Origin of the sequence: Stenotrophomonas sp. S39, from assembly GCF_016624665.1 — a bacterium.
Classification (GTDB): domain Bacteria; phylum Pseudomonadota; class Gammaproteobacteria; order Xanthomonadales; family Xanthomonadaceae; genus Stenotrophomonas.
Genome location: NZ_JACVTT010000017.1, coordinates 1 through 57,016 on the forward strand (window position 1 = coordinate 1; position 57,016 = coordinate 57,016).

The window sequence follows — 57,016 nt, forward strand, 5'->3', positions numbered from 1 at the left end:
GGGGGGGCGCCCCCCCCCCCCCCCCCCCCCCCCCCCCCGGGGGGCGGCCCCCCCCCCCCCCCACCCCGCAGGGCGTTTCACCCGCCCTGCTTTGCGGCGTAGTCCTGCGCCTGCCGCATCACCCGCAGCAGGTTGCCGCCCCAGATGGCGGCGATCTGCTGCTCGGTGTAGCCCTTGCGCAGCAGCCACGCGGTGATCTTCGGCAACTGGCTGACGTCGGGCAGGTCGCTGAGGCCACCGCCACCATCCCAGTCCAGGCCGATGCCCACGTGTTCGGGGCCGACCACGTTGAGGATGTGTTCGAAGTGGGCGAAGAAGTCGTCCAGGCTGGCATGGCGCACCGGGTGTTCGTGATCCAGCGCCTGCTCGGCCTGCTGCAGGGCCACGCCCTGCTCGATGCCCATGCCTTCCCAGCCGCCCAGCTGCTTGCTCAGCGCTTCTTCGGCCTGCTTGCGTTCGGGCGTTTTGGCAGTGTCGATCAGGTAACCGCCATAGGCATTCACCTGGATCACACCGCCGGCCTTGGCCAGCTGACGCAGGCGTGCATCGTCGAGGTTGCGCGGGTGGTTGTAGACCGCCTTGGCCGAGCTGTGCGACAGCACGAACGGCACCGGCATCATCGCCAGCAGGTCATCGAACACCGCATCGGAGGCGTGCGACTGGTCGATGACGATGCCCAGTTTCACCGCCGCGCGCACCAGATCCTTGCCCGCCGGGCTCAGGCCCTTCCACTCCGCGCCCTTGGGGTCGGTGGCCGAATCGGCGAACTCGTTGTTGGCGAAGTGCACCGTGCTGAGCAGGCGCAGGCCGGCGCGGTGGTAGAACGAGAGCAGGCTGGGGTCTTCCACCAGCGGGCTGGCGTTTTCCATGCTGATGTAGACCACGCGCTTGCCAGCGGCCTTGATGCGCGCGGCATCATCGGCGGTCAGCGCCAACGCGAAGCGATCAGGATTGGCCGCCAGCATCTGCCGGATCTCCAGCAGGCGCTGCAGGCCGTGGTCGCGCTCGGCCAGGTGGGCGGCGGAAGTGCGATCCCCCTGGTCGGTGTAGATCGCCCAGAAGCCCCCATCCAGCGCGCCCTCGACCATGCGCGGGTAATCCACCTGCGAAAGCGCGTTGTGGTCGTGCCGCTGTTCGATGTCGAAGCCAGCGCGGCCGAAGTTGGCCGGCGTATCCAGATGGCTGTCCAGGGTCAGCAGGCGCTGCTGCAGGGCCTTGGCGCGGGCCAGCTCCTGCGCGCTGAACTCGATGGCATGGGCGGACAGCGGCGCGCACAGCGCCAGGGCAAGCAACAGGGACAGGCGACGCAGCGATGGCATGGGCTCTCACCGGCAAAGGGAAGAGCCCGACCATAGCGCTGCGGCCCGCCGTTTTGTAGAGCAGAGCCCATGCTCGGCTGCCAGGCAGATCAGCCGAGCGTGGGCTCGGCTCTACAGCAACAGACGGCTCAGTCCACCACGCGGCAGAACACGGCCTTCAGGTAACGCGATTCCTGCACGTGGGCCATGAACGGATGGTCCGGACCGGCGCCGGCCACCTTCAGGATCTGAATGGTGCGGCCGGAGAAATAGGCCGCGCGGCGCAGCATGTCCAGGAACTGGTCCTCGGCCACCAGGCCGGTGCAGGAGAACGTGGCGAACAGGCCGCCCGGCTTGACCACACCCAGCGCCAGCTTGTTCATGTCCAGATACTTCTTCAGCGCGGTGATGACCTGGTCGCGGTCGCGGGTCATCTTCGCCGGGTCCAGGATCACCACGTCGTACTGCTCGCCGCGGTTGGCGGCATCGCGCAGCCACGGGAAGATGTCGGACTGGATGAACTTCGGGCGCACGTTGTTCAGGCGCGAATTGCCCTTGGCGATCTGGATGACGTCTTCATCGATGTCGATGCCGACCACTTCCGACGCACCGCGTGCGGCCGCATACACGGCGAAACCGCCGGTGTTGCAGCACAGGTCGAGCACGCTCTTGCCTTCCACCTGCTGGCTCAGCCACTCACGGTTCTCGCGCTGGTCGGCGAAGAAGCCGGTCTTGTGCGCACCGGCCGGGTCGGCGCGGAACTTGATGCCATGCTCGGTGATCACCGACGCTTCGGTGGTGGTGTTGCCGTGGAAGTCGAAGCTTTCCTGCTTCTGCACGTGTTCGTCGGCGAAGCTGTGGAAGCGGCAGCCCGGGAACTGTTCGCGCAGGGCGTCGTAGATCCACTCGCGGTGGCGGAACATGCCGGCGGCGAAGAATTCGACCACCACCAGGTCGTTGTAACGGTCCACCACCAGGCCGGACAGGCCGTCGCCTTCGCTGTGCACCACGCGCCAGGCGTCGGACACCGCATCGAGCTTCAGGACGCCGCGGCGCAGTTCGACCGCCTGGGCGATCTTGCGCGAGAACCAGCCGGCATCGACCGGCACGTTCGGGTCGGTTTCAAGGATGCGCACGGCGATGCGCGAGTGCCCGTTGTAGAAGCCACGGCCGATGAACTCGCCATCGATGCCGACCACGTCGACGATGGAACCGGGCTTGGGCCGGACGGTCGGCTTCTCGACCAGTTTCTGGAAGATCCACGGGTGGCTGGAGCGCCACGCGTTCTTGAGGCGGACAACGGGAAGGGGGGTATTCATCGGCCTATTGTAAACCGGCCGCCGGGGTCAGATCCCCGCAGGGGCTCTGACCCCCGCCCGCCGCCCATTTGACGGCGGCCCGGCCAGGCCGCAGAATCGGCCCCAGAAGGGGAGTAGCTCCCAGACGTTGTCGCCGTCAATTCGAGCCCGCAGGCTCCGGTGCAACGGCAATCCCACCCGCGTGGGGTTGCGAGCGAGACCTTCGCCGTACTGGCGAAGCTCTGTCCCTGGATCCCCCTCCCGATCCTCCGTTGCAGATCCTCGCCGTCCGGCTTGGCATTCATCTTTCCAACGGATATTCCCAATGCAGACGATCGGTAATGTGTGGATGTGGGGCGGCTTCGTGGCGGTGGTCATCATCGCCCTGCTCGTCGACCTGGTGTTGATGCGCCACGGCGGACCGCACAAGGTCACCTTCAAGGAGGCCCTGTGGTGGTCCATCGGCTGGGTCGCGCTGGCCCTGCTGTTCAACGCAGGCCTCTGGTATTACCTCAGCGAGACCGCCGGCCAGGTGGTGGCCAACAAGGTCGGCCTGGAGTTCCTGACCGGCTACCTGGTCGAGAAGGCCCTGGCGGTGGACAACGTCTTTGTCTTCCTGATGATCATGAGCTACTTCGCGGTGCCGGAGGAGCAGCGCCAGAAGGTGCTGATCATCGGCATCCTGGGCGCGATCGTGCTGCGTACGATCATGATCTTCGCCGGCAGTGTGCTGATCAGCCAGTTCCATTGGCTGCTCTACGTGTTCGGTGCCTTCCTGCTCTTCACCGGCTGGAAGATGTGGTTCGCCGCCGGCCAGGAGCCGGACCTGGAGACCAACCCGGCCCTGCGCTGGATGCGCAGGCACCTGCGCCTGCTGCCGGACTACGCCGGCAACGCGATGAGCGTGATGCGCGACGGCAAGCGCTGGTTCACCCCGCTGTTCGCGGTGCTGATCCTGATCGCGGTGACCGACGTGATCTTCGCGGTGGACAGCATCCCGGCGATCTTCGCCATCACCACCGACCCGTTCATCGTGCTCACCTCCAACGTGTTCGCGGTGCTGGGCCTGCGTGCGATGTTCTTCCTGCTGGCCGGCATGGCCGACCGCTTCCACCTGCTGCCGTACGGCCTGGCGCTGGTGCTGGGCTTCATCGGCATCAAGATGATGATCATCGACCTGTTCAAGATCCCGACCCCGGTGTCGCTGGGCGTGGTCGCCGCGATCATCGCCGCCACCGTGGTGCTCAGCCTGAAGTACCCGCCGAAGGAAGACGCCGGCCAGGCCTGAGCCTGACCGGCCTGCGGCACGCGGCCGGCGGGATTGTCCCGTCGGCCGCTTCCACTCTCCCGTTGCGCTGGCCTTGGTTTCGCGCCGGCCACCGCCATTGCTGAGGTATGGACAACAACACGCCCCTGCCCGCCGGTGACGTGCCGGCCCCCCGCAACGACCGCATGCGCATCCTGCGGGCGTTCAATGTCAGCCTGGCCGCCGTGCTGGTGCTGGTGGCCGTCTTCGCCCTGCAGGGCAGCTTCGACTGGCGGCCGTGGGCGGTGGCACCGCTGGAGGCCAAGGGCCTGCTGGGGCTGATCGGCGGGCCGATGCTGCACGCCTCGGTCGAGCACATCGCCGCCAATGGCTTTGCGATCCTGATCCTCGGCACCCTGGCCGGCAGCGTGTACCCGAAAGCCACCGTGCGTGCCCTGCCCCTGCTGTGGCTGGGTTCGGGCATCGGCGCGTGGATGCTGGGCAACCCCGGCAGCGTGCACCTGGGCGCCAGCGGCGTGACCCACGGCCTGATGTTCCTGCTGGCCAGCCTGGGCCTGCTGCGCCGCGACCGCGCGGCAATCGCTACCGGCCTGATCGGCATGCTGTTCTACGGCGGCATGCTGATGACCATCCTGCCGCATGCCGATGGCGTGTCCTGGCAGTCGCACATGGGCGGCGCCTTCGCCGGCATCATCGCTGCGCTGCTGTTCCGCAATGCCGACCCGATGACGCCGCGCCAGCACTACAGCTGGGAGGACGAGGAAGACGAGGTCGAGGCGCTGGCCGACGACGAACTCGAGCCGCCCTCGCCGCGTCGCGTGCCGGTGCTGTGGCAGCCGCGCGAGGGGCACGATTACGTGGTGGTTCCCTTCCGCCGGCCGGACGAGCCGCGCGACCGCACCTCCTAGCGCGGCATCCTGCCCGTGAGCGACGAGCGCAGGAAATGCACGGCAAAGAACAGCATCACCGGCGCCGCGAACAGGATGAAGGTCACGATCAGGGCGAACATGAAGGGCTGTTCGGCCCAGGTGTAGACGACCCCGCCACTGCGCGGGGACCAGGAGACGTACCGCCCGCTTCCCAGGCTGCGCAGCACCGACAGCAGCGCTGAGCCACCGAACATCAGCAGGAAGGCACCCAGCGAGGCGAACGTCACGCGGATCATTACGGGCAATCGCTCCCCCTGCGGCCGGCGATCCGGCCGACGCCCGGCAGGCACGCCATGCAGGCGTGCCTCGCGTTCGGCACGCTTTCTCTGCTTTCGCGTCATCGGCCGCGGCCTCGCCGTCGGCGGTGGGGTCGCGGCCACCGTGTCCGGGGACGGCGCAATGTCGACCACCTGGTCAGGCACGGGAAGCTCCAGGTAGGACGCCAGCGTCTGCATCCACTGGGTGGTGCGCCGGCTGCCCAGCGCCATCGGCACCGTGACGGGGGTCAACGCGTGCGCACTGCCGTCTTCCAGGATCAGCCACAAGGTGGTGCTGGGGTAATACCGGTGCCGGATGCGGCGCAGTTCCATGCGCAGCGGCGCGGCCAGCGGGAAGGTCCGTGACCGCTCGCGCAGGCCAAGCAGGTAGGTGGTACTGGACCGGCCGATGCCTCGACCACGCGAGAGAAGCAGGGTCTCGCGCATCTCGCCGTACACCAGCAGGGTCACCGACAGCACGACGACCAGCAGCCCGACCACGGCCAACGGGAGCAGGTCCTGCCCGCCCAGCCGGGCCAGGCGAGGACCGGCCGCAACAAGCAGCAGCCCCACCAGTACCGGTCCCGCCGTGCCAACGAACAGGCAGAGGCCTGCCTGCAGCACATTGTAGGAACGTATCTGCAGGTCACCCTGCGGCGTTTGACGATAGCGATGCAACAGCAGCATCCGGCCTCCCTTCCCTGGTCGGCTCCCTCGCAGCCTGCGCCCAGTATGCCCGCGATCGGCGCTGCATCCACACAGGTAGCGGCCGGGCCGTGCCCGGCGGCGTTGACGGATCAGTTCGCGGCGTTGCCCGCCGCGCCCATGCCATCGACCGCCTGCCGGCCCAGCGCCGGGTCATCGGTGAAGAACGCATCGATGCCGGTGGCCAGGTAGGCACGCATCTCGGCGATCGAGCCTTCCGGGTTGCGCGCGCTGTCGGCACCCTTGCGCAGGTTGCTGGCCTGGAAATGGTTTTCCGGGCGGAAGGTGTACGGGATCACCATCAGGCCGGCCGCATGTGCATCACGCACCAGCGCCGTCGGCGTGCCCAGCGCACCGTTGGCCTCAAGCGGGATGATCGAACGCAGCTCCGGGCCGATGCCATCGGCGTAGCTGGCGATGTCCTTCAGCCCGGCCGGGGTCATCATCTGCGCATAGGTAAGCGTGCCACCGGCCTTGGCGACATCGGCCGGGCGGGCATCGCCCTTCCACAGCAGCTGCAGCAGGCGGATGTTGCTGCCACGGCCGATCTTGCCGCGCAGGTAGCGCAGGTTGGCGGTCTCGAACGACTGGATCGTCACTGGTGCGACGGCGGTATAGGCATTGCCGCGCAGCGCGGCCAGCACCTTGTCTTCCATCGGCAGGCCGATGGACTGGAAGTAGGTCGGGTGCTTGATTTCCGGCACCAGGCCGATGCCGCGGTTGGCACGACCGGCCTGCTGGACAAGGAACGCCAGGATTTCGTCCAGGGTGGCGATGCGGAACTGGCCGTCGAAGGCGGTGCTGCGCAGTTCCGGCAGGCGCTCGCGGGTGTAGAGGGTCTTCAGCTCGGCCAGGGTGAAGTCTTCGGTGAACCAGCCTTCGACCTTCTCGCCATCGATGACCTTGGTGGTCTTCCGCTTGGCGAATTCCTTGTGCTCGGCGACGTCGGTGGTACCACCGATCTCGTTCTCGTGGCGGGCCACCAGCACGCCGTCCTTGGTCATCACCAGGTCCGGCTCGATGTAGTCGGCGCCATCGGAGATGGCCTGCGCGTAGGCCGCCAGCGTGTGCTCAGGCAGCAGCGCGCTGGCGCCACGGTGGCCGTAGACCGAGGCCTTGGCAGTGGCCGGGGTGGAAGTTTCAGCACTCATGGCCACCGATGGTGCCACGGCCAGCGACAACAGCAACGCACAACCCCACGACTTCACTGCGACTTCCCCAAGCGGTATGTGATGGGGGTCAGTATGCGGCGGGAATGTTACAACCGGCGGTGTCGGGCACGGGGTCGGATTCCCGCAGGGGCTCCGACCCCGGCCCTTCGCAGCCGAGCGTGGGCTCGGCTCTACAGCTACTTGCCGATGCAGAAACTGGAGAAGATCCTGCCCAGCAGGTCATCGGCACTCATCTGCCCGGTGATCTCGCCCAGCGCATCATGCGCCAGCCGCAGTTCCTCGGCGGCCAGTTCCAGGTGCTCGTGCACCAGCTCGCCATCGGCGCGCTGCGCATGTTCCTGCGCGCGTTCGATCGCATCCACATGGCGGGTACGCGCGGAGAACTCGCCGTCCACCTGCTCGCCTGCTCCGGCCGAGGCAATCGAACGCAGGCGCGCGTGCAGGTCTTCCAGGCCGGCACCGGTGGCGGCCGAAACGAACACGCGGTCCGGGTCATCCAGCGCCGGCAATGCCGCCAGCAGGTCCGACTTGTTGTGGATGTAGACCTTGTGCGGCACGGCGGCCACGGCCTCGCCCAGCGCGGCTTCACCGGCGGCGGGGTCGCGTGCATCCAGCACGATCAATGCGAGGTCGGTGCGCTCGATCTCGACGTGGGCGCGGCGCATGCCTTCGCGTTCGATGGCGTCGCCACCGTCGCGCAGGCCGGCGGTGTCGACCAGGGTCAGCTCCAGGCCATCCAGGCGGATGGTCTCGCGCAGCGTATCGCGGGTGGTGCCGGCAATGTCGGTGACGATGGCGCGCTCGCTGCCGGCCAGGGCGTTCAGCAGCGAGCTCTTGCCGGCGTTCGGCGGGCCGATCAGCACCGCATGCAGGCCATCGCGCAGGCGACGGCCGCGTTCTGCATCCCGGCGCAGCAGGGCCAGATCAGCGCGCGCCTGTTCAAGCCCGCGCCGCACCTGCGCGCCGCCGAGGGTATCCAGCGGTTCGTCGGCGAAGTCGATGGCCGCTTCCACGTGGATGCGCAGCAGTACGAGCTGTTCAACCACCGCATCGATGCGGCGCGAGAACACGCCATCCAGCGAACGGCGTGCCGCGCGCGCGGCGCGGTTGTCGCCCGCGGCGATCAGGTCGGCGATGGCCTCGGCCTGGGCCAGGTCGAGCTTGCCGTTGAGGAACGCGCGTTCGCTGAACTCACCCGGGCGGGCCTGGCGTGCACCGAGCGCGATGCAGCGCGCGACCAGCTGCTGCAGCAGCACGGGGCTGCCGTGGCCCTGCAGTTCCACCACCTCTTCGCCGGTGAAGCTGTTCGGCGCGGGGAACCACAGCACGATGCCATCGTCGATCACCTCGCCGTCGGCGTCGCGCAGGCGTGCGTAGTGCGCGTGGCGCGGGCGCAGCGTGGGTGCGCCCAGCGCGCGGGCAATCACCGCAGCGCGCGGGCCGGACAGGCGCAGCAGGCCGACACCGCCGGCGCCGGGGGCACTGGCGATCGCCACGATGGTGTCGGTGCGGGTCACGTCATTCATGGCTCAGAGTTTCTCCAGCTGCGCGCGTGCCTGCGCGGCGCCGCTGCCCTGCGGTTGCAGGGCCAGGTAGGTGGTGTAGGCCTGCTTCGCCTTGGCCTTGTCGCCGGCGTTGAAGTAGGCATCGCCCAGGTTGAGGTGGGCCACCGCACGCGACGGGTCGATCTTCAGGGTGTTTTCCAGCCAGCGCGCGGCTTCGGCATAGCGCTGCTGGCGGTAGTAGACGAAGCCGAGGTTGTTGGCCGCCTGGGCAAAATCGGGACGCAGTTTCAGCGCTTCGGCAAACTGCGCGGCGGCCTCGTCGTACTGTTTCTCGCGGTACAGCTGCAGGCCGCGGTCGTTGGCCTGCTGCGCGCGCTGCCGGTCCGAGGCCGGGCCCGCGCTGGGCACCACCAGCCTGGCCTTGCCGCCCTGCAGGTCGGCCACGGTCACCGGTGCCTGGCTGCCCTTGGCATCCTGCGCGGCATCGACCTTGTTGTTCAGTGCGATGGCATCCGGCGTCAGCTGGCGCGTATCGGCGTTGAGGTATTCCTGGCTGTCCGGCACCTGGAACACGAACTCGCCGCCCTGCGAGCCGGGCAGGCTGCCGAAGGCCGGGGTCTGGTGCGAGACCGCCGAGACGGCCGGCGCCACGTAGGCGGCCAGCTCGGTACCGGTGATCAGGCCGTCGCCATTGAGGTCACCCTTGCCGGCCAGCGCCTGCAGCAGCACCCAGGTGAACACCGAATGGCCGTTCGGGCCGGCATCGGCGACCTGCTGGTCGGCACCGCCGGCGGTCAGCATCTGCCGCGCGCTGCGGCGGGCGTTCTCGCGCAGGAACGACGACGACGATGGGCCGCCACGGGTCAGGCCCAGGCCGCTGTAGCAGGCATCCATCACGAACATCACGTGCTTGGCCTGCATGCTCTCGGCGATGTTCTGGATGTCGGTCATCGCGATGGCATCGGTGGCGAATTCCTTCGGATCCGAATCGACCGGGATGATGTAGCCCAGGTCGCGGCCGGAGGCGAGCTGGCGGGTGGCACCATGGCCGGCGAAGAACACGAACACGCGGTCGTTCCTGCCGGTGCGGTCGTCGGCCAGGCGGTCGTGGAAGGCGGCCAGGATGTTGTTGCGGGTGGCCTGCTCGTTCTTCAGCACGATCACCTGCGAGGACGGGAAGCCGAACTGCCCGGTCAGGGTATCGGCCACCGCCTGCGCATCGTGGCTGGCGTATTCCAGCTTCGGCCACTTGGCGTAGCTGTCGATGCCGACCACGATCGCCCACGACTTCTCGTAGCCGGTAGTGACGGTGGCATCGCTGGCCGCGCCCTTGCGCGCGCGGGCAACGGTGAAGTCGCGGCCGTTCCAGCCGGCGAACTGGTAACCATCGGCAATCAGCCGATCCAGGATCTGCGGCAGCGCCTTCACCGCGCGGTCGTGGATGTCGTGGAACAGGATGATGCCGCGCTGCTCCTTGTTCACCTGGCCGAGCACGCGCTGCACGATGGATTCCGGCACCGGGTCGGCCCAGTCCATCGAATCGATGTTCCACATGATCGACTTCAGGCCGGCTTCGTTGAGCAGCTGCAGGCCTTCGGCGTTGCGCGCGCCATACGGGAAGCGGAACAGCGGCGCACGCTTGCTGTCGACATCCTTCAGCAGGGTGTCGGTATCGAGCACCTGCCGGCGCAGCGCATCGCCGGTGGTGCGCGAGAGCTGGGCGTGGGTCAGGCTGTGGTTGCCCACCGCGTAGCCCTCTTCCATCAGGTTGCGGCTGATCTTCGCCATCGGGCCCAGGCTGACCTTGCCGTCGGCCTCGACCTTGCCCAGGTTGCGGCCGACTTCGAAGAAGACGCCCGGCACGTCGTAGCGCTTGAGGATGGCGACCACTTCATCGGTGTAGGCCTTGTGCGGGCCATCATCGAAGGTCAGCACCACGGTCTTGGGCGGCAGGTCGCGGCCGAAGATCTCGCGGTCGCTGTCCTTCATCGACATCGGGTACGGCTCGATCACCCCGTAGTCGCGCAGGATCGCCTCGCGGCTGTAATCCTTGTGCAGGTGGGCGATGTAGTCCTCCCACTTCTCGCGCTTCAGCTCGATGGCGCGGGTGCGCTCGAAACGGCTGAAGATGCGGGTCAGTTCCTGGTTGTAGTTGCGCTCGATCTCGTCCAGCGCGTCCAGGTCCTCGCCGATGCGCTGGTGCAGCTTCACGGCCGGCAGCGAGGAGTCGGCGCCGACGCGTTCGTGCAGGTCGCGCAGCACTTCGCGGAAGGCCAGGCGATCGGCATCGAACAGTTCGGGGGCTGATTCGATGTAGTCCAGCACCGTACCGAGGGTGGCAAAGCGCTGCGGGCTGCCACTGCGCAGCAGGCCATCGAACTGCGCGGCGATGGCCGTGCGCTGTTCCAGGCCATCGTGGAACAGCTGCTGCCCGACGCGCGTGGACGTGCCGCGGTCGGTGGCCGACTGCTGTTCCTCGTCGGCCAGCAGCACGATGATGCGGCGGTAGCCGTCCAGCTGCTTCTGCAGCGCGGCCAGCAGCGGCGCGGCGGCCGGGTCGGCGGCGGCGGCGGCCTGCGCGCTGGGCTGGGTGACGGCGGCGGCGGGCGCCTTGCCCTCCTTGTCGCCACAGCCGGCAACGACCAGGGTCAACAGCAGCGAGGGCAGGAACAGGCGGAACGACGACGCACGCGGCATGGCGGACTCGGAGGATGGGGACACGGTGTGCGGGCGATTCTACCCCCGCATGCGAAAAGCCCGCCTTGCGGCGGGCTTTTGCTGGGTTAAGCGTCGGTAGAGTCGACCGTTGGTCGACTGTTCCAAAGCCAGTCGACCAACGGTCGACTCTACCCGGGTTATTTCTTTTTGACCGGGGCCGGTGCGGTGGTTGCCGGCAGCGGCTCGCCACCGTGGCGCTTGGTCATCCACCACTGCTGCAGCAGGCCCAGGCCGCCGTTGACCACCCAGTACAGGACCAGGCCGGACGGCATGAAGGCCATCATGAAGCCGAAGACGATCGGCATGAACTGCATCATCTTCTGCTGCATCGGGTCCATGCCCGGTGCCGGGGTCAGCTTCTGCGTGGCCCACATCACCGCCACGTTGATGACCGGCAGGATGAAGTACGGGTCGCGGGCGGTCAGGTCCTGGATCCAGCCCAGCCACGGCGCCTGGCGCAGTTCGACCGACTCGACCAGCACCCAGTACAGGGCGAAGAAGATCGGCATCTGGATGAGGATCGGCAGGCAGCCGCCCATCGGATTGATCTTTTCCTTCTTGTACAGCTCCATCATCGCGGTCTGGAACTTCTGGCGGTCATCGCCATAGCGTTCCTTCAGCTGCGCGATGCGCGGCTGGAAGCGACGCATCTTCGCACCGCTCTTGTACTGCACGGCCGACAGCGGGTAGAGCACCAGCTTCAGCAGCACCACCAGGCCGACGATCGCCCAGCCCCAGTTGCCGACCAGCTTGTGCACCTGGTTCAGCACCCAGAACAGGCCCTGGCCGATCACCGCCATCATCGAGAAGCGGCTGTAGTCGACCACGCGGTCCAGGCCCGGCACGTCTTCCTTGGCGATCTGGTTGACCAGCTTCGGGCCGACCCACAGGCGGGCTTCGGTGCTGGTGGACTGGCCCGGGGCCACGGTGAAGGCCGGGCCACGCGCTTCGATCAGGTCACGACCGGCCACCTGCGACAGCACGTAGTGCGCGGTCTGGTCCTTCTGCGGGATCCAGGCGGTGAAGAAGTGGTGCTGCAGCATCGCCAGCCAGCCGCCGGTGATGTTCTGGTTCAGCGCGCCATCGTCCAGGTAATCCTTGAACGCACGACGCTGGTACTTCTTGTCGTTGTCGTACCAGGTGGCACCGTTGAAGCTGAACGAGTCCGGGTTGGTCATGTTCCGCGACAGGATGGTCGGGGTACGGTCCAGGGTGCGGTAGACGTAGCCGTTCCACGGGGTGGTGCCGGTGTTGCTGACCTCGTCCTTGAAGCGCACGGCGTACTCGTTGCGCGACACGGTCAGGGTGCGCTTGATGGTCACGCCGTTGTCGGCGGTCCACACGAACGGGATCTGCAGTTCCTTCTGGCCATCGGCCAGGACGAAATCGCGGACGTCACCGACCAGCTTGAAGCCATCGGCGCCCGGCACCGGGGTGTTCTTGTCTTCGCTGGCCCAGCCGCTGATCGCGCTGTACGGATGCGCGGGGTCTTCGGTCAGCAGGCGGACCGGCGGGCTGCCTTCGTCCTTGGACTGCGGGAACTGCAGCAGCTCGGCGTCGAGCACGCGGCCGCCGTCCAGCACCAGGCGCAGCACGTCGGTGGTGACGGTCACGCGCTGGGCAGCCGGGGTGGCGCTGGCCTGGGCCTGCACCGCGGCCTGGCCGGGGGCACCGGGGACCTGCGCGCTGGGGATGCTGCCCGGGGCCGCCCCTGGAACGCTCTGTGCGGCGGCCTGGACCGACGTCGTGGTCGGTGCCGGGGTCGGTGCAGCCTTTTCACGGCTCCACTCCATCCACAGCAGCACGGCCACCATCAGCCAGGCAAAAATAAGGAATACGCGGGTCTGGTTCATCAGCGGGCAGGCTCGGCGGTGCCGGGACGCGATGCCGGCTCGGTCAAAGAGGGAGATGCAGTGCCATCTGGCGGCGGCATTGTGCCGTCCACGGCGGGCGCGGGCAATGCACGCAGGCGCCGCAGCAGGCGCAGGAACGCCTGACGGATATCGTCATTGCTGGCAGAACGCGCAGCACTGCGAGCCACGACGACGAAGTCGCCTGGCTGGATGTCGGTTCGTGTCTGACGCAGGATATCGCGCAGGACGCGCTTGATCCGGTTACGCCCGACGGCGTGCGGATCAACCTTGCGGGAAACCGCCAGACCCAGCCTGGCCGGCCGGTCAGCCGGCAGCCAGTGCAGGGTCATCAGCGGATCGGACACACGGCGGGCGCCGTTGAAGACCGTTGAATATTCGGCACGCGTGCGAACCCGCGCAGAGCGAGGGAATCGCTTGCGCGGGTCTGCAGTATTCACTGTCGAAGGGATTGCGTCTGCCGCGATGTGCGGCATGGCAATCAGGCGCTCAGGACTTTGCGGCCCTTGGCGCGGCGACGCGACAGGATCTTGCGGCCGTCAGCGGTCTTCATACGGGCACGGAAGCCGTGGTCGCGCTTACGCTTGAGGTTGCTGGGCTGGTAGGTGCGCTTGGTGGCCATGTGGGCCTCTCGTATGAATGGGACGGGAAAGAACCGGAAATTCTAGAGAGGTCTCCCCCCCCGCGTCAACCCCTTGTGACTACGCGAATTCATCGGCCTGTGCAATAGCTGTGGATGTTTTTGTGAATAAGTAGGGGACAAGCATTCCGAAGCCGGGCGCTCGGTGGTAGTCTGAGCCATCCATTTCCCCCTTTCAGGCCTGTGTTTGGGCGCGTTGTCGCGCCTGTCCACAGGCCACCGGACGATTATTGCCGATGGATGCCTGGTCCCGAAGTCTCGAACGCCTCGAAGCGGAGTTCCCGCCGGAAGATGTTCACACTTGGTTGAAGCCGCTGCAGGCCGATCTGCGCGCGGACAGCCTGGTGCTGTATGCCCCGAACGCCTTCATCGTCGACCAGGTGCGCGAGCTGTACCTGGCCCGGATCCGCGAACTGCTGACGCACTTCGCGGGTTTCAGCGACGTTTTCCTTGAAATCGGCTCGCGCCCGCGGCCCTCGGAGGCGCAGAACGCGCCGGTTTCGAGCGCGTCGACGGCGGTGGTGGCCGAACCGCAGGTGCCGTTCGCCGGCAACCTGGACAACCACTACACCTTCGCCAACTTCGTCGAAGGCCGCAGCAACCAGCTCGGCCTGGCCGCTGCCTTCCAGGCGGCGCAGAAGCCGGGCGACCGCGCGCACAACCCGCTGCTGCTGTACGGGGGCACCGGCCTGGGCAAGACCCACCTGATGTTCGCCGCCGGCAATGCCATGCGCCAGGCCAACCCCGGTGCGAAGGTGCTGTACCTGCGTTCGGAACAGTTCTTCAGCGCGATGATCCGGGCCCTGCAGGAAAAGACCATGGATCAGTTCAAGCGCCAGTTCCAGCAGGTGGACGCGCTGCTGATCGATGACATCCAGTTCTTCGCCGGCAAGGACCGCACCCAGGAAGAGTTCTTCCACACCTTCAACGCGCTGTTCGACGGCAAGCAGCAGATCATCCTGACCTGCGACCGGTACCCGCGCGAAGTCGAAGGCCTGGAAGCGCGCCTGAAGTCGCGGCTTGCCTGGGGCCTGTCGGTCGCGATCGAACCGCCGGACTTCGAGACCCGCGCCGCGATCGTGCTGGCCAAGGCCCGCGAACGCGGTGCCGAGATTCCCGATGATGTTGCGTTCCTGATCGCCAAGAAGATGCGCTCCAACGTGCGCGACCTCGAAGGCGCGCTCAATACCCTGACCGCCCGCGCCAATTTCACCGGCCGCGCGATCACCACCGAATTCGCCCAGGAAACCCTGCGCGACCTGCTGCGCGCCCAGCAGCAGGCGATCAGCATTCCCAACATCCAGAAAACCGTTGCCGACTACTACGGCCTGCAGATCAAGGATCTGCTGTCCAAGCGCCGGACCCGTTCGCTGGCCCGCCCGCGCCAGGTCGCGATGGCCCTGACCAAGGAACTGACCGAGCACAGCCTGCCCGAGATCGGCGACGCGTTTGCCGGTCGCGATCACACCACGGTGCTGCACGCCTGCCGCCAGATCCGCACCCTGATGGAGACCGACGGCAAGCTCCGCGAGGATTGGGACAAGCTGATCCGGAAGCTGAGCGAATGATGCACGGACGCTGATGAGGCGTCATCGCACAAAACGGTGCAGAATCCGGTAGCAAGCGCGGGATGAGTTGTGGATAAAAATGGCGTCTGAAATCGCGTCGAATTTATCCACAGCTTTCCCCACCCCCTGGGGGGCGGTAATGCAGAGGGTTTCGAGGCTAGAAACTCTTTTTATTACAAAGACTTAGCGTTGTTTTCCAGCGATTCTGTCTCTACCAGCACCACCAAGCTTTTGATTTATTCCACATTTTTTAAAGCATAGGGGCACGGAACCACATGCGTTTCACACTGCAGCGCGAAGCCTTTCTCAAGCCGTTGGCACAGGTCGTCAACGTGGTCGAACGCCGCCAGACCCTTCCGGTTCTGGCCAATTTCCTGGTCCAGGTGCAGAACGGCCAGCTGTCGCTGACCGGTACCGACCTGGAAGTGGAGATGGTGTCGCGGATCGCGGTTGAAGATGCCCAGGACGGCGAAACCACCATTCCCGCCCGCAAGCTGTTCGAGATCATCCGCGCCCTGCCCGACGGCAGCCGGATCACCGTCTCGCAGACCGGTGACAAGATCACCGTGCAGGCCGGGCGCAGCCGTTTCACCCTGGCAACCCTGCCGTCCAACGACTTCCCGTCGGTTGACGAAGTGGAAGCCACCGAGCGCGTGGCGATCGGCGAAGCGACCCTGAAGGAACTGATCGAACGCACCGCGTTCGCGATGGCCCAGCAGGACGTGCGCTACTACCTCAACGGTCTGCTGTTCGACCTGCGCGGTGATGCCCTGCGTACCGTCGCCACCGACGGCCACCGCCTGGCCCTGTGTGAAACCGACCTGGCCAAGCCCAGCGGTTCCAAGCGCCAGATCATCGTGCCGCGCAAGGGCGTGACCGAACTGCAGCGCCTGCTGGAAAGCGGCGATCGCGAGATCGAGCTGGAAGTCGGCCGCAGCCATGTCCGCGTCAAGCGCGACGATGTCACCTTCACCTCGAAGCTGATCGATGGCCGCTTCCCGGATTACGAAGCCGTGATCCCGATCGGTGCCGATCGCGAAGTGAAGGTTGACCGTGAAGCCCTGCGCGCTTCGCTGCAGCGTGCCGCGATCCTGTCGAACGAGAAGTACCGCGGTATCCGCGTGGAAGTCTCGCCGGGCAACCTGAAGATCAGCGCGCACAACCCGGAGCAGGAAGAGGCCCAGGAAGAGATCGAAGCCGACACCACCGTCAGCGATCTGGCCATTGGCTTCAACGTGAACTACCTGCTGGACGCCCTGTCCGCCCTGCGCGACGAGGAAGTCATCATCCAGCTGCGTGATTCCAACTCGTCGGCGCTGGTGCGTGAATCCAGCAGCGAGAAGTCGCGCCACGTGGTGATGCCGCTGCGTCTCTGACAATGCGCTGTTCCACGTGAAACAGGAAAACGCCCGGTCGCTCCGGGCGTTTTTTTTGTTCCACGTGGAGCATTGATGCGTATCCGGTCTTTCGCGGCGCTTTGCACTTCGATCCAGCGGTTCTCTTTGGTGCGAGGTCGATCAGTGCGAGTTGCGATATCTGCCCTCGCCCAGGTTCAACGGATACCAGGGATGGTTTCAGCAAGCCGATCCGCTTTCTGCTGACGCTACTGTCCACAGCCCGGATTTCTGCCCGCTGCGTGCTGCCCTAGCTTTTAAATCTGGGTATAAATCTAAAGCATGGTGGTGATGGTAGGGCCAGATTTCGTGGAAAACAGGGCTATCTGTTTGATTTCAATGAAGTTTATGCACCTGAAACCCCCTGTATATGGGCCCTTGGGGCTGGGGGGGAAGCTGTGGATAGTTTTCCCAGCGGTTGAAAGTGGCTTTTTTATCCACAGATTGCCCATACCTTGTGTATAAGTCATACAAACCCGCTGTGGATAGCGTGGAACGCGAGGTCTGAATTCTTTGAAATCTGTGGAACTCTGCAGTGCCCTGCCCTGTAGATTTCAAGCAATTCATGGCGGCCGTCATCGATGCGCAGGCAGGACTGGGTAGCACCACGGTGCGAACCGCTGAAAATTCGCTGATTTCTGGGGGCCAGGACCGTGCCCGGTGCTGCAGATTTCAAGAAATTTACGGTCTCTGGCGCCGCCCTCGGACGGACCTGCGCCGGGATTCTCCACGTGGAACGGCCCGGTGATGTCGGCCGCGGCCCGCCCCGTCGGCCCCGCCTTGCCCGCAGCGGCGGTCTTGACCGATGCAGTAAGCTGATGGATTCCCTGCCCTGCTACCGCCCCGTGCGGATGGTCCCCCGCGTCCCATGCTGATCCGCCGCCTCGCCTTGAACCAACTGCGCCGCTTCAGTGCCGTGGAACTGTCACCCCAGCCGGGCTTGAACCTGCTGACGGGCGATAACGGTGCGGGGAAGACCAGCGTGCTCGAGGCCCTGCACCTGATGGCGTATGGGCGCAGCTTCCGCGGGCGCGTTCGCGATGGCCTGGTCCGCCAGGGCCAGGACGCGTTGGAAATCTTCGTGGAATGGGACGAACAGCGCGCCGATCACCCGCCGCACCGCCGAAAGGCAGGTCTTCGCCATAGTGGGCAGGACTGGAAGGGGCGGTTGGATGGTGAGGACGTTGCCCAGCTTGGCAACCTCTGCGCGGCCCTGGCGGTGGTGACCTTCGAGCCTGGCAGCCATGCGCTGGTCAGCGGTGGTGGCGAACCGCGCCGTCGCTTCCTCGATTGGGGCCTGTTCCACGTGGAACCAGACTTCCTTTCGCTGTGGCGCCGGTACTCCCGCGCACTCAAGCAGCGCAATGCCCTCCTGAAACAGGGCGGACCGTCGCGCATGCTGGATACGTGGGACCACGAGCTGGCGGAGGCGGGTGAACCGCTGACCAGCCGACGCCAGCATTACCTGGAGCGCCTGCAGGAGCGGGCGATCGCCCTGGCGTCCGCGCTGGCACCGCAACTGGGCATCCAGGGCCTGGATCTCAGTCCGGGCTGGCGCCGGCACGAACTTCCGCTGGCCGATGCCCTGCTGCTGGCCCGTGAGCGCGACCGCCAGGCGGGCTACACCTCGGTGGGCCCGCATCGGGCGGACTGGAGCGTGGATTTCCACAGCATTCCCGGCCGGGATGCGCTTTCGCGCGGCCAGGCCAAGCTCACCGCCCTCGCCTGCCTTCTGGCCCAGGCCGAGGACTACGCCGAGCAGCGGGGGCAATGGCCGGTCATCGCGCTGGACGATCTGGCATCGGAACTGGACCGCACCCACCAGGCCCGTGTGCTGGAGCGGTTGCTGGCCGGTCCGGCGCAGATCTTCGTTACCGCCACCGAGACCCCGGCGGCGCTGGTGGATATCGCAGACATCACCCGGTTCCACGTGGAACATGCACGGATCGTGGCTGTGCCATAGTGGCTACATCAGGGCTGGCAAGGCCCGGCTGGTATAATTCAGGTTGCACCCCTTCTTACCCGGCGCATCGCTTCGTGCGGTGACCGATCTGCGGAGCCTACGGCAAGCGCAATGACCGACGAACAGAACACCCCGGCAAACAACGGCAACTACGACGCCAACAGCATCACCGCCCTGGAAGGGCTCGAGGCTGTCCGCAAGCGTCCTGGCATGTACATCGGTGACGTCCATGACGGCACCGGTCTGCACCACATGGTGTTCGAGGTCGTCGACAACTCGATCGACGAAGCCCTCGCCGGCCACGCCGACCATGTCGCGGTGACGATCCACGCTGACGGTTCGGTCTCGGTGTCCGACAACGGCCGCGGTATCCCGACCGGCAAGCACGAACAGATGAGCGCCAAGCTGGGCCGCGAGGTTTCGGCGGCCGAAGTCGTGATGACCGTGCTGCACGCAGGCGGCAAGTTCGACGACAACAGCTACAAGGTGTCCGGCGGCCTGCATGGCGTGGGCGTCAGCGTGGTCAACGCGCTGTCGCAGAAGCTGCTGGTGGATGTGTTCCAGAACGGCTCCCACTACCAGCAGGAATTCAGCAACGGCGCCGCCGTGACGGCGCTGGCCAAGCTGGAAGACACCACCAAGCGCGGCACCACCGTGCGCTTCTGGCCCTCGACCGTGGCCTTCCATGACAACGTGGAATTCCACTACGACATCCTGGCCCGTCGCCTGCGCGAACTGTCGTTCCTCAACTCCGGCGTCAAGATCGTGCTGGCCGATGAGCGTGGCGACGGCCGTCGCGACGACTTCCACTACGAAGGCGGCATCCGCAGCTTCGTGGAGCACCTGGCACAGCTGAAGACCCCGCTGCACCCGAACGTCATCTCGGTCACCGGCGAACACAACAACATCGTGGTGGACGTGGCGCTGCAGTGGACCGACTCCTACCAGGAGACGATGTACTGCTTCACCAACAACATCCCGCAGAAGGATGGCGGTACCCACCTGGCCGGTTTCCGCGGCGCCCTGACCCGCGTGCTCAACAACTACATCGAGCAGAACGGCATCGCCAAGCAGGCCAAGATCAACCTGACCGGCGATGACATGCGCGAAGGCATGATCGCGGTGCTGTCGGTGAAGGTGCCGGACCCGAGCTTCTCCAGCCAGACCAAGGAAAAGCTGGTCAGCTCCGACGTGCGCCCGGCGGTGGAAAACGCCTTCGGTGCGCGCCTGGAAGAGTTCCTGCAGGAAAACCCGAACGAAGCCAAGGCCATCGCCGGCAAAATCGTCGACGCGGCGCGTGCACGTGAAGCGGCGCGCAAGGCCCGCGACCTGACCCGCCGCAAGGGCGCGCTGGATATCGCCGGCCTGCCGGGCAAGCTGGCCGACTGCCAGGAAAAGGATCCGGCGCTGTCCGAACTGTTCATCGTCGAGGGTGACTCGGCAGGTGGTTCGGCCAAGCAGGGCCGCAACCGCAAGAACCAGGCGGTGCTGCCGCTGCGCGGCAAGATCCTCAACGTGGAACGTGCCCGCTTCGACCGCATGCTGGCCTCGGACCAGGTCGGTACGCTGATCACTGCGCTGGGTACCGGCATCGGCCGCGACGAGTACAACCCGGACAAGCTGCGTTACCACAAGATCATCATCATGACCGACGCCGACGTCGACGGCGCCCACATCCGCACCCTGCTGCTGACGTTCTTCTACCGTCAGATGCCGGAGCTGATCGAGCGCGGCTACGTCTACATCGGCCTGCCGCCGCTGTACAAGATCAAGCAGGGCAAGCAGGAGCTGTACCTGAAGGACGACCCGGCGCTGGATAGTTACCTGGCCAGCAACGCCGTCGAGAACGCGGTGCTGGTGCCGGCCGCAGGCGAACCCGGCATCGAAGGTGCCGCACTGGAAAAGCTGCTGCTGACCTTTGCCGGCGCACGTGATGCGATCGAACGCAACGCGCACCGCTACGACCGCAACCTGCTCGAAGCGCTGGTCGATTTCGTGCCGATGGACCTGGCCAGCCTGCACAATGCCGGCGAAGGCCAGGGCCTGGATGCACTGGCCAAGCGCCTCAACCAGGGCAGCCTGGGCAGTGCGCGCTTCAGCCTGGAACTGCAGGAACCGAACGACGAGCGTCCGGCCGCCGTGCTGGTGACCCGCCGCCACATGGGCGAGGAGCACGTGCAGGTGCTGCCGCTGGCGGCCTTTGAAGGCGGCGAACTGCGCGCCATCTACCAGGCCGCCAGCCTGCTGCACGGCCTGGTGCGCGAAGGCGCCACCATCGGCCGCGGTGCCAAGTCGGTCGAAGTGGACAGCTTCGCCAAGGCGCAGAGCTGGCTGCTGGAAGAAGCAAAGCGCGGCCGCCAGATCCAGCGCTTCAAGGGCCTGGGTGAAATGAACCCGGAACAGCTGTGGGATACCACGGTCAATCCCGATACCCGTCGCCTGCTGCAGGTGCGGATCGAGGACGCTGTCGCAGCCGACCAGATCTTCAGCACCCTGATGGGCGATGTCGTCGAACCGCGTCGTGACTTCATCGAAGACAACGCGCTGAAGGTCGCCAACCTGGATATCTGACACGCTTCGACCGTGGCCGGCGCGCGGGGATGCGCGCCGGCTTTCGCCCCCTGACTGCAGGTAATCGATGTCCGCTTCCGTCCCGGTTTCCGCTCCGCCGCCTGTTCCGCCAGCGACCGCTGCGCCGCGTCGCGGTTCGCCCGTGGCAGGGTTCTTCATCGACCTGGGCATCGGCGCCGCCACGCTGTTCATCCTCAGCCTGGTCAGCGGCCTGGCGTGGGGCCTGTATCGCGGCATCCAGGTCGGCTACGCCAGCGCGAAGAACAATGGCGCTGCAATCGATCCGGCCAGCGTGACCGAAGCCCTGGGCACGCCCGGCGCGCTCGCACAGGTGCTGATGGCCCTGGTCTCCACTGGCGGTGCCGCGCTGCTGCTGTACTTCTGGCGCCGGCCGGCCAACGCGGCCGAACGGCAGGCGTCGGCGCAGGCGCTGCGGCGCCCTTCCACCTGGGGCTGGACCCTGCTGGTGGCCACGCTGATCGTGATCGGCAGCAACGGCATCGCCTTCCTGGCCAAGCAGCTCGGCGTGGAACCGGTGCCGACCAACCTGGCGCTGATGCAGCACGCCATCGAGCGTTTCCCGTTGTTCCTGGTGCTGTTCGCGGTGGTGCTTGCACCCGCCTACGAGGAACTGCTGTTCCGCCGCGTGCTGTTCGGACGCCTGTGGCAGGCCGGCCGGCCCTGGCTGGGCATGCTGCTGAGCAGCCTGGCCTTCGCCCTCATCCACGAGATTCCCGGCACCAGCGCCAACGGCCCGGCCGAGATCGCCCAGCTGTGGCTGGTCTACGGTGGCATGGGCGCCGCATTCTGCTGGTTGTACCGGCGCACTGGCACGCTGTGGGCGGCGATCATCGCGCACGGGCTGAACAACGCCGTGGCGCTGGCCGCGCTGGTGTTCTTCGGGTCAATGTAAGGCCGTGGCCGCTTGACGAAAAATTAAGCGGGCCCAGTTCACACTGCCTGCATGAACACGGGGGATTCCATGAAATCACTGCTGCTCGCCCTGCTCATTACCACTCTGGTGAGTGCGTGCGCGACCACCACCTCACCGACCGGCCGACGGCAGATGGTCGGCGGCGTGTCGCAGGCCCAGCTCGACCAGCTGGGCGCCCAGGCGTTCGCCGAAACCAAGCAGAAGGAAAAGATCAGCACCGACGGCCGCCAGAACGGTTACGTGCAGTGCGTGGTCAATGCGCTGGTTGCGCAGCTGCCCCCACAGTACCGTGGCGTACGGTGGGAGACGGCGGTGTTCGTCGACAAGGAACCCAACGCCTTCGCCCTGCCCGGCGGCAAGGTCGGGGTGAACACCGGCATCTTCACCGTGGCCAAGAACCAGGACCAGCTGGCTGCCGTGATCGGCCATGAAATCGGCCATGTCATCGCCCGCCACCACGAAGAGCGCATCACCCGGCAGATGGGCGCGCAGACCGGTTTGTCCGTGCTGGGCGCGCTGGCTGGCGCGGCCTACGGCGAAGGCGCGGCCAGCACCGTGAACCAGCTGGGGGGCATGGGCGCGCAGACCGCCTTCCTGCTGCCGGGCTCGCGCACCCAGGAATCCGAGGCCGATGTGATCGGTCAGCGGCTCATGGCCGACGCCGGGTTCAACCCCGAGCAGGCGGTCGATCTGTGGCAGAACATGATGGCGGCCAGTGGCGGACGCAGCCCGCAATGGCTGTCCACGCACCCCGACCCGGCCAACCGGATCCGCGAACTGCAACGTGACGCCCCCTCCCTTCTGCCCGCCTACCAGCAGGCCCAAGCCGCCGGACGCCGGCCAAAGTGTGGGTAAGTGCGCAGATCAATGCTGTACTGCAGCACATAAAACGATTTCTCACGCCATCTGTTTCTGATACGTTTGGCGGCTCAGATTTTTCTGACAGTCCGACTTTGCCGCTGACGGCGGTTCGATCGAGGTGAACGATGATTTTCCGCAACCATAAAGCTGTGCTTTCCGTCCTCATCGCGACCGCCCTGACCGGCGCCGTGGTCACCGATGCCTTCGCGCAGTCCTCGCGGTCGTCCGAGCGTGGCAACCGCGGTGGCAAGCAGGCCAAGGCCGAAGTCCTGTTCCCGAACGCCACCCGTGAGGAGCCGAAGGAAAAGGCGTCCTCGAAGATGAGCAGCAAGCTGCAGAAGCTCATTGACAACTACAACGACCAGAAGTTCCCGGAGACCCTGCAGGTTGCAGGCGAGATCCTGGGCAACAGCGCGTCGAACAACTACGACAAGTCGCTGGCTGCGCAGCTGGCTTCGCAGGCTGCCTACCAGACCGACGACACCGCCGGCGCCATCCGCTACCTGAAGCAGGCGCTGGAGCTCAACGGCCTGGACAACAACGGCCACTTCCAGGCGATGCTGATGCTGGGCCAGCTGCAGCTGCAGGAAGACCAGACCGCCGAAGGCCTGGTCACGCTGGACAAGTACTTCGCCGAGAGCAAGTCGACCAAGCCGGAAGAACTGATCGCCAAGGGCCAGGCCCTGTACCAGCTGGAGCGCTACCAGGAAGCCATCCCGGTGATCCAGCAGGCCATCGCCGGCTCTACCGAGCCGAAGGACAACTGGAACCAGCTGCTGATGGCCGCGCTGTCCGAAGCGGGCCAGACCGGCGAGGCGCTGAAGACCGCTGAAGCACTGGCGGCCAAGAACCCGAACGACAAGAAGGCGCAGCTGAACCTGGCCAACATGTACATGCAGGCCGACCAGATGCCCAAGGCAGCCGCGGTGATGGACAAGCTGCGCAGCAGCGGCCAGCTCACCGAAGAGCGCGAGTACAAGCAGCTGTACTCGATCTATGCCAACACCGAGAACAAGGAAAAGGACGTCATCGCGGTCATCAACGAAGGAATGCAGAAGGGCATCCTGAAGCCGGACTACCAGGTTTACCTGGCGCTGGCCCAGTCCTACTACTATTCCGACCAGGTGCCGCAGGCGATCGATGCGTGGCAGAAGGCTGCCCCGCTGTCCAAGGACGGTGAGACCTACCTGAACCTGGCACGCGTCCTGCATGCCGAAGGTCGCGTCCCGGAGGCCAAGCAGGCCGCCCAGCAAGCGCTGGCGAAGGGCGTGAAGAACCAGGCTGATGCCAAAAAAATCATCAACCTGAAGTAAGTAGGAATAACGCCTGAACGCCTGCACAGTTGATGCGCAGGCGCTCAGGATTGGTATAAGCTTGGAGGTTCCTGCGGTGTCATGCACCGCTGATCAGGGATCCCGCCCCCGGGATTCCGGCCCCACTATTGAGCTCTTGGCGCATGACGGAACAACTAGTCGTTCACCGGTACGAACAACCCGATGACAAGGGGCTGAGCTGGCCTCGCATCGTCGGCATCGCGTTTGTAATCGCCCTGCATCTGGCCGCCTTCATGATGCTCCTGATCCCCGCTGTGGCCCCCAAGGCCGTGGCTGAGAAGGAGCGCAACGTCATGGTGACCATCGTCGACGCGCCGCCGCCGCCGCCGCCGCCGCCGCCGCCGCCGCCGCCGACTGAAACGCCGCCGCCGCCGGTGAAGAACCTGTCGCCGCCGAAGCCGTCGCCCGTCCCGCCGCCGCCGCAGGCGCCGGTCGTCGACGTGCCGGAGCCGCGCCCGAACGACATCGTCACCCCGCCGTCGCCGCCTGCGCCGCCTGCCCCCGCCACCTCGATCGAGGCCAGCGTGGACATCTCGTCGAAGGCCATGAATCCGCCGCGCTACCCGCCGGCCGCTTTCCGCGCTGGTATCCAGGGTGAAGTGATCCTGATCATTGATGTCGATGCCCAGGGCAACGTCACCAATGTCACGGTGGAAAAGTCCAGCCGTAACCGCGACCTGGACCGTGCTGCGATGGAAGCTGCCCGCAAGTGGCGTTTCAACGCCGCTGAATCTGGCGGTAAGAAGGCTGCTGGCCGCGTCCGCGTCCCGGTCAACTTTGCACTGAACTGATGCGAGCGGGTGGCCGCCGGCCACCCCTCCTCCGGTTCGATTGTTTAGCTTAGCTACACCCTTTATCACCACACACAACAAAGGTAAGCGTCATGCTGCAGGAACTTTTCATCGCCGCTGCTGCCGGGGGCAATCCGTCCAACGCCCTGTCGCAGATGGGCTTCGAGCACCTGATCCACGAGATGACCACCCAGCCGGGTGACTTCGCTGTCTCCTGGGTGGTGCTGCTGACCCTGATCGTCATGTCGGCCATGTCCTGGTACTGGACCGTCATCAACATCTTCCGTTCGGTCCGCCTGAAGAGCGCTGCCGATCGCGTCGTCAGCCTGTTCTGGGACACCCCGAACGCGCAGGACGCCATCCGTGCAATGGAAGAACAGCCGGCTTCCGAGCCGTTCTCCAAGATCGCCCTGGACGCTGCCCAGGCTGCTGCCCACCACCAGCGCGCTGAAGGCGGCGCCACCGGCGGTCTGGGTGAGAACCTGAGCCGTTCGGAGTTCGTCGACCGCGCCCTGCGTCAGGCCGTGACCCGCGAAAGCAACAAGCTGCAGTCGGGCATGACCCTGCTGGCCACCGTCGGTGCAACCGCTCCGTTCGTCGGTCTGCTGGGTACCGTGTGGGGCATCTACGGCGCGCTGATCAAGATCGGTGCCACCGGCTCCGCTTCGATCGACGCCGTTGCAGGCCCGGTGGGTGAAGCGCTGATCATGACCGCCATCGGTCTGTTCGTCGCAATCCCGGCCGTGTTCGCCTTCAACTTCTTCAGCAAGGTCAACAGCGCGACCATCAGCAAGTTCGATACCTTCGCGCACGACCTGCACGACTTCTTCGCCACCGGTTCGCGCGTCCGCTGATTGCGGCGCGCCACCCTGCGACGAACGACGTAGTCACCAAGATCTAGACGGAGCCCGTTATGGCTTTCAGTAGTGGTAACAGCGGCGGCCCCATGGCCGACATCAACGTGACGCCCCTCGTGGACGTGATGCTGGTGCTGCTGATCATCTTCATCATCACGGCGCCCCTGATGTCCCACAAGGTCAAGGTGGATCTGCCGGAGGCCAACCTGGTCCAGAAGCCGGACGACACCAACGATCGCAAGGGTCCCATCACCCTGGCAGTCAAGGAAGATGGCTCGATCTACTGGAACGACGAAGAAATCAACAAGCAGACTCTCGAGTCGCGCTTGGCGACCGCCGCCCAGCAGACCCCGCAGCCGCCGCTGAACCTGCGTGGTGACCGCACCACCAAGATGCGCGTCATCAACGACCTGACCAAGGTCGCGCAGGAGCAGGGCATGCTGGACGTCGGCTTCGTCGCGACCAAAGAGAAGGGGCAATAAGCCATGGCATTCAGTAGTGGTGGTGGCAAGGGCCCCATGGCCGACATCAACGTCACGCCCCTCGTGGACGTGATGCTGGTTCTGCTGATCATCTTCATCGTGACCGCGCCGATCATGACGTACCCGATCGCCGTGGACCTGCCGCAGCGTGTGCTCAACCCACCGCCGCAGCTGGTCGAACCGCCGCCGCCGATCGAACTCAAGATCGACGCCAGCAACCAGGTCTCGTGGAACAACAGCCCGATCGGTACGCACGATCTGCAGCAGCGGATGGAACAGGAGGTCCAGCGTGACCCGACCAACCAGCCCGAACTGCGCATCGACGCGAGCCCGGATTCCGAGTACGACGTGATGGCCAAGGTTCTGGCCGCCGCGAAGAATGCTCAGATGAAGAAGATCGGCTTCGTGCAGCAGTAATACGCAATACCGCAGCACAACAGTCATGACGCGACTGCAGACGCCCCTGGAAACAGGGGCGTCTTTTTTGTGCCCGGCGACGTGACCCCATCAGCACGCCCGCGCCCGCTATGATCGGCGCATGCTCGCCCTCTTCGATTCGCTGCGCCTCTGGCTCGATGGCATTGCCCACCTGGGAACGATCCTGGCGGTGGCCTATCTGCTTTACCTGCTCGCGCTGACCGGCTGGATCATGCTGCAGAAGCGCGAGCCGGTGGCCACGCTCAGCTGGATCCTGTCGCTGGCGCTGCTGCCCTACCTCGGCCTTTTCATCTACTACCTGCTGGGCCCGCAGAAAGTGAAGCGGCAGCGCCTGCGCCGTGGCCGCGCTCGCTCGGGCATGGAGCACTACAGCGATGTCTGCCCGCCCGATGCCGGCTGCACCGAGCTGGCCAAGGTCGCCCAGGCAACCACCGGCCTGGCGCCGAGCAGTGCCACCGAAGTGACCTGGCTGGTGGATGGCGCGGCGACCTATGCCGCCCTCATCGAGGCCATCGCCGGGGCACGCGACCACGTGCACCTGGAGTACTACATCTTCAACCCGGACCACGCCGGCACCGCCCTGCGCGATGCCCTGGTCGAGCGCGCCCGCGCCGGCGTGCAGGTGCGCCTGTTGCTTGATGCGGTGGGTTCCTCGGCGCTGCCGGCGCGCTTCCTGCAGCCGCTGCTGGAGGCCGGTGGCGAAGCCGTCTGGTTCCACCCGCGGCAGCTGCTGAAACCCTTCAAGCGCCCATGGTTGAACCTGCGCACGCACCGCAAACTGGTGATCATCGATGGCCAGCTTGCCTTCACCGGCGGCATCAACATCACCGACGAGGAAGACGAGAGCCGCAACCCCAACGCCTACCGCGACCTGCACATGCGCATCCGTGGCCACGTGGTGCGCAGCCTGCAGCTGGTGTTCGCCGAAGACTGGCTCTACGCCAGCGGCCAGGAGCCTTCGCGCTTCGACATCGCACGCCTGTGGCCGGCCGACATGCCGCTGCGCGGCGACGGCAACATTGATGCGCAGGTGCTGGTGTCCGGCCCGGATTCGGGCTGGGAAACCATCCACCGCCTGCACGTGGCGGCCATCCAGGAAGCCAACGAACGGGTCTGGCTGGTGACGCCCTACTTCGTGCCTGGCGAGGCGGCGCGCATGGCGTTGACCTCGGCGGCGCTGGGCGGCCTGGACGTGCGCCTGCTGGTGCCGAAGATGAGCGATTCCTGGTTCGTCACCCAGGCCGCGCGTTCCTACTTCGACGAACTGCTGCACGCCGGGGTGAAGATCTACGAGTACGGCCCGCGCATGTTGCACACCAAGGCGTTCATCGCCGACGACGATGTCTGCATTGTCGGCAGCGCCAACTTCGACCACCGCAGCTTCCGGCTGAACTTCGAGCTGTCGATGATGATCAGCGACCAGGACCGCGTGGCGGAGCTGGCCACCCTGCTGCAGGCCGAGTTCGACAGCGCCGCGCGGGTGCATGATGAGGCCGGGCGCTCGCTGTGGCTGCACTGCCTGCCGGAGGCCTTCGCCCGTCTGGCCTCGCCGCTGCTGTAAGGCAGCGTTACACTGCGGCCGATGCCTGGGGAGGATGGAACATGTACTGGTTGTACCTGCTGCTGGCGCTGGGCTGCTTCGCCTTCGCGCTCAAAACCCCGAACATGGGCCTGATGTCGCTGGCCCTGCTGGCCGCCCTCGGCCTTCTGCTGGCGTGGGTGCGCGGCCGCTACGTGGCCCGCTTCGGCGACCTGCAGCGCGACCCGTCCACCCTGATCGATGCCGAGGAACTGCGGCGCCTGCGCGAGCAGGCCCGGGCGCAGGCCCATGACGGCACTCCCCCACCCCCTTCTGCCCCGTAGTCCCGTTCCATGACCCAGCTCAGCGTCAACGTCAACAAGATCGCCGTCCTGCGCAACTCGCGTGGCGGTGCCGAACCCGATGTCGTGCGTGCCGCCCAGGCGTGCCTGGACGCGGGCGCCCACGGCATCACCGTGCACCCGCGGCCGGACCGTCGCCACATCACTGCGGAGGACGTGCTGTCGCTTTCGACGCTGACCCGCGCCCGCGGTGTCGAGTTCAACATCGAAGGCAATCCGTTCGCCCCGCCGCGCGAAGGCTATCCGGGCCTGCTGCCGCTGTGCGCGCAGACCCGCCCCGCACAGGCCACCCTGGTGCCCGATGGCGACGGACAGATCACCTCTGACCATGGCTTCGACTTCGAGCGCGATGGCGAGCGCCTGCGTCCGCTGGTGGCCGAGCTGAAGGCGATGGGCTGCCGCGTCAGCCTGTTCGTGGATGCCGGCAACCCGTTGCTGGAACAGGCCGCTGCCGTGGGTGCCGACCGCATCGAGCTGTACACCGGCCCCTATGCCGAAGCGCATGCGGCCGGCGATGCCACTGCGATGCTGGAGCTGTTCGCCACCGCCGCACGGCGTGCACAGGCGGTCGGGCTGGGCGTGAATGCCGGCCACGATCTTTCGCAGGACAACCTGCGCGACTTCCTGGCCGCGGTGCCGGAGGTGCTGGAGGTGTCGATCGGCCACGCGCTGATCGGCGAGGCCCTGTACGACGGGCTCGATACCACCGTGCGCGGCTACCTCGCCCTGCTGTAGTCGCCGGCGCCGGGCATGCCCCGGCGCTACCGGCCGTTCCCCATCGCAGCTGCTGAGACCCCCGTGGCCCATCCTGCCGGCCTGCTGCGGCGATGGCGCCTGCGTGATCCCGTGGAACCTGTGGATAAGCCTGGGGTCAACGAGCGCTCACATCCACCGCCACGCCTACAGCTACGTGAATCCTGGCCGCTTGCGCCGCCTGTGGTTAGCAATAATACTAACGTCTCTGCAACGGCCGGAGGGCGCCATGCAACCCCACCCTCGCAACGCCCAGGCCGCCATCAAGGGCCGGGGTTCCACCTCCCACCTCGCGGGGCGCTTCGAAAGCACGGTGAGTGAAGCCGTCGACGATGGCTGGGCCATCGACGAAAGCGACGAATTCCTCGCCCCGCGCCTGCGCACCGAAGTGCGCGCCGAGACCGCGCGCAGCATCATCAGCCGCAACACCTCCCCGGACGTGGGTTTCAGCCAGTCGGTGAATCCCTACCGCGGCTGCGAGCATGGCTGCTCATACTGCTTCGCCCGGCCTTCGCACGCCTATCTGAACCTGTCGCCGGGCCTGGACTTCGAGACCAAGCTGTTCGCCAAGACCAACGCACCGCAACTGCTGCGCAAGGAACTGTCGAAGCCCGGCTATGTGCCACAGCCGATTGCACTGGGCATAAACACCGATGCCTACCAGCCGATCGAGCGAAAGCTCAAGCTGACCCGCCAGCTGATCGAAGTGATGCTGGAGACCAGGCATCCGTTCTCGCTCATCACCAAGAATGCGCTGGTGGAGCGCGATATCGATCTGCTGGCACCGCTGGCCGCAGAGAACCTGGTCAGCGTGCACTTCTCGGTGACCTCGCTGGACCCGCACCTGTCGGCGAAGCTGGAACCGCGCGCGTCGGCACCTCACGCCCGGCTGCGCGCGATGAAGCGCCTGCACGAGGCAGGCATTCCGGTGGGCGTGATGGTGGCGCCGGTCATTCCGTGGATCAACGACAGCGAGCTGGAGGCCGTGCTGGAAGCCGCGCATGATGCCGGCGCCAGCACCGCCGGTTACGTGCTGCTGCGCCTGCCGCTGGAAGTGGCCCCGCTGTTCCGCGACTGGCTGGACACGCATCATCCCGATCGCGCCGCGCACGTGATGAGCACCATCCAGCAGCTGCGTGGCGGCAAGGACTACGACAGCCAGTTCGGCACGCGCATGCGCGGCCAGGGCGTGTATGCGGATCTGTTGAACAACCGCTTCAAGCTGGCGCGAAAGCGTCTTGGGTTCAACGCGCAGAACAGCCATTGGCCGAAGCTCGATTGCAGCCGCTTTCAGAAGCCGTTGCCGCCGCGGAAGGAATCGCCACAGGGGTCGTTGTTCTAGAAGAGTCGAGCTTGCTCGACGGATGTTGAAGGCAGTCGAGCAAGCTCGACTCTACGGGGCGGAGGCAGTCGAGCGCGCTCGCCGCGACTGGGTGGACGTGGCGCCCCGCTTCGGCCAAGAATCGGGGCGAGGCCCATGAAGGGCCGGACAGGAGATGTCCGTGAACGATGGTGTACTTGCCGCGGCGATCGCCGCCTCCGCTGCCAACACCCATCCTTGGATGCAGGCGCAGCATCGCCAGGTGCTGGAGTACTTCGAGCAGCGGCAGGCGTTTTCGCAGGCGACCTCGATTCCGTTGGCCGCATTCGATGTGGAGCTGGAAGAGGTGCTGTACGACATGATCGACGACGGCCTGGTCGAGGTCGTGGCGACCGACCGCTGCTACCTGGACCGGCAGACGCTGCTGCAGCGCGTGCAGGACGACGATCGATCGGCCGAGCGCCTCAACCGCGTGCTGCTGCGCTACGTAGTACCCGTTCTGGTGATCGTGCTGATCGCCGTGGGCGTAGCGCTGGCCCTGTAGAGTCGAGCTTGCTCGACTGAGCGCGCGACAAAGAGCCGTCGAGCAAGCTCGACACTACGAACACGTCACCCCCCGAACAACTCACGCGGAGGGCGATGAAATGAGGGCCCCATGCGCAGATCTACGAGGAGGCGGGTGTGATCGTACTCAGTAGATTGCACGCACGATCCATTACGTTGGCGATGCTGGCCTGTCTTCCGACGGCAGCCGCCGCAGCGGATCGATCTGCGTTCTTCGTCAGCCATGCGTCATCGATCGAAGACACGTGCCTTGACGTTGATACGAGAAGCTTGCCCTTCTCGTGCCACAGAATCTCCGATGGTGAACAAACCGTCGTCGCTGTGAGGGACTTCAAGCGTACCTGGAATGCCGACCGTTCGAGCTTCTCAAAGCTGACGGTAGTACTTCCCGAATCCCCGCGTGCTGGGCAGGTCTTCACTATCGGAGAGCAGGGAGTACGCGCGTTCTTCAGCAACGGAGCAAGCGCTTTTGCAGGCAAGAGTGGCTGCTACAGCACGGCCGCCACGGGTGAGATCACCGTTGACGAAGTCGAGCGTCACCGTGTTGAGGTTTCATTGCGGGCGACGTTCACGCTCGCAAGCCCTTTGGACTGGCCCGGAGACTGCAACGTTCCTGTCAGTATCCATCGTGCAATCAAGGCCAGAAGCGCGAACATCGCCGAACTCGATGCGTGGGAGGGGAGGCCGCATGCCGATGACTCTCCCTTTGTAGAGGCGCATCCCTCAAAAAGGTAGTTGGAGCCAGGCTGATACCTTCCGCTGTATTCGCTGCTTCGACCTTGCATCAAGGACATCTGGACATCCGCTTGACTGGACCACTGGAATCGCGCTCAAGGGAAGCATATGGGCCACGTGATACCCACGGCTTTGATCCATCTTCTTGGACTCATCGGCGCAGGTGCCGTTGGTATCCATCCGGTACGCGTCATGAGAATCCTGCGCGATCTCCGCAGCGTTCGAGGGAGCACGAGACGTCTGCCGGCGCTGGTGTTCGTTGCCGCTGGTCTGATGCCGGCCGTTCACTGGTGTTTGGAACCGGGACGTAGAAATGAGATTGCCGTTCACCTTCTCCTGCCCGGCCTGCAGGGCAGCCGGGCAGAGGTTTCCGATCTACCAGGCAATCGAAAGGAAGACATGCACCCGCTGCAGCAGCTGTGGATCGGAAGTGGTGTCGGAGCTTGGCTACGTGGCGCCCGCCATCTGGCATGTACTGTCGCTGATGGCTTTAGCGCCTCTGGGACTGATCTTCGTTGCCAGCATCCTGACAGCGCAATGGTTCTGGGGCATTGCGGCGCTGATCGCGCAGGGCGTTCTGACCTGGATGCCGGTGATGTATCTCCACTCGCGAAACGCCACGCTTTGTGAGTGTGCACAATGAAGACATTTATCCATGTGGCCTGTTCCTGTTTCCTTCTCGCGCTCGGAGCGCAGCAGGTCCACGCACGTCAATTGTACGAATGCATCGTCGTTCCGCAGGCCACGGTCGTCACTGACATGCCGGCCGGCCTGGACGATTTCGAACAGCGTCTGTGGGTAGCAAATACAGGTCAGAGGGTGCGCAAGGGCACGGACACCCTCCTTTTACTGCGCCTCTTCTCGGAGTCGCCGGGCGTGATCGATTCCCAGCAATACACCAAGATCACCGGCAGCCTGAAGGGGTACAAGCCTTCGCCGGAAGGGACGCCAGAGGTAGTGGATGCACGTCTCACAAGTGGCAGCGCGGGCTTCGCGCACAAGGGAGACTACTGGCTGTCCGATTCAGCGGACGTCGAACTACATCAGCCGCACAAGGGCGATAGTCGGATTGAAGTCAAAGTGACGGCTGTTGGGTGGAACAGCTATCGAAAAGAAGACCGTTCCTTCCATCTCCAGTTCACCTGTCAACTCAAGGAAATCCCTGTCGAGAAGCTCAATGCTTGGCAAGGAGGCAACGACAGTCTCTGGGGGTCCTTTGGACCCGCCGGATAGCTGAGCGGTATCAATCTGTACCTATCATGGATGCGGAACAGATACGCCTACTGGTTCAAGTCGATGTATCCGAACCCATGCGCACATGACATGAAGAACATCTACTGGCTTGGCATCGCGTTGTTCGGTGCAGTGGCGGGCATGACTCTCTATCGCCGCCGCCCACGGTAGCGTCGAGCAGGTCCGGCCTCACCCGCCAAACAACTTCTGCGCGCTCTGGAACAGGATCCAGCTGGTGGCGATGAACTTGTCGCCGCCCTGCGGCCGGTTGCCGCGATGGGTGTGCGTGAACGCGGTCGGTGCGATCAGCAGGCTGCCCGTGCGCGGTGCGATCTTGCGGCCCTGGAACAGGAACTCGGTCTCGCCCTCTTCGAAGTCGTCGTTGAGGTACAGCGTCCACAACACGTGCCGGTGCAGTGTTTCCGCCTGCGCATCCTTCGGGTAGAGCTCGCAGTGCCAGTATGGGTAGCCGCCCTCGCCCGCCGCGTACCACTGCAGGTTGATGGCGCCGGGGCGCAGGCAGGTGCGGGCCAGCTCGGCCAGCTGCTCCGGTGCCATGTCGGGGAAATCCTCAGCTGACAGTCGGCGCGGCTGGCCGTTGCTGTCCTGGATCTGCAACATCAACGGTGCGATCAGTGCCTGTGGATAACGACGTAGATAAGTCTGCAGCCCGGCGAAAACCGCCTGTTGCAGCGCGTTGTCCACGTCGCGCCAGGCATCCAGCCCGCTGATGCGCAGATCCTTGCTGTGCTTGAGTTCGGGGAACACGCCACTGCCTACTGCACCGGGTTTCAGGCCCTGGCTGCCGCGCATGCGGGCGACGATGGCGGCGCAGACGTCACTGGGGACGGCGTTGTGGATGACTTCGATGAAATCGACCGGGCCCGGCTCGTGCATGCGTGCAATCCTTCGGCGGCAAGGGCTTGATGGTGCCGTTTGCCGCCGCTGCTGTCACCCCGCGGTCATGTCATCGTACTGCCATGACCGCTGTAGGGATGGCCGCCTTCAAACGGTCTTCGCGTCATGCTCCTGGTGATAACGCACCGCTTCGGCCACTTCCTCGCGCGAGCCGAGGAACACCGGCACGCGCTGGTGCAGGTGGTTGGGCTGCATGTCGAGGATGCGCTCGCGACCGGTCGAGGCGGCACCGCCGGCCTGCTCGACCAGCAGGCCCATCGGGTTGGCTTCGTACATCAGGCGCAGCTTGCCGGCCTTGTCCGGTTCCTTCTTGTCCCACGGGTAGATGAAGATGCCACCGCGGGTGAGGATGCGATGCACGTCGGCGACCATGCTGGCGATCCAGCGCATGTTGAAGTTCTTGCCGCGCGCGCCTTCCTTGCCGGCCAGCAGGTCCTGCACGTAGCCCTGCATCGGGGCTTCCCAGTGGCGCTGGTTGGACATGTTGATGGCGAACTCCTGGGTGGCCGCCGGAATCTGCATGTTCTCGGTGGTCAGCACGAACTCGCCGGTCTCGCGGTCCAGGGTGAAGGCGTGGGTGCCGTGGCCGACGCTGAGCACCAGCTGGGTGCTGGGTCCGTAGATGCAGTAACCGGCGGCAATCTGCCTGCTGCCCGGCTGCAGGAACGCTTCATCGCCCGGCAGTTCGACGTTGGTCGGGCAGCGCAGCACCGAGAAGATGGTGCCGACGGAGACGTTGACGTCGATGTTGGAGCTGCCATCGAGGGGATCGAACAGCAGCAGGAAATCACCGCGCGGGTAGATGTCCGGCACCGGCTGGCTGTGGTCCATCTCTTCCGATGCGCAGGCGGCGAGGTGGCCGCCCCAGGCGTTGGCTTCCAGCAGGATCTCGTTGCTGATGACGTCCAGCTTCTTCTGTGCTTCGCCCTGCACGTTGCCGGTGCCGGCTTCGCCGAGTACGCCGCCGAGGGCGCCCTTGCTGACGGCGATGGAGATGCTGGTGCAGGCGCGGGCGACCACGGCGATCAGCTGGCGCAGGTCGGCGTTGATGCGGCCGGCGTGCTGTTCCTGGATCAGGAAGCGGGTCAACGAAGTACGGGACATGAGCGGGCAGGTCTCGGCAGCGGGAAAACGCCTATTGTCGCTGCTGTGCGCGGCGCGTGCGTGATTGGTTTGAGGCGAAATCGTTTACAGGGGCGTTGCGCTGCGTGGCGCCTTCCTTCATGGAGGCGCAGGGCGAGGCACACCGTGGCCAGGACACGCCGTAAACCCATCCATGGGGGCTCGGTCGGCGCATCCATGCGCCTCACGGTCCTGGCCACGGTGTGCCTCGCCCTGCGCTTCAGGGTTCGCCGCGAGCGCGGAGGGTGTGGCAAAGGCAGGAGCAGGAGCAAAAACAAAGGCGCCTTTCGGCGCCTTTGTTTTCAAGCGTGTGCTGCGTTGCTTCAGCCCTTGGCGACGGTGGCCACGGCCTTGGCGACGTACTCCAGGTTGTTCTGGTTCAGCGCGGCCACGCAGATGCGGCCGGTGCCGACGGCGTAGATGCCGAACTCGTCGCGCAGGCGGTCGACCTGCTCACGGCTGAGGCCGGAGTAGGAGAACATGCCCGCCTGTTCGTTGATGAAGGCGAACTGCGGGGCACCGGCGGCGGCGAGCTTTTCGACCAGGCCCTGGCGCAGGGCGTGGATGCGCTCGCGCATCTCGGTCAGTTCCTGCTCCCACATCGCGCGCAGGTCCGGATTGGTCAGCACGCCGGCCACCAGCGCGGCACCGTGGGTGGACGGGCTGGAGTAGATCGTGCGGATCACGCGCTTGACCTGCGACTGCACGGCCTTCGCATCGGCGGCGGTCGGGGCGACCATCGACAGCGCACCCACGCGTTCGCCATACAGCGAGAACGACTTGGAGTACGAGTTGGCGACGATGAAGCTGTCGATACCGGCTTCGGCGATGATGCGCACGGCGGCGCCATCCTGCTCGATGCCCTTGTCGAAGCCCTGGTAGGCCATGTCGATGAAGGGGAACAGCTGCTTGTCCTTCAGGACTTCGGCCACCTGCTTCCACTGGCTGACGGTGAGGTCGGCGCCGGTGGGGTTGTGGCAGCAGGCGTGCAGCAGCACCACGGTGCCGGCCTGCAGTTTCTGCAGATCGGCCAGCATGCCGTCGAAATCCACGCCATGGGTGGCGGCGTCGAAGTAGGTGTACTCGACCACGTCGAAACCAGCGGCACCGAACACGGCGCGGTGGTTTTCCCAGCTCGGGTTGCTGATGGCGATGGTGGCGTGCGGCAGCAGCTTCTTCAGCACGTCGGCGCCGACGCGCAGTGCACCGCTGCCACCGACGGTCTGTGCGGTGGTGACGCGGCCGGCGGCCAGCAGCGGCGAGTCCTTGCCGAACACCAGCTCACGGGTCGCCTGCGTATAGGCAGGCAGGCCGTCGATCGGCAGGTAGCCACGCGGTTTGGCTTCGGTGGCGAGCTGCTGCTCGATCTGCTTGACGGCGCGAAGCAGCGGAATGCGGCCGCTCTCGTCGTAGTAGATGCCCACACCCAGGTTGACCTTGGTCGGGCGGCTGTCGGCGTTGTACGCCTCGGTCAGGCCCAGGATCGGGTCGCCCGGGACCAGTTCCACGTTTGCAAAGAAGGACACGGCGGTACTCGTTCTATTTGAGGGGGAGAAGAAGCGCGGGTCGTGAAGCGGCGGCCGTCGGCCGCAGCCCTGCCATCGTAACAAAGCGTGCCATCGGCGCGGCGGCCATCGTCACGCTGCAGCCCGTACCATGCCGTGTTGTTTCCCCGCCGTGCGTATAGCTGAACGATGAACGAGCCCCTGGCGCCCCACCGCCTGCCCCTGCTGATCGCCCTGCTGCCGCTGCCGGCGCTGGCGCAGACCGCCGCCCCCGCCCCGCAGCAGCTGCCGACCGTGGAAGTGCAGGCCGCGCGCGTGCAGGGCATCGATCCGTTCGCGCTGCCGGCCAGCCAGGACACGGTGTGGGTGGGCGACGACCGCAATGGACCCGGCGTGCAGGTATCCGAGGCGCTGGCCGGGGCACCCGGGGTGCTGGCCCGTGACCGGCAGAACTATGCGCAGGACACCCAGCTGTCGATCCGCGGCTTCGGCGCGCGCTCCACCTTCGGCGTGCGTGGCGTGCGGGTGCTGATCGATGGCGTGCCGGCCACCATGCCCGACGGCCAGGGCCAGCTTTCGCATGCGAGCCTGCTCGGCGCCGAGCGCATCGAGGTGCTGCGCGGGCCGTTCTCCGCCCTGTACGGCAACTCTTCCGGCGGCGTGCTGCAGGTATGGAGCGCGCAGGGCAAGGCCGGCGACCCGTGGCGGCTGCGGGTGAACGCCGGGGCCGACAACACCCTCAGCGTCGGGGCGCAGCTGCGCGGTGCCGGCCCGGTGGTGGACTACAACATCGCGGCCAACCACTTCCGCACCGACGGCTGGCGCGACCACAGCCGGGCGCGGCGCGAATCGCTCAACGCACGGCTCGGCGCTGAAGTGGGCGGCGGCCGCCTGGAGCTGCTGCTCAACGCACTTGATGCGCCCGACGCGCAGGACCCGCTGGGCCTGACCCGCGCGCAGGTGGCGGCCAACCCGCGCCAGGCCACGGCCGTGGCCGAGCAGTACAACACGCGCAAATCGGTGCGCCAGCAGCAGGCGGGGCTGCGCTGGACGCGCGAAAGCGGCGCCCAGCGCTGGCAGCTGATGGGCTACGCCGGGCAGCGCGCGGTGACCCAGTTCCTGCCGATCCCGCCCACCGCGCAGGCCAACCCGCTGCACGCCGGCGGGGTGATCGACCTGGATGGCGGCTATGGCGGCATGGACGCGCGCTGGGGCTGGAACGGCGACCTTGCCGGGCGCCCGCTGGACGTGGTGGCGGGCATCAGCGCCGACCGCCAGCGCCAGCACCGCACCGGCTACGAGAACTTCGTCGGCAGCACCCTGGGCGTGCGCGGACGGCAGCGCCGCGACCAGATCGACATCGTGCAGAACGTCGACCAGTTCGCCCAGGCGTGGTGGCAGTGGAGCCCGCGCTGGTCGCTGCTGGCCGGGGTGCGGCACAGCACCGTGCGCTTCGAATCGGACGACCGCTACATCACCGCCAGCAACCCGGACGACAGTGGCCGCCGGCGCTACCAGGCGACCACGCCGGTGGCCGGGGTCAGCTTCGAGGCCACCCCGCAGTGGCGCCTGCACGCGGCCGTCGGGCGTGGTTTCGAGACCCCCACCTTCAATGAACTGGGCTACCGCAGCGACGGCCAGGCCGGCCTGGCGCTGGACCTGTCGGCCGCGCGCAGCCGCAACATCGAGGTCGGCAGCAAGTGGCATGCGCAGAGCGGAACCCAGCTCGATGTCAGCGTGTTCCGCGCCATTACCGACGATGAGCTGGCCGTTGCCAGCAATACCAATGGCCGCAGCACCTACCGCAACATCGGCCGCACCCGCCGCCAGGGTGTGGAGCTGCAGTACCACCAGCCCCTGGCCGAGCAGTGGGAACTGCAGCTGGCCTGGACCTGGCTGCAGGCGCAGGTGCGCTCGCCGTACCTGACCTGCGGCGGCAGCGGCTGCCGCGTGCCCGACACGGTGGTGGCGGCCGGCAGCCGGCTGCCCGGTGTGCCGCGGCAGCAGGCCTTCGCCCGCGTGCAGTGGTCGCCCGGCGACTGGCAGTGGGCGCTGGAAGCCAATGCCAGCAGCGACACGGTGGTGAATGACCTGGCCACCGAGCGCGCGCCCGGCTACACGGTGCTGAACCTGGAAGCCGGCCGCCAGTGGACCCTGCCCGGTGGCGACCTGCGCGCGTTCGCGCGGCTGGACAACCTGCTGGACCAGGCCTACATCGGCTCGGTGATCGTCAACGATGGCAACGGCCGCTTCTACGAACCGGGCCCGGACCGCCGCGCCAGCGTCGGCCTGCAGTGGTCGTGGCGCTGACCCATTCGGACGCGCTGCGTTACATACGCTTACATCTTCACGAACCGGTAACGCAGGGCGCGTCGGTATCATGACGCAAATGGGAATCGATCCCATTTGTATCTCCGATAAGGACTCCCCCTGTGACTGCCGATGCCCTCACCCGCGCGGGCCTGCCGCGCGCTGCCCTGCCGTGCCCGCCTGCCTTCGGTCGACGCGCTCTTGCCCTGGCTGTCGTCCTGGCGCTGCCGCTGGCGGCCCACGCCGAAGCGCCTGCCGATGCCAATCCGACCACCCTGGATGGCCTGGAAGTGACCGCGCGCCGCCAGTCACAGGCTGACAGCTACACCCTGCCGATCAGCAAGGCCGCCATCGGCCTGGACCTGAGCCTGCGCCAGACCCCGCAGTCGGTGACCACGGTCACCCGGCAGCAGATGGATGACCTGCAGATCGAGTCCATCAACGACGTGCTGACCAGCACCACCGGCATCACCACCTATTCGCTGGACAACGCCGGCCGCACCACCTTCCGTGCGCGCGGCTTCGACATCGGCAACTTCAAGGTCGACGGCATGCTGATCAACGGCGCCAGCAGCTTCAGCGGCGGCGGCGCGGGCCTGAACATGGACCTGTATGACCACGTGCAGGTGGTGCGCGGCGCCAACGGCCTGCTCGGTGGTACCGGCGACCCGTCGGCCACCATCTACCTGGAGCGCAAGCGCCCGACCCGCGAGTTCGGCGGGGCCGCCTCGCTGACCCTGGGCAGCCATGACAAGCGCCGCCTGATGGGCGACGTCAACGTGCCGCTGACCGCCGATGGCCGCGTGCGCAGCCGCTTCGTGGTCAGTGCCGAGGATTCGGACAGCTTCCGCCAGCGCGAGGACCTGCAGCGCCTGGGTGGCCTGGCCAGCTTCGAGGCCGACCTGGGCGACGCCACCGTGGTGAACCTGGGCGTGCAGTACGAGCGCACCCGCAACGGCGGTGGCTCGTGGGGCAGCAACGTGCCGATCTGGTGGGCCGACGGCACCCGCACCCACCTGCCGCGCAGCACCAACCCGGCCGCCGACTGGAGCGTGGCCAAGCGTGACAACACCTCGGTGTTCGGCAGCGTGGAACAGGGCCTGGGCGCGGACTGGAAGCTGCGCGTGGCCTTCGCCCATGACAGCGGCGAGAGCTACACCAACTACGGCGTGGCCAAGGTCAACAACGCGGCGCCGGGCAAGGGCTTTGCCGGCTTCTGGAACCCCGATGGCAGCGGCGCGTTCCTCAACGCGATCCACAACGAATCGGAAACCCGTCGCGACAACCTGGACATCAGCGTGAGCGGCCCGCTGCAGCTGTTCGGCCGCGAGCACCAGCTGATGGCCGGCTTCAACGGCTACCGCAGCGAGATCACCGACTACGCCTTCAGCGCCGCACTGGGCAACTGCACCATCGGCGGCGTGGCCCCGTGGAGTGGCTGCCAGTACCGTGCGGTGGGCCTGCCGATCGATGACTGGCGCACCTGGGACGGCAGCTACGCGCCGTACGAAACCTTCCGCACCCCGGCCCGCACCAAGACCATCACCCAGAACGTGGGCGGCTACCTGGCCGGCCGCTTCAGCCTGGCCGAGCCGCTGTCGCTGGTGCTGGGCACCCGCGTGAGCAACTACAAGACCTACAACCAGGTCTACACCAAGGCCGACGTGCGCACCCGTGGTGCTGCCACGGGCGACCAGCAGGTGGTCACCCCGTACGCGGGCCTGGTGTGGGACTTCGCGGCGAACTACTCGGCCTACGTGAGCTACACCGATGTGTTCAGCCCGCAGGGCAACGTGCGCGATGCCAACGACACCCTGCTCGACCCGGTGACCGGCAAGAGCTACGAAGCCGGCATCAAGGGCGAATGGGCCGACGGTGCGTTGAATGCTGCCCTGGCCGTGTTCCGCAACGAGCAGAACAACGTGGCCGAGAGCACTGGCGAAGTGCATCCGGTGACTGGTTTCAACATCTACCGCGCGGTGGATGGCGTGGTGTCCAAGGGTGCCGACCTGGAAGTCTCCGGGCGCCTGGCGCAGGGCTGGAACGTGTATGCCGGCTACACCTGGCTGCAGGTCGATGGCCTGTCCTACCAGCAGGACCCGCGCCACCTGCTGCGCCTGAACACCTCCTGGACCCTGCCGGGCGCGCTGTCGAAGCTGACCGTGGGCGGTGGCCTGTCGATGCAGAGCGGCACGGTGATGTCGACCAACCCGGGGCGCCCGCTGGGCGGTGGCAAGTACGACGCCAGCAACCTGCCGATGGGCGGCTACACCCTGGTCAACCTGATGGCGCGCTACGCCCTGACCGACACCGTGCAGTTGGCGGTGAACGTGAACAACCTGACCGACAAGCTGTACTACACCCAGTACGGCTTCTACGACGGGCTGATCTTCGGCGAGCCGCGCACCACCACCTTCAGCATCCGCGCGCGCTTCTAAGCGCCGCCGCGGCACCGGCCTGCTGCCCTGCAGGCCGGTGCTGCATCTGGGAAGATGCGTCCATGCCCGAGTCCCCACCCCCGCCCGCCCGCATCCTGGTCGTCGATGATGATCCGGAGATCGGCGCCCTGCTCGCCCAGTACCTCGGCCAGCAGGGACTGCAGACCGTCGTCGCCGGCGATGGTGATGGCATGCGCGCGGCGTTGGCTGCCGGGACCTTCGACGCGGTGGTGCTGGACCTGATGCTGCCCGGCGAGGATGGGCTGGCCCTGTGCCAGCAGCTGCGCGAGCAGACCGCGCTGCCGGTGATCATGCTGACCGCGCGTGGCCGCCCGGCCGACCGCATCCTCGGCCTCGAACAAGGCGCCGATGACTACATGGCCAAGCCGTTCGACCCGCGCGAGCTGCTGCTGCGGCTGCGCGCGGTACTGCGGCGGCAGGCGCCCGTGCAGGCCGCCCCGGCCCCCACGGCGGACGTGGCGCGCCTGCGCTTCTCCGGCTGGACCCTGGACCCGCGCACCCACCTGCTGCAGGCCGACGATGGCCGCCGCCACCTGCTGGGCGAGACCGATTTCAGCGCACTGCAGCTGTTCCTGCGGCATCCCGACGAAGTGCTCGAGCGCGATTTCCTGGTGGAGCAGGTGTACGGCCGCGACCGCATGCCCAGCGACCGCAGCATCGACATGTGCATCAGCCGGCTGCGGCAGATGCTGGAACATGACAGCCGCGCGCCGCTGCTGATCCGCACCGTGCGCAACCGGGGCTACTGCCTGGCCGGCCCGGTGCAGGCCGATGGCTGAGGCACGCCTGGGCTGGCCGCGCACGCTGTACGGGCGGCTGGTGCTGGTGCTGGTGGCCGGCATGCTGCTGGCGCAGCTGCTGACCGGCACCGTCTGGCATGACGCCCGCTACGAGCGGGTGGCCGAGATCCCCGCGCGACTGGCTGCCGCGCATGTCGCGCAGACGCTGCGCCTGCTGGAGGCGCCGGCCTCGCCGCTGGCCGGCGCCGACCCCGCCGTGCTGTCCACGGCCGACCTGACGGTGCGAGCGGTGGAAGACAGCGGCCATGTTTCGCTGCGCCCGCGCGACCGCGCGGTGGAACAGCTGCTGCGTGCTTCGCTGCAGGGCGAGCTGGGCATGCCGCGCGAGCTGCACCTGCAGCGCCTGCGCCTGTACGACGCGCAGGGCCGGGAGGATGACAAGGTGCTGTCGGCACGCCACGTCGCCGGCCAGTTCCAGCTGCGCGTGCGCAGTGCCCAAGGCAACTGGCTGCAGTTCGACGTGCGCGAAGGCCAGGCCGGCCTGCAGCTGGAACCGGCACATGCGCTGGGCGACTACCTGCTGCGCATCTACGGCCTGCGCACCCTGCTGATCGTGCTGCTGGCCCTGCTGGTGGTGCGCTGGCTGACCCGGCCGCTGACCCGGCTGGGCGCTGCCGCACAGGCCCTGGGCCGCAACCTGCATGCACCGCCGTTGCCGCTGGAAGGCCCACGCGAGGTGCGCCAGGCCGCACAGGCCTTCAACCAGATGCAGCAGCAGCTGCAGCAGGCCGCGCAGGGCCGCGAGGAGCTGCTGGCAGCGGTCTCGCACGACCTGCGCTCGCCACTGACCCGCCTGCGCCTGCGGACCGAACTGCTGGCCGACGAGACCGCACGCACCCGCTGGCGTGCCGACCTGGACGACATGCAGGAGCTGGTGGATTCCATCCTTGATTACAGCAGTGCCACCCAGCTGCGCGGCGACCGCGAGCCGATCGACATCGATGCCCTGCTACGCACCGTGGTGGAGGACGCACGCGAGGCCGGCCATGCCGTGCAGCTGCAGGGCCGGGTGGGCGTGGCTTATCCCGGCTTCCCGCGCAGCCTGAAGCGCGCGCTGGCCAACCTGCTGGACAACGCCGGGCGCTATGGCGGCGGCGCGCAGGTCGAGGCCTGGGGCGATGCCGAGGCCATCCACATCAGCATCGCCGACCAGGGCCCGGGCATCCCGGCCGCACAACGGGAGCGGATGCTGCAGCCCTTCCAGCGCCTGGAGGCTTCACGCAGTGCGCGCCATGGTGGCACCGGGCTGGGCCTGAGCATCGCCGTGGCGGTGGTGCAGGCGCACGGCGGCCAGCTTGCGCTGGAGGACGGCCCGGGCGGACGCGGGCTGTGCGTGCGGATCACCCTGCCGCACTGCCCGGGCACGCGCAGCCGGTAGCGCCGGGCCATGCCCGGCGAGCGCGCAGCGCGGGATTCGTGTCCACGATCAGAAGCAGCCGAGCACAGGCTCGGCTCTACAGGGATCGCAGCCATCGGTAGCGCCGGGCCGTGCCCGGCGAGCGCGCCGCGCGGCGGCAGGCTCAATCCGGTGCCTTGGCCGGCACGAACGGCGAGGTCGGATCGCTGGCCGGGAAAGTTTCTTCCAGCGCCTGGTCCTGGTTGTCGCTGGCATGCTGCTTGCGCTCGCGGCGCTTGAGCGGGCTTTCCTGGCCGCCGCGGTGGCGGTCGCCGCAGTCCTTGCGGTCCTGCGCGGCCTGTTCAGGGTGATGGACGGCCGGCAGCGCATCTTCGTGCGGCACCTGCATGCCGGCGCCCCGGTCCTCGGCATCGGCCAGATCGTGCTTGGCACGGGATTCGCCCGGCACGGGGGCGTGGGTCTGGCGCAGCGGATCACGGTTGGACATGGCGATTACCTGGCGATGGGCGGGGGGCTCCACTACAGCGCGGCAGAGGTAAAGCCGCCGCGAACCCCGCGTCATGAACATCTCTGTCACGGCTGGATAACGGCACCGCCGGTATTCCTGCCCACCCGCCCTGCTGCAGGAGCCGGCCATGGCCCGTCTTGAACGCCCCGCCCCGTCCGTGTTCAACGCCCTGCTGGATCCGCTCGGCGCCCGCACGCCCCTGCGCCGCGCGCGCCGCCATGAGGACCCGCAGGCGGTGGCGCAGGATTACCTGCAGTACATGCTCAACGACTATGAGCGGCGCCGCGCCAACGGCCACCGCAACTGGCGCGACCTGTGCCCGGTGTACGCCTTTGCCCTGACCACCCACGCCGCTGACTGGCCGCGCGGCGGCGACGCCGATACCGGCGAGGAACTGGCCGCGCACTGGGAGCAGATGCGTGGGCAGTCGCGGTTGGGCTGGTCGCAGGCACGCCCGGTGGTGGAGGACGCCTGGCGCGCGCTGGACCACATTCCGGCGGCGGCGGTGCGGCCCCTGCTGCAGTAACCCGGCGCCACCCGGCCTGCACGGGGCCGACACAGCCGTTTCACGGTGGGCGTCCGAAGCTGGCCGCCCCGCCGCAATGCAGGTGCGTGCCATGGCCCGCCCGATCTGGACCGGTACCCTCTCCTTCGGCCTGCTGAACGTGCCGGTCTCGCTGATGTCCGGCGAACGCAAGGTCGACCTGCAGTTCCGCATGCTCGACTCGCGCGACCGCAAGCCGATCCGCTTCGAGCGGGTCAACGCCGATACCGGCGAGGAAGTGCCGTGGAAGGACATCGTCAAAGCCTACGAGTACGACAAGGGCAGCTACGTCGTGCTGGAAGAAGGCGATATCCGCTCGGCCGCGCCGGAAAGCCATGAAACGGTGGAGGTGGAAACCTTCGTCGATGCCACCCAGATCGATCCGCGCTACTTCGAGAAGCCCTACCTGCTGCTGCCCGGCAAGAAGGCCGAGAAGGGCTACGTGCTGCTGCGCGAAACCCTGCGCGGTACCGGCAAGGCCGGCATCGCGCGGGTCGTGGTGCGTACCCGCGAATACCTGTGCGCGGTGATGCCGCAGGGCCACGCGCTGGTGCTGATGATCCTGCGCTACCCGCAGGAACTGGTTGATCCGGAAGACTACAAGCTGCCCACCGGCAGCCTGTCCGACTACCGCATCACCGCCAAGGAAACGGCGATGGCCGGGCAGCTGATCGAATCGATGGCCGCCGACTGGGACCCCTCGCAGTACCACGATGAATTCCGCGAACGCCTGCAGCAGGTGCTGAACAAGCGCATCAAGACCAAGGGCGGCACCACCCAGGTGGAAGAGGAGCCGGCGCCGCACGAAGACGCCAGCACCAACGTGGTGGACTTCATGGCGCTGCTGCAGAAGAGTCTGGATGCCAACACGCGCACGCCGGCGAAGAAGACCGCGACGCGCAAGGCACCGGCGAAGAAGGCTGCGAAGAAAGCTGCCAAGAAGACCGCAGCCAAGACAGCCAAGGCGACGAAGAAGACCGCGCCGCGCCGCAAGGCAGGCTGAGCCATGTCGCTGCACCAGTACCGCCGCAAGCGCCGCCTGGGCGGTGGCAGCGGGCAGACGCCGGAGCCGGATGATGGCCCGGCTGCGGGCAATCCAAAGCGGCGGCCGCAGTTCGTCATCCAGCTGCACCACGCCAGCGCGCGGCACTATGATTTCCGCCTGGAAATGGACGGCGTGCTGAAGAGCTGGGCGGTGCCCAAGGGACCATCGCTGCGGGTGGGCGAGAAGCGCCTGGCGGTGGAGGTCGAGGACCACCCGCTGTCCTACGCCGGCTTCGAAGGGGATATTCCCGAAGGCCACTATGGCGCCGGCCATGTGCAGGTATTCGACCACGGCAGCTGGGCCTGCGAAGGCGACCCGCTGCAGGCACTGGCCGCCGGCAAGATCGACTTCGTGCTGCACGGGCAGCGCTTGAGTGGCGGTTGGAAGCTGGTGCGCACGGCCATGAAAGGGCGCCAGGTGCAGTGGCTGCTGATCAAGCGCGATGATGCCGATGCGCGCGATGCCGAGGCCGATGATCTTCTGGAGGACGCCATGCCTGCACCCCGGGCTGCAGCAAAGCGGGCGAAGAAGGCCGCGCGCGCGACTCCACGCAAGGCAGAGGCGCGCTGGCATGCACGCGCGCTGAAGCTGGCCGGTGCACGCGACCAGCCCTACCCGCGTGGCTTCAAGCCGCAGCTGACCGATCACCGCGATACCGCGCCGGACGGCGAACTTTGGCTGCACGAGATCAAGTGGGATGGCTACCGCCTGCTGGCCGACCTGCACGACGGCGAGGTGAAGCTGCGCTCGCGCAATGGCCTGGACTGGACCGGTGATTTTCCCGAAGTCGCCCAGGCCGTGCGCGCGCTGCCCGTGCACGATGCACGGCTGGACGGCGAACTGGTGGTCCTCGACGCACACGGACGCAGCGATTTCGCCGCCCTGCAGCGTGTCATCGATGGCAGCTCGAAACAGCCGCTGCGCTACATCGTGTTCGACCTGCCCGGTGTGGCCGGCGTGGACATCAGCCGCGCACCGCTGCGGGAACGCAAGGCGCTGCTGAAGGCCCTGATCGGGACGGAGCCAGGCACGCTGGCCTTCAGCGATCATGTAGTCGACCACGGCCCGGCGGTGTTTGCTGCCAGCGGCGACGCCGGCTTCGAAGGCATCGTCAGCAAGCAGGTCGATGCGCCCTACGTGAACACCCGTGCGCGCAGCTGGGTGAAGGTGAAGCACGAGGACAGCGATGAGTTCATCATCATCGGCCACACGGCGCCCAAGGGCAGCCGGGTCGGCTTCGGTTCGCTGCTGCTGGCCACGCCCGATGCGGGTGGCCTGCGCTATGTCGGCCGGGTCGGCACCGGCTTCGACGATGCGGGCCTGAAGGCGCTGAGCACCGTGCTGGCCCCCTTGGCGGTGAAGACGCCGGTACTGGAGCTGCCGGCGCATGTGCCGTTCGGTGCCGCCAGCGTGCGCTGGGTGAAACCGGTGGTGGTGGCCGAAGTGGCTTTCCGTGGCTGGGGCAAGGAAGGACTGCTGCGCCAGGCCAGCTTCAAGCGCCTGCGCAGCGACAAACGCAGGGAGGACCTGGGCGTGGCACCAGCGGTGGAGCGCGATGATGCGGCGGTGGCCATCAGCCATCCCGAGCGGGTGGTGTACCCGAAGCAGAAGCTCAGCAAGGGCGATGTGGCCGCCTACTACCAGCAGATGGCGCGCTGGATCCTGCCGGAGATTGCCGGCCGCCCGCTGTCGCTGCTGCGCTGTCCCGATGGCGTCGGCAAGGCCTGCTTCTTCCAGAAACACCATGGCCCCGGCCTGGGCGATGGCGTGCATGCGGTGCCGTTGCAGCAGAAGAGCGGTCGCGAGGATTACGTGTACATCGATGATGCGCGCGGGCTGCTGCAGCTGGTGCAGATGAACACGCTGGAGCTGCACCCGTGGGGCGCGACGGTCGAGGATCCCGAGCATCCGGACCGGCTGGTGTTCGACCTCGACCCCGGCGACGGCGTGAGCTGGGCGCAGGTGAAATCGGGTGCGCGCGAGGTGCGCGACCGCTTGCAGCTGGTCGGCCTGCAGAGCTTCGTGCGGCTGTCCGGCGGCAAGGGCGTGCACGTGGTGGTGCCGCTGCAGCCGAAGGCCGGCTGGGAACAGGCCAAGGCCTTCTGCGAGGCATTTGCGCAGGCGATGGCGCTGGAGCAGCCCAATCGCTACGTGGCAACCATGAGCAAGGCCAAGCGCGAGGGCGTGATCTTCATCGACTGGCTGCGCAACACCCGTGGTGCCACCAGCGTGTGTTCGTGGTCGCTGCGCGCGCGTGAGGCGGCAGGCGTGGCGGTGCCACTGCGCTGGGAAGAACTGGCAAAGGTGAGCGCCGCCGATGCGTTCCCGATGCAGAAGGCGCTGGCCCGGGCGAAGCGCCTGAAGGGGAATCCGTGGCAGGGCATCGAACGCGTGAAGCAGGTGTTGCCGACCGGTAATCGGTAGCGCCGGGCCACGCCCGGCGAGCGCGCAGCGCGGATACGTTGCGTGTCGCCGGGCACGGCCCGGCGCTACCAGATCAATGCAGCGTGGATCAGAAGTCCGCGCGGATGCCGAAGGTGACGCGGCGGCCGGAGAACTCGTACTGGGTCGGGAACGCCTTGTCGATCGTGTAACCGCTGGTCTTCTCGTCCAGCAGGTTGATCGCTTCCAGGTTCAGCTTCCAGGTGTCATTGAGGCGGAAGCCGATCGAGGCATCCAGCTGGCCATAGGCATCGCGGTAGACCGGATACATGTTCAGGTGGATGTACTCGACGTACTTGTCCTTGTAGTTGTACGAGGCGCGCGCGCTGAAGCGGTCGTTCTCGTAGTACAGGGTGAAGTTGTACGCCTTCTCGGCCAGGCCTTCCGGCGGGGTCGGGATATCCAGGTCCGAGGCACCGGTCAGCGAGTTGTCCAGCTGGGTGTAGTTGGCATTGATGCCCCAGCCTTCCAGCGCCGGGTGCAGCATCGACAGCGGCAGCTGCGCGACCAGCTCCACGCCGGTCACCTTGTAGGAACCGTCGGCGTTGACCGGCTGGTAGACCTCGAAGTCGTAGTAGCCGTCCAGTGAACCGTTGGCGTTGAGCTTCTCAACGTTCGGCACGATGCCGGTCAGCGACTGCCGCACCACGCCGTCGATCTTCTTGGAGAAGTACGACGCGGCCAGCAGGCCACCGTTCTGCAGGTACTTTTCCAGGCCCACTTCCCACTGCTTGGCGGTGGTCGGCTTCAGCGCCGGGTTGCCGTCCATGAAGCGGAAGCTGCTCCAGCTGACCGTACGACGGTAGGCGATGTCGGTCAGCGACGGGCGCATCAGCGTTTCCGAGGCGGCACCGCGCAGCACCAGGCCGTCGGCGATCTCGGCGGTCATGTTGAAGCTGGGCAGGATCTTGCTGTAGTCGCCGCTGCTGGAAATCGGCGACGGCGTGTAGCCGTTGCTGCCGTCGGCGTTCTGCACCGGGTGGAAGCCGGCCGAATCGACGTCGGTGTCGATCGAGCGCACGCCCAGGTTGGCGTACACCGGCACGCTGCCGATATCGAAGTAGAAGTCGGCCATGGCATACAGCGCCAGGGTCTTTTCCTTCACTTCGTAGTACTGGCCCGGATCGATCGGGGTTTCATAGCCCGGGTAGCGGAACGTGGCACGCGCGTAGGCATTGGAGATCTGCTGCCAGTCCAGGTCGCTCGGGCGATAGCCGCCGCCCGGGGCCAGCTGGCTGATCCACACCGGGTTGCTGTCGGCCAGCGTGCGGGTGTTCACCCACGCGGCGCTGCCGGCGGTCGGGCCCTGGATCTTGCCGCTGCCGAACTCGCGTTCCTTGGTCTTGTCGGTGTAGCGCGCGCCGAACTGCACGCCGCTCAACGCCGGGAAGAAGGCCAGGTTCATCTGCCGGCGCAGGTCGAGCTGCGCGGCGTACTTGTCATCCTTCACCTTCTCCAGCTCGGTTTCGTACGCTTCGAACAGGTACTTGTCCGCGGCGTTGTACATGTCGAAACCACCGGTGGTGCTGGGCACGGTCTCGCCGCCGTTGCTGGTCCAGCGCGTGCGCGACGGTGCGTAGGCCACATGCTTGAGGTTGGCGTAGTCCGAATCCTTGCGCGCACCGGAATAGCCGACCAGCGCATCGATGTCCCAGCCGCCGACCTTCCAGTCCAGCTTGCTGCTGAACTGGCGGTAGTCGGTGTTGGCGTTCCGTTCCTTGCTGAGGATCTCGTGCTGGGTGGCGGTGTAGGCCACGTCCTTCAGCACGGTGATGCCGTAGTCGCCCAGCGTGGTGTTGTCGTAGTCGTAGATGCGGTCCAGGGTGCTGCGGCTGGATGCCGAGTAGGCCGCGGCATCGTACTCGTCTTCGTGCGTGTCATAGCCGCCGAACATCGCATCGAAGCTGAGCGACAAGGTATCGCTGGGCTTGAACTGCAGCGATGCGGTGGCGCCCCACTGGTCCTGCTCGTTGAGGTAGACGCGGTCGCCGACCTTGTCCTGGAAGATGATGCGGCTGGTCTCGTCCTTGTCCATGCGGTCCTGCACGACGATGCCGGCATCACGCGCCAGCACGGCGGCGGCCTGCGAACTACGCGTGCCCGACGCTTCCAGGAAGCGGCCCATGGGACGGAAGTTGATGCCCGAGTTGGAGTCGGTGCGGTTGGTGCGCTTGGCCTTGGAGAACGACACCAGGCCGCCCCAGTCGCCCCAGGTGTCACTGGCGAGGAAGGAGATCTTCGGATCGATCCTGCCGTTGATCGAGTTGTGCGAGGCTTCGGCCGAGGCACTGAACTTGGGCTCGGGGAAGTCGAACGGCTTGGCCGTCTCGATGTAGACCGAACCGGCGATGCCACCTTCCTCGTCGGCTGCGGTCGGCGACTTCTGCACGGTCACCGTCTGCACGACGTCGGCGGCGAAGATGTCGAACTGCACGTCGCGCCCACCACTGCCCGAGGCGGTGGCGAGGTTGTTGATGGATACCAGGGTGAACTCGCTGGGCAGGCCACGCACGCTGACCTTGCTGCCCAGGCCCTTGTTGCGCTCGATGGTCACGCCCGGCATGCGCTGCAGCGCTTCGGCCAGGTTCTGCTCGGGGAAGTCGGCCACGTCGGTGGCGACGATCGAATCGGAGAAGCCGATGTTGGCGCGCTTGAGGTCGACGGCGCGTTCCAGGCTTTTGGCATAGCTGCCAGAGACCGTGACGGTGTCCAGCTGCTGCAGCTGTTGCCGGGTATCGCCATCGGCGGCTTCTTCAGCCATTGCATCGATGGGCAGCACGGCGAGGCCGCCGATCAGCACCGCATGCACGGCGCGGGACAAAAGCTTCGCATGGGGGGCCGCAGCGGCGGCCTCCCGGTTCTGGTAACGCATCGGATGATTTCCCGGTTCCCTGTGGTGTCTTACGCCGCGCCTGCCCCTTTATCCGTGGGTGCAGGCCCCTGCGCCGCGTTGCCGACCTTCGGCGGGCACCGAGCCTAGGGGGGAATTGTTAAGCCTGTGTTGCGCTGCGGGACGGACGACGACCGAACCACCAGCCACCGAGCAGCTGCAGCGGCAGCGACACCAGCAGGGAGATGGCGAACCAGCGCGGAAAATCACCGCCCATCACCCACAGCCCGTAGCCGCTGCCGACCACCAGCAGCGTCCAGATGGACGTGCCATGCGCACGCGGCCAGCACGGTGCGTAGTAGGTGGCGAAGGCGATGCCGGCGATGCCGCCGAGCACGGTGAAGGCCAGGTCCCAGCCCAGCTGCGCTTCGCTGCCGGGGTGCAGGCCGAACAGCGACGGCAGCCAGCCGCCGGCACTGCTGACCAGGGCCAGCGCGAGCAGCGCGCCGACCAGGGCGACGATGGACAGGAAAACGGTCTTGAGCATCTCGGGCATGTGCGCATTGTACGGCGCAGCGTGCACAGGAGCGGCATGGCCGCCGCATCCGTGGGAGAGGGAAACGGAGCGGCGGCCACGCGCAGGCGGATTCGCAATGTTGGCGTGCCCGACCCGCCTCCCACGGCCACGAAGTGCCCCACGCCCGTCATGGCCGGGGAACTGCGGCGGGTCTGGTCCGCCAGCCATGCCGCATGGCAATGGCTGTGTGGCAGAGGCCTCGGGTATCGAAGATTCCAGCGCCATGCCCGCCCCCGGACATGGCACCGGGCGTCGATGCCCGTGGCGTGCCGAACTCGCGGAAGGCGATGCCCTCCGCTTGAGGGAGAGCATGCAGGGGCGGCGTTGGCGCTGCCTTGATCCTGATCAATGGATCGAGGCAGCGTAGAGTCGAGCTTGCTCGACTGCCTTTTGCCAGAAGCCAGTCGAGCAAGCTCGACTCTACGCAGAGCAGCCGTCGAGCATGGCTCGACGCTACCGAAGCGCTGGTCAGCCGGCCAGCACCGCTGCTTCGCGGGCCAGGCGCTCGATGCTGTCCCAGTCGCGCGACTGCATCAGGGCCGCGGTGGTCAGCCACGAACCGCCCACGCACAGCACGTTGGGCAGGTGCAGGAACTGCGGCGCGGTCTGCGCGCTGATGCCACCGGTCGGGCAGAAGCGCACGTCGGCGAACGGGCCGTGCCACGCCGACAGCAGCGGCGCACCGCCGGACTGCACCGCCGGGAAGAACTTGAACGTGTCCAGGCCGTGCTCCAGGCCGAGGATCAGTTCCGAACCGGTAGCCACGCCGGGCAGGTACGGCAGATCGGCGTCGCGCGCGGCGGCGTACAGCGTCGGCGTCGCACCGGGCGACACCGCGAAGCGCGCACCGGCTGCCTTGGCGGCCTCCATCTGCGCCGGCGTCAGCACCGTGCCTGCGCCCACCACGGCGTCGGGCACGGCCTCGACCATCGCCTTGATCGCGTCCAGCGCACGCGGCGTGCGCAGCGTCACCTCGATCACCGGCAGGCCGCCACGGAACAGCGCCAGGGCCACCTGCACCGCATCGTCGATGTCATCAGGGGTGAACACCGGGATCACCGGTGCAAGTTTCAGTACCGCACGTACGCGCGGATCAGCGCCGGACATCGAATCGCTCCTCGCCCACCAGGGCCAGTACGTCAGCTTCGCTGACGGGGTTGAAATCGCCGGGGATGGAGTGCTTCAGACCACCGGCGGCCAGGCCGAAACGCACGGTGGCGTCGGCATCGAAGCCGGACAGGATGCCATGCAGGATGCCTGCGGCGAATGCATCGCCACCGCCGATGCGGTCGACGATGCCCTGCAGCTGGCGCACCGGTGCCTGCGCGCGGGTGCCGTCGCGGCCCAGCAGCAGCGCGCCCAGGGCGTGGTGGTCCACGCTGAGGGCCTGGCGCTGGGTGCAGGCCATCCACTGCAGCTGCGGGAATGCCGCGAACGCGGCGGCGGCGGCGGCTTCGACCTTGGCCACCACATCGGCCTGCTCGAAGCGCTGGCCGAGGATCACTTCGATATCGCGGTAATCAGCGAAGACGATGTCGGCCTGGGCGAACAGCGCATGCAGGATCGCCTGCGCATCGCCGCCCCAGCGCTGCCACAGCTTGGGCCGGAAGTTGCCATCGAAGGACACGCGCACGCCCAGCTCGCGCGCCGCACGTGCCGCCGCCAGGGTGGCCTGGGCCACGTCCGGGCCGAGCGCCGGGCTGACCCCTGACAGGTGCAGCCACTGCGCGCCCTGCAGCAGCACCGGCCAGTCGTAGTCGGCGGCGGTGCTGCGCGCGAAGGCCGAGTCGGCGCGGTCATAGACCACTTCGCTGGCACGCTGCACCGCACCGGTCGTGAGGAAGTACAGGCCCATGCGCCCGTCCGGGTCCTGCCGCACGCTGCGCGTGTCGACCCCGTGCCGGCGCAGTTCACCCAGCACGTGGGCGCCCAGCGCGTTGTCGGCCACGGTGCTGACCATGGCCACCTCATGTCCAAAGCGGGACAGCGAGACACCCACGTTCGCTTCGGCCCCGCCCACGTGCACCTGCAGCTGCGGCGACTGCATCAGCAGTTCGTGACCGGGCGCCCCCAGGCGCAGCAGCAATTCCCCGAAACATACGACACGACCCATTTCCGCTCCCTTACGCTGGCCGCCAGCGGGTACTGCTGGGCGGCGTGGAATCGCGCCACGCAGCCGCGTGGCGGTTGACCATCGGTGTCATCGCGAGACCGACCGGCCGTGCACACAGCCTATCAAACTGTCGGAAGCATTGTCCCGCAAGCGTCTTGGAGACATTACAGGTCTGTTGCGGTGCAAGATGCCGCAGAGGGAACGTGCTGCTACCGTCGGCTCTGACCAGCGGTGTCATTCCGCTGAAACACTCGCGAGACCAGACCTTTGGGAGAGGGGAAAGGCATGCATTCTCGGAACCACGCAAAAAAGACACCGGTTACCTTGCTGGCCATGGCGGTCAGCCTGGCCCTTTCGGCGGGCGCCGCCGCCCAGCAGCAGAGCGAGGCGCCCAGCGCCACCAACCTGGATACGGTCAACGTCACCGGCTACCGCGCCAGCGTCGAGAAGGCGCTGGACATCAAGCGTGGCGAGGCCGGCGTGGTCGATGCCATCGTGGCCGAGGATGTCGGCAAGTTCCCGGACCTGAACCTGGCCGAGTCGCTGCAGCGCATCCCGGGCGTGGTCATCACCCGCGAGGCCGGTGAAGGCCGCAACATCTCGGTGCGTGGCCTGGGCCCGGACTTCACCCGCGTGCGCATCAACGGCATGGAAGCGCTGACCACCGTCGGTGCCGGCGACCAGAGCGGCGGCACCAACCGCGGCCGTGGCTTCGACTTCAACGTGTTCGCTTCGGACCTGTTCTCGCAGATGGTGGTGCGCAAGACCGCCTCGGCCGACGTCGAGGAAGGCTCGCTGGGCGCAACGGTCGACCTGCGTACCGCGCGCCCGTTCGACTACGACGGCTTCACCTTCGTGGCCAGTGGCCAGGCCAGCTACAACCAGATGGCCGAGAAGGCCGACCCGCGCCTGGCCGCGTTGATCTCCAACACCTTCGCCGATGGCACCTTCGGCGCGCTGCTGTCGGTGGCCTACTCCGAGCGCCAGGCGCTGGAGGAAGGTTCCAACACCGGCCGCTGGGCCAACGGCCCCAGCAACGGCGGCTTCAGCGCGGCCTCGCCCTTCACCGCCGCGCGCAGTGCCGATGTCTACCACCCGCGCTTCCCGCGCTACGTGCAGATGGAACACCAGCAGAAGCGCCTGGGCGTGACCGGCTCGCTGCAGTGGAAGCCCTCCGACCGCACCGAGATCTCGCTCGACACGCTCTACTCGAAGATCGACGCCACGCGCGACGAGCACTACATCGAAGCGATCTCCTTCAGCCGCAACCGCGACTCGGCCACCGGCGCCAACCGCCGCCCCGACCGCGACGGCAAGCCGGAAACCATCGTGCGCAACGGTGAGATCCGCAACAACGCGCTGCTGTACGGCGAGTTCGACAACGTCGACCTGCGCACCGAGAACCGCCACGACGAATGGAACACCGAGTTCAAGCAGGTCAGCCTGAACTTCGATCATCGCTTCACCGATGATTTCCAGATGACCGGCAAGGTCGGCATCTCGCGCTCGGCGCACGAGAACCCGGTGCAGACCACCATCATCATGGACAAGTACGATGTGGACGGCTACAGCTACGACTACCGTGGCAACAGCCGGGCGCCGATCATCAACTACGGCATCGACCCCACCAATCCCAATGGCTGGGAACTGGCCGAGATCCGCCTGCGCCCGCAGTACGTGGACAACGACTTCGACACCGCCGAAGTCAACTTCAACTGGAACCTCAGCCCCGGCTTCCGCCTGAAGGGTGGCGTGCTGGCCAAGGATTACACCTTCAGCACGCTGGAACTGCGCCGCACCAGCGAAGGCGCAGTGCCGGTGATCGCCAACGGCAGCCGCATCGTGCCGGCCGACCTCACCAGCCAGGCTGGCCTGAAGGGCATCAACGGCTCGCCGTCGAACTGGGTGGTGCCCAACCTGGGTGCCATCGCCGACCTGCTGGACATCTACAGCAACAGCGGCACCTTCGCCGTCGCACCGCGCGCGAACAACAGCCGCAGCGTGGAAGAGAAGGACCGCGGCGTCTGGCTGATGGGTGAGTTCTCCACCGACCTCGGTGCCATCCCGCTGTCGGGCAACTTCGGCGTGCGCTACGTGCAGACCGAGCAGACCTCCAGCGGCGCGGCCACGGTCGGCGGCGTGCTGGTGGATGCCACCACCAACCGCAAGTACAACGACACCCTGCCCTCGTTCAACCTGGTGGCCGAGATCACCCCGGACTTCCTGATCCGCCTGGGTGCGGCCAAGGTGATGAGCCGCCCGGGCCTGGGCAACCTGACCCCGGGCGTGACCGTGGCCGTGGCCGGCGGCGCGCGCACCGTGGCCGGTGGCAACCCCAACCTCGATCCGTTCCGCGCCACCAACGTGGACATGAGCTTCGAGTGGTACTTCGCCGAAGGTGCGATGGCCGGCATCGGCCTGTTCTACAAGGACATCGACTCGTTCGTGCAGACCACCCGCGAAGTGCGCCCGTATTCCAGCAGCGGCCTGCCGGCCAGCCTGCTCGACGGCACCGGCGCTTCGGTCAACGACGACTTCACCTTCAGCATCCCGCTCAACACCCCCGGCGGCGAACTGTATGGCGTGGAAGCCAACTACACCCAGCCCTTCACCTTCCTGCCCGGCAAGTGGTCCAACCTGGGCGTGCAGCTGAACTACACCTGGGTCGACACCAGCATCCAGTACGTCAATGGCGCAGGTGCAGCGGTGATGAAGAACCAGCTGACCGGCACCTCGAAGAACGCGTGGAACGCGACGCTGTTCTACGAAGGCGATGCCTGGTCGGGCCGCGTTTCGGCCACCAACCGCAGCGACTACCTCACCCAGGCACCCGGCCAGGAAACCGGCTTCAACCTGGACGGTTACCACGGCATGACCGGCACCACCGTCCTCGATGCATCCATCCGCTACCGCATCAGCGACCAGCTGGAACTGAGCCTGGAAGGCATCAACCTGACCAACGAAGCCTCGGATGAGTGGGTGTACTCGCCCACCACCGGCCAGCTGCCGCTGCAGTACACCGAAACCGGCCGCCAGTTCCTGCTGGGCGTGCGCTACAAGTTCTGACCGCCGACGCGGGGGGGGGGGGGCCCCCCCCCCCCCCCGGGGGGGGGGGGGGGGGGGGGGGGGGGGGGGGGGGGGGGGGG

At 66.7% G+C, this 57,016-nt stretch carries 46 protein-coding genes; 29 read left to right on the forward strand and 17 right to left on the reverse strand.

Translation table 11 applies throughout. The features are described from left to right. Window positions 1-77: 77 nt before the first annotated feature. Complete coding sequence (locus tag IAE41_RS06835) at window positions 78-1,319, reverse strand: dipeptidase (RefSeq protein ID WP_200732556.1); 1,242 nt, start codon at window positions 1,317-1,319, stop codon at window positions 78-80. Window positions 1,320-1,447: 128 nt separating this feature from the next. Then, window positions 1,448-2,617 (reverse strand): class I SAM-dependent rRNA methyltransferase, encoded by a 1,170-nt coding sequence (locus tag IAE41_RS06840; protein ID WP_079224439.1) that lies wholly within the window; start codon window positions 2,615-2,617, stop codon window positions 1,448-1,450. 304 nt (window positions 2,618-2,921) lie between these two features. On the opposite strand from IAE41_RS06840, the gene IAE41_RS06845 reads away from it, so the two are divergent. Together IAE41_RS06845 and IAE41_RS06850 are read left to right on the forward strand one after the other, a co-directional pair. After that, complete coding sequence (locus tag IAE41_RS06845) at window positions 2,922-3,884, forward strand: TerC family protein (protein ID WP_200732557.1); 963 nt, start codon at window positions 2,922-2,924, stop codon at window positions 3,882-3,884. A gap of 107 nt (window positions 3,885-3,991) precedes the next feature. Continuing rightward, window positions 3,992-4,771, forward strand: a complete 780-nt coding sequence (locus IAE41_RS06850) for a rhomboid family intramembrane serine protease (protein ID WP_079224441.1) — start codon at window positions 3,992-3,994, stop codon at window positions 4,769-4,771. On the opposite strand, the gene IAE41_RS06855 is transcribed toward IAE41_RS06850, so the two are convergent. The 7 genes from IAE41_RS06855 to rpmH all read right to left on the reverse strand — a co-directional run bounded on the left by IAE41_RS06855 (window position 4,768) and on the right by rpmH (window position 13,642). Beyond that, window positions 4,768-5,736, reverse strand: a complete 969-nt coding sequence (locus IAE41_RS06855) for a hypothetical protein (protein WP_200732558.1) — start codon at window positions 5,734-5,736, stop codon at window positions 4,768-4,770. The two genes, IAE41_RS06850 and IAE41_RS06855, sit on opposite strands and share 4 nt — an antisense overlap. A gap of 110 nt (window positions 5,737-5,846) precedes the next feature. Next, a complete protein-coding gene (locus IAE41_RS06860) occupies window positions 5,847-6,962 on the reverse strand; it encodes a glycerophosphodiester phosphodiesterase (RefSeq protein WP_200732559.1) in 1,116 nt (371 codons plus the stop codon). A gap of 140 nt (window positions 6,963-7,102) precedes the next feature. After that, entirely contained in the window at window positions 7,103-8,452 is a 1,350-nt protein-coding gene (mnmE, locus tag IAE41_RS06865) for a tRNA uridine-5-carboxymethylaminomethyl(34) synthesis GTPase MnmE (protein ID WP_079224444.1), read from the reverse strand. Between the two features lie 3 nt (window positions 8,453-8,455). Beyond that, window positions 8,456-11,128 carry a polysaccharide deacetylase family protein gene (locus IAE41_RS06870; protein WP_200732560.1) on the reverse strand — a complete coding sequence of 891 codons (2,673 nt, stop codon included), beginning with the start codon at window positions 11,126-11,128 and terminating at the stop codon, window positions 8,456-8,458. Between the two features lie 158 nt (window positions 11,129-11,286). After that, a complete protein-coding gene (gene yidC / locus IAE41_RS06875) occupies window positions 11,287-13,002 on the reverse strand; it encodes a membrane protein insertase YidC (protein WP_108760588.1) in 1,716 nt (571 codons plus the stop codon). After that, a complete protein-coding gene (gene rnpA, locus IAE41_RS06880; protein ID WP_079224447.1) occupies window positions 13,002-13,496 on the reverse strand; it encodes a ribonuclease P protein component in 495 nt (164 codons plus the stop codon). Before rnpA ends, yidC begins: the two co-directional genes overlap by 1 nt. 5 nt (window positions 13,497-13,501) lie before the next feature. Then, the gene (rpmH, locus tag IAE41_RS06885) at window positions 13,502-13,642 is read right to left on the reverse strand and encodes a 50S ribosomal protein L34 (protein ID WP_005411729.1); all 141 of its coding nucleotides are present in this window, start codon (window positions 13,640-13,642) and stop codon (window positions 13,502-13,504) included. 254 nt (window positions 13,643-13,896) lie between these two features. Here rpmH and dnaA point away from each other — a divergent pair, with 254 nt between their 5' ends. The 19 genes from dnaA to IAE41_RS06980 all read left to right on the forward strand — a co-directional run bounded on the left by dnaA (window position 13,897) and on the right by IAE41_RS06980 (window position 33,340). After that, complete coding sequence (dnaA, locus tag IAE41_RS06890) at window positions 13,897-15,228, forward strand: chromosomal replication initiator protein DnaA (protein ID WP_079224448.1); 1,332 nt, start codon at window positions 13,897-13,899, stop codon at window positions 15,226-15,228. Between the two features lie 275 nt (window positions 15,229-15,503). Further along, entirely contained in the window at window positions 15,504-16,604 is a 1,101-nt protein-coding gene (dnaN, locus tag IAE41_RS06895; RefSeq protein WP_005411731.1) for a DNA polymerase III subunit beta, read from the forward strand. Window positions 16,605-17,490: 886 nt separating this feature from the next. Beyond that, entirely contained in the window at window positions 17,491-18,585 is a 1,095-nt protein-coding gene (gene recF, locus IAE41_RS06900; RefSeq protein ID WP_079224449.1) for a DNA replication/repair protein RecF, read from the forward strand. A 111-nt stretch (window positions 18,586-18,696) separates the two neighbouring features. Continuing rightward, the gene (gene gyrB / locus IAE41_RS06905) at window positions 18,697-21,156 is read left to right on the forward strand and encodes a DNA topoisomerase (ATP-hydrolyzing) subunit B (RefSeq protein WP_200732561.1); all 2,460 of its coding nucleotides are present in this window, start codon (window positions 18,697-18,699) and stop codon (window positions 21,154-21,156) included. Between the two features lie 67 nt (window positions 21,157-21,223). Then, window positions 21,224-22,069, forward strand: coding sequence for a CPBP family intramembrane glutamic endopeptidase (locus IAE41_RS06910; RefSeq protein ID WP_200732562.1), 846 nt, complete (start codon window positions 21,224-21,226; stop codon window positions 22,067-22,069). 69 nt (window positions 22,070-22,138) lie between these two features. After that, window positions 22,139-22,945: a M48 family metallopeptidase gene (locus IAE41_RS06915; RefSeq protein ID WP_079224454.1), complete on the forward strand. Its 807-nt coding sequence runs from the start codon at window positions 22,139-22,141 to the stop codon at window positions 22,943-22,945. A gap of 131 nt (window positions 22,946-23,076) precedes the next feature. Continuing rightward, window positions 23,077-24,264, forward strand: a complete 1,188-nt coding sequence (locus IAE41_RS06920; RefSeq protein ID WP_200732563.1) for a tetratricopeptide repeat protein — start codon at window positions 23,077-23,079, stop codon at window positions 24,262-24,264. 254 nt (window positions 24,265-24,518) lie between these two features. Then, the gene (locus IAE41_RS06925) at window positions 24,519-25,076 is read left to right on the forward strand and encodes an energy transducer TonB (protein ID WP_174208710.1); all 558 of its coding nucleotides are present in this window, start codon (window positions 24,519-24,521) and stop codon (window positions 25,074-25,076) included. Window positions 25,077-25,168: 92 nt separating this feature from the next. Then, complete coding sequence (gene exbB, locus IAE41_RS06930; RefSeq protein ID WP_079224460.1) at window positions 25,169-25,930, forward strand: TonB-system energizer ExbB; 762 nt, start codon at window positions 25,169-25,171, stop codon at window positions 25,928-25,930. Between the two features lie 59 nt (window positions 25,931-25,989). Then, window positions 25,990-26,415 carry a biopolymer transporter ExbD gene (locus IAE41_RS06935; protein WP_079224462.1) on the forward strand — a complete coding sequence of 142 codons (426 nt, stop codon included), beginning with the start codon at window positions 25,990-25,992 and terminating at the stop codon, window positions 26,413-26,415. A gap of 3 nt (window positions 26,416-26,418) precedes the next feature. After that, the gene (locus IAE41_RS06940) at window positions 26,419-26,832 is read left to right on the forward strand and encodes a biopolymer transporter ExbD (protein ID WP_079224464.1); all 414 of its coding nucleotides are present in this window, start codon (window positions 26,419-26,421) and stop codon (window positions 26,830-26,832) included. Window positions 26,833-26,953: 121 nt separating this feature from the next. Beyond that, a complete protein-coding gene (gene cls / locus IAE41_RS06945) occupies window positions 26,954-28,414 on the forward strand; it encodes a cardiolipin synthase (RefSeq protein ID WP_200732564.1) in 1,461 nt (486 codons plus the stop codon). A 41-nt stretch (window positions 28,415-28,455) separates the two neighbouring features. After that, window positions 28,456-28,716: a hypothetical protein gene (locus tag IAE41_RS06950; protein ID WP_200732565.1), complete on the forward strand. Its 261-nt coding sequence runs from the start codon at window positions 28,456-28,458 to the stop codon at window positions 28,714-28,716. A gap of 9 nt (window positions 28,717-28,725) precedes the next feature. Next, entirely contained in the window at window positions 28,726-29,469 is a 744-nt protein-coding gene (locus IAE41_RS06955) for a pyridoxine 5'-phosphate synthase (RefSeq protein ID WP_079224469.1), read from the forward strand. Between the two features lie 247 nt (window positions 29,470-29,716). After that, a complete protein-coding gene (locus IAE41_RS06960; protein ID WP_200732566.1) occupies window positions 29,717-30,829 on the forward strand; it encodes a PA0069 family radical SAM protein in 1,113 nt (370 codons plus the stop codon). Between the two features lie 160 nt (window positions 30,830-30,989). Then, complete coding sequence (locus tag IAE41_RS06965) at window positions 30,990-31,352, forward strand: hypothetical protein (protein WP_159095008.1); 363 nt, start codon at window positions 30,990-30,992, stop codon at window positions 31,350-31,352. A 137-nt stretch (window positions 31,353-31,489) separates the two neighbouring features. Beyond that, a complete protein-coding gene (locus IAE41_RS06970) occupies window positions 31,490-32,107 on the forward strand; it encodes a hypothetical protein (protein WP_200732567.1) in 618 nt (205 codons plus the stop codon). 313 nt (window positions 32,108-32,420) lie between these two features. Next, window positions 32,421-32,750 carry a hypothetical protein gene (locus IAE41_RS06975; protein WP_200732568.1) on the forward strand — a complete coding sequence of 110 codons (330 nt, stop codon included), beginning with the start codon at window positions 32,421-32,423 and terminating at the stop codon, window positions 32,748-32,750. Continuing rightward, window positions 32,747-33,340, forward strand: coding sequence for a hypothetical protein (locus tag IAE41_RS06980; protein WP_200732569.1), 594 nt, complete (start codon window positions 32,747-32,749; stop codon window positions 33,338-33,340). The genes IAE41_RS06975 and IAE41_RS06980 overlap by 4 nt, the downstream gene beginning before the upstream one ends. A 189-nt stretch (window positions 33,341-33,529) precedes the next feature. Here IAE41_RS06980 and IAE41_RS06985 read toward each other — a convergent pair whose 3' ends face one another. The 3 genes from IAE41_RS06985 to IAE41_RS06995 all read right to left on the reverse strand — a co-directional run bounded on the left by IAE41_RS06985 (window position 33,530) and on the right by IAE41_RS06995 (window position 36,906). Further along, window positions 33,530-34,237: a 2OG-Fe(II) oxygenase gene (locus IAE41_RS06985; protein ID WP_079224489.1), complete on the reverse strand. Its 708-nt coding sequence runs from the start codon at window positions 34,235-34,237 to the stop codon at window positions 33,530-33,532. A 108-nt stretch (window positions 34,238-34,345) separates the two neighbouring features. Next, window positions 34,346-35,362 carry a class 1 fructose-bisphosphatase gene (locus tag IAE41_RS06990; protein ID WP_079224491.1) on the reverse strand — a complete coding sequence of 339 codons (1,017 nt, stop codon included), beginning with the start codon at window positions 35,360-35,362 and terminating at the stop codon, window positions 34,346-34,348. Between the two features lie 341 nt (window positions 35,363-35,703). Then, a complete protein-coding gene (locus IAE41_RS06995) occupies window positions 35,704-36,906 on the reverse strand; it encodes an amino acid aminotransferase (RefSeq protein ID WP_200732570.1) in 1,203 nt (400 codons plus the stop codon). Window positions 36,907-37,074: 168 nt separating this feature from the next. Here IAE41_RS06995 and IAE41_RS07000 point away from each other — a divergent pair, with 168 nt between their 5' ends. The 4 genes from IAE41_RS07000 (at window position 37,075) to IAE41_RS22640 (ending at window position 43,832) form a co-directional block, all read left to right on the forward strand. After that, the gene (locus IAE41_RS07000; protein ID WP_200732571.1) at window positions 37,075-39,195 is read left to right on the forward strand and encodes a TonB-dependent receptor; all 2,121 of its coding nucleotides are present in this window, start codon (window positions 37,075-37,077) and stop codon (window positions 39,193-39,195) included. 122 nt (window positions 39,196-39,317) lie between these two features. Further along, complete coding sequence (locus IAE41_RS07005; RefSeq protein ID WP_200732572.1) at window positions 39,318-41,633, forward strand: TonB-dependent siderophore receptor; 2,316 nt, start codon at window positions 39,318-39,320, stop codon at window positions 41,631-41,633. A gap of 62 nt (window positions 41,634-41,695) precedes the next feature. Next, entirely contained in the window at window positions 41,696-42,433 is a 738-nt protein-coding gene (locus IAE41_RS07010; protein WP_200732573.1) for a response regulator, read from the forward strand. Further along, window positions 42,426-43,832, forward strand: coding sequence for an ATP-binding protein (locus tag IAE41_RS22640; protein ID WP_200732574.1), 1,407 nt, complete (start codon window positions 42,426-42,428; stop codon window positions 43,830-43,832). Before IAE41_RS07010 ends, IAE41_RS22640 begins: the two co-directional genes overlap by 8 nt. Before the next feature lie 142 nt (window positions 43,833-43,974). Here the strand turns inward: IAE41_RS22640 and IAE41_RS07020 are convergent, their stop codons facing one another. Then, entirely contained in the window at window positions 43,975-44,298 is a 324-nt protein-coding gene (locus IAE41_RS07020) for a hypothetical protein (protein ID WP_108745596.1), read from the reverse strand. 148 nt (window positions 44,299-44,446) lie between these two features. Here IAE41_RS07020 and IAE41_RS07025 point away from each other — a divergent pair, with 148 nt between their 5' ends. The 3 genes from IAE41_RS07025 (at window position 44,447) to ligD (ending at window position 48,332) form a co-directional block, all read left to right on the forward strand. Beyond that, window positions 44,447-44,845, forward strand: a complete 399-nt coding sequence (locus IAE41_RS07025) for a hypothetical protein (protein WP_108745597.1) — start codon at window positions 44,447-44,449, stop codon at window positions 44,843-44,845. 91 nt (window positions 44,846-44,936) lie between these two features. Beyond that, complete coding sequence (locus IAE41_RS07030; RefSeq protein WP_200732575.1) at window positions 44,937-45,866, forward strand: Ku protein; 930 nt, start codon at window positions 44,937-44,939, stop codon at window positions 45,864-45,866. 3 nt (window positions 45,867-45,869) lie between these two features. Continuing rightward, entirely contained in the window at window positions 45,870-48,332 is a 2,463-nt protein-coding gene (gene ligD, locus IAE41_RS07035; protein ID WP_200732576.1) for a DNA ligase D, read from the forward strand. Between the two features lie 88 nt (window positions 48,333-48,420). On the opposite strand, the gene IAE41_RS07040 is transcribed toward ligD, so the two are convergent. The 4 genes from IAE41_RS07040 to IAE41_RS07055 all read right to left on the reverse strand — a co-directional run bounded on the left by IAE41_RS07040 (window position 48,421) and on the right by IAE41_RS07055 (window position 53,870). Further along, complete coding sequence (locus tag IAE41_RS07040) at window positions 48,421-51,171, reverse strand: TonB-dependent receptor (RefSeq protein ID WP_234458354.1); 2,751 nt, start codon at window positions 51,169-51,171, stop codon at window positions 48,421-48,423. A 169-nt stretch (window positions 51,172-51,340) separates the two neighbouring features. Next, window positions 51,341-51,736 (reverse strand): hypothetical protein, encoded by a 396-nt coding sequence (locus tag IAE41_RS07045; protein ID WP_200732578.1) that lies wholly within the window; start codon window positions 51,734-51,736, stop codon window positions 51,341-51,343. 489 nt (window positions 51,737-52,225) lie between these two features. Further along, window positions 52,226-52,864, reverse strand: coding sequence for a bifunctional 4-hydroxy-2-oxoglutarate aldolase/2-dehydro-3-deoxy-phosphogluconate aldolase (eda, locus tag IAE41_RS07050; RefSeq protein WP_200732579.1), 639 nt, complete (start codon window positions 52,862-52,864; stop codon window positions 52,226-52,228). Further along, window positions 52,851-53,870: a sugar kinase gene (locus IAE41_RS07055; RefSeq protein WP_200732580.1), complete on the reverse strand. Its 1,020-nt coding sequence runs from the start codon at window positions 53,868-53,870 to the stop codon at window positions 52,851-52,853. Before IAE41_RS07055 ends, eda begins: the two co-directional genes overlap by 14 nt. A 285-nt stretch (window positions 53,871-54,155) precedes the next feature. Between IAE41_RS07055 and IAE41_RS07060 the strand changes: the two genes are divergently transcribed. Beyond that, complete coding sequence (locus IAE41_RS07060; RefSeq protein WP_079224511.1) at window positions 54,156-56,936, forward strand: TonB-dependent receptor; 2,781 nt, start codon at window positions 54,156-54,158, stop codon at window positions 56,934-56,936. Window positions 56,937-57,016: the final 80 nt, after the last annotated feature.

Excerpts from the sequence above, each read along its gene's own strand:
- IAE41_RS06835 (WP_200732556.1), bottom strand. The coding sequence starts at position 1,319 with ATGCCATCGCTGCGTCGCCTGTCCCTGTTGCTTGCCCTGGCGCTGTGC.
- IAE41_RS06840 (WP_079224439.1), bottom strand. The coding sequence starts at position 2,617 with ATGAATACCCCCCTTCCCGTTGTCCGCCTCAAGAACGCGTGGCGCTCC.
- IAE41_RS06845 (WP_200732557.1), top strand. The coding sequence starts at position 2,922 with ATGCAGACGATCGGTAATGTGTGGATGTGGGGCGGCTTCGTGGCGGTG.
- IAE41_RS06850 (WP_079224441.1), top strand. The coding sequence starts at position 3,992 with ATGGACAACAACACGCCCCTGCCCGCCGGTGACGTGCCGGCCCCCCGC.
- IAE41_RS06855 (WP_200732558.1), bottom strand. The coding sequence starts at position 5,736 with ATGCTGCTGTTGCATCGCTATCGTCAAACGCCGCAGGGTGACCTGCAG.
- mnmE (WP_079224444.1), bottom strand. The coding sequence starts at position 8,452 with ATGAATGACGTGACCCGCACCGACACCATCGTGGCGATCGCCAGTGCC.
- IAE41_RS06870 (WP_200732560.1), bottom strand. The coding sequence starts at position 11,128 with ATGCCGCGTGCGTCGTCGTTCCGCCTGTTCCTGCCCTCGCTGCTGTTG.
- yidC (WP_108760588.1), bottom strand. The coding sequence starts at position 13,002 with ATGAACCAGACCCGCGTATTCCTTATTTTTGCCTGGCTGATGGTGGCC.
- rnpA (WP_079224447.1), bottom strand. The coding sequence starts at position 13,496 with ATGCCGCACATCGCGGCAGACGCAATCCCTTCGACAGTGAATACTGCA.
- rpmH (WP_005411729.1), bottom strand. The coding sequence starts at position 13,642 with ATGGCCACCAAGCGCACCTACCAGCCCAGCAACCTCAAGCGTAAGCGC.
- dnaA (WP_079224448.1), top strand. The coding sequence starts at position 13,897 with ATGGATGCCTGGTCCCGAAGTCTCGAACGCCTCGAAGCGGAGTTCCCG.
- dnaN (WP_005411731.1), top strand. The coding sequence starts at position 15,504 with ATGCGTTTCACACTGCAGCGCGAAGCCTTTCTCAAGCCGTTGGCACAG.
- recF (WP_079224449.1), top strand. The coding sequence starts at position 17,491 with ATGCTGATCCGCCGCCTCGCCTTGAACCAACTGCGCCGCTTCAGTGCC.
- gyrB (WP_200732561.1), top strand. The coding sequence starts at position 18,697 with ATGACCGACGAACAGAACACCCCGGCAAACAACGGCAACTACGACGCC.
- IAE41_RS06910 (WP_200732562.1), top strand. The coding sequence starts at position 21,224 with ATGTCCGCTTCCGTCCCGGTTTCCGCTCCGCCGCCTGTTCCGCCAGCG.
- IAE41_RS06915 (WP_079224454.1), top strand. The coding sequence starts at position 22,139 with ATGAAATCACTGCTGCTCGCCCTGCTCATTACCACTCTGGTGAGTGCG.
- IAE41_RS06920 (WP_200732563.1), top strand. The coding sequence starts at position 23,077 with ATGATTTTCCGCAACCATAAAGCTGTGCTTTCCGTCCTCATCGCGACC.
- IAE41_RS06925 (WP_174208710.1), top strand. The coding sequence starts at position 24,519 with ATGATGCTCCTGATCCCCGCTGTGGCCCCCAAGGCCGTGGCTGAGAAG.
- exbB (WP_079224460.1), top strand. The coding sequence starts at position 25,169 with ATGCTGCAGGAACTTTTCATCGCCGCTGCTGCCGGGGGCAATCCGTCC.
- IAE41_RS06935 (WP_079224462.1), top strand. The coding sequence starts at position 25,990 with ATGGCTTTCAGTAGTGGTAACAGCGGCGGCCCCATGGCCGACATCAAC.
- IAE41_RS06940 (WP_079224464.1), top strand. The coding sequence starts at position 26,419 with ATGGCATTCAGTAGTGGTGGTGGCAAGGGCCCCATGGCCGACATCAAC.
- cls (WP_200732564.1), top strand. The coding sequence starts at position 26,954 with ATGCTCGCCCTCTTCGATTCGCTGCGCCTCTGGCTCGATGGCATTGCC.
- IAE41_RS06950 (WP_200732565.1), top strand. The coding sequence starts at position 28,456 with ATGTACTGGTTGTACCTGCTGCTGGCGCTGGGCTGCTTCGCCTTCGCG.
- IAE41_RS06955 (WP_079224469.1), top strand. The coding sequence starts at position 28,726 with ATGACCCAGCTCAGCGTCAACGTCAACAAGATCGCCGTCCTGCGCAAC.
- IAE41_RS06960 (WP_200732566.1), top strand. The coding sequence starts at position 29,717 with ATGCAACCCCACCCTCGCAACGCCCAGGCCGCCATCAAGGGCCGGGGT.
- IAE41_RS06975 (WP_200732568.1), top strand. The coding sequence starts at position 32,421 with ATGAGATTGCCGTTCACCTTCTCCTGCCCGGCCTGCAGGGCAGCCGGG.
- IAE41_RS06980 (WP_200732569.1), top strand. The coding sequence starts at position 32,747 with ATGAAGACATTTATCCATGTGGCCTGTTCCTGTTTCCTTCTCGCGCTC.
- IAE41_RS06985 (WP_079224489.1), bottom strand. The coding sequence starts at position 34,237 with ATGCACGAGCCGGGCCCGGTCGATTTCATCGAAGTCATCCACAACGCC.
- IAE41_RS06990 (WP_079224491.1), bottom strand. The coding sequence starts at position 35,362 with ATGTCCCGTACTTCGTTGACCCGCTTCCTGATCCAGGAACAGCACGCC.
- IAE41_RS07000 (WP_200732571.1), top strand. The coding sequence starts at position 37,075 with ATGAACGAGCCCCTGGCGCCCCACCGCCTGCCCCTGCTGATCGCCCTG.
- IAE41_RS07010 (WP_200732573.1), top strand. The coding sequence starts at position 41,696 with ATGCCCGAGTCCCCACCCCCGCCCGCCCGCATCCTGGTCGTCGATGAT.
- IAE41_RS22640 (WP_200732574.1), top strand. The coding sequence starts at position 42,426 with ATGGCTGAGGCACGCCTGGGCTGGCCGCGCACGCTGTACGGGCGGCTG.
- IAE41_RS07020 (WP_108745596.1), bottom strand. The coding sequence starts at position 44,298 with ATGTCCAACCGTGATCCGCTGCGCCAGACCCACGCCCCCGTGCCGGGC.
- IAE41_RS07025 (WP_108745597.1), top strand. The coding sequence starts at position 44,447 with ATGGCCCGTCTTGAACGCCCCGCCCCGTCCGTGTTCAACGCCCTGCTG.
- IAE41_RS07030 (WP_200732575.1), top strand. The coding sequence starts at position 44,937 with ATGGCCCGCCCGATCTGGACCGGTACCCTCTCCTTCGGCCTGCTGAAC.
- ligD (WP_200732576.1), top strand. The coding sequence starts at position 45,870 with ATGTCGCTGCACCAGTACCGCCGCAAGCGCCGCCTGGGCGGTGGCAGC.
- IAE41_RS07045 (WP_200732578.1), bottom strand. The coding sequence starts at position 51,736 with ATGCCCGAGATGCTCAAGACCGTTTTCCTGTCCATCGTCGCCCTGGTC.
- eda (WP_200732579.1), bottom strand. The coding sequence starts at position 52,864 with ATGTCCGGCGCTGATCCGCGCGTACGTGCGGTACTGAAACTTGCACCG.
- IAE41_RS07055 (WP_200732580.1), bottom strand. The coding sequence starts at position 53,870 with ATGGGTCGTGTCGTATGTTTCGGGGAATTGCTGCTGCGCCTGGGGGCG.
- IAE41_RS07060 (WP_079224511.1), top strand. The coding sequence starts at position 54,156 with ATGCATTCTCGGAACCACGCAAAAAAGACACCGGTTACCTTGCTGGCC.